Genomic DNA, 57300 nt, shown 5'->3' with positions numbered 1-57300 from the left:
CAGCGTCAGCTGGACTTCATCGAGGCTACGGGAGAGGTTTTCTTCCGCGATATCGCCGAACTGGAAGCCCGGCAGCGCGGCGACGGCATCGCGTAGCGGACGCAGGAACAGTTTGCCCTGCAGCTGATTGCCGCTGGCCGGCGCGCCGTAAAGATAGGCGCCGCTGACGCTAAAGGCGACGTCGGCATCCGGGGCGATAGGCGCGGCCTGCGGCGTCAGATTCAGCGCCATGCGTTCGGGCATAAAGTCTTCGACGTGGAAATCCCACTCGCGGGGTTGATTATCGCCGGTGCTGGCGCGAATGTGCCACATACCGGTGGCGGCGCCGCTGTCGAGCGGATAAGTAAACTGATACAGGCCATTGACCGGTTTGCTCATCACAGAGCGAATCACCTGGCCATCCGGCTGCACCACTTCCAGCTTCACCGGCTGCTCCGCCAGCGGTTTTCCATCGCCGTCGCGCAACAGCGCGTTAAGGATAACCGTTTCCCCCGGGCGATAGAGATCGCGCGGGCCAAACATAAAGAACTGTTTACTGAAGCCAGGGGCGCCAGCGATGGAGAATTCCGCCAGATCCAGCGCCGGCAGTTTAAGGTCAAGCAGCGTAGTCTGCCCGTCTTTTCGCGCCAGCAGCAGCGCCGCCTCTTTATCGGTTTGCAGAGTAACATGACCCTGGCTATCGCTTTTCGCCTGCGCCAGCGTCTGCCCTTTGGCGTTTAGCAATTGCACTTCAATTCCCGACTGCGCGGCGCCATTTTCGAGGCTCTGGGTGAAGACATCGAGCCGGTTGTGGTAGCGATGCGCCGAGACGCCGATATCGCTGAGGGTGAACAGCGTTGCCGCGTTACTGTAGCTATAATGACCGGCCGGGTTCATCACCGCCACATAGACGCCTGGCTGCTGGAGCGGCTTGATGTCGTTAAGCGGCAGCAGCAGCTTTTCACGGGTATTACGCGCCGGGTTGAGATCGAAGCGCCCGCTGTAAACCAGATCGGCCATCTTCAACATTTCGTCAGATTCCCAATTGCTTAACGAGTTCCGGTATTCCCACTGACTGACGAAGGCCGAGAGTGATTCCGGCTTGATACGGAAGAAATTAACATCGACATTGTCGACGTTCAGCGCCATCACTGGCAGCCCGGCGACCACTTTCCCCGGCAGCAGCGAACCGCGGCTGGCGAAACCGACGCTCGGCGCGATATCGCGAGTAGCGATGGTTTTTTCAAAAGGGCTGCCGAGGGTGGCGTCATTGAGGGCAATGAGCGTTGGGTCAACGGTGACGATCAATTCACGCTTTGGCTCGAGGTGGCGCAGACGCAGCTCTTTGAGATTCGGCGCCAGCTCCCACGCGCCGTCAACCTTGCCGCTTTTCTTATCGACCAGATGCACGCTGTGGGAGAAATCCTGATCCGGTTTGAGCGGAATGGAGAAGGTCAGCACCAGCGTCGCTGCGCCATCTAGCTGCACTTCAGAAGCGTCGAGCAACGTCAAAGCCTTGCCCTGGCTTTTTTCTTTTAACGTCGCCAGCTGCGCGCTATCCGGCTTTTTCGCGCTATCGGCGGCGCCTTTATCGGCCGCCGATACGGCCTGTGGTTCACCGCTGTTATCGCAGCCGCTTAATGAGAGCGCGGTAAGGAGCGCTAACGATAGCGCCGCTAAACGAAATGGTTTCATCCTTCTAACCCCTCGGCCCAGAGCCTGATGCAATCAATAACGTTCTATTATGCGTCATCGCGGCGATTCTCAACAGCTACCAGCATAGAAACCACCGATGAATCGGGAAACTACGTGACCACCTCCCCACTCCCGCGACCTTAACTTGTCAGCCCTTTATAAAACGCCGACAATTCATTGATCGATAATAAAACGGAGGCACTCATGTCCACCTCATTCTTTGTTGCGGCCGACTGGCTGGCGGAACATATTGATGACCCGCAGATTCAAATTCTTGATGCGCGGATGGCGCCGGCGGGTCAGGAAGCGCTGCGCGATATGGCGGCGGAATACCGCGACGGGCATATCCCCGGCGCGGTTTTTTTTGATATCGAAGCGCTGTCTGACCACACCAGCCCGCTGCCGCATATGATGCCGCGTGCGGAAACCTTCGCCGTGGCGATGCGCGAGCTTGGCGTCAACAGCGATAAGCACCTGGTGGTTTATGATGAAGGCAATCTGTTCTCAGCGCCGCGCGCCTGGTGGATGCTACGTACCTTCGGCGTCGAAAAAGTGTCAATTGTCGCCGGCGGCCTCGAAGGCTGGCGCCGTGATGAATTGCCGCTGGAGAAAGGCGAACCCGACCTGCTGGAAGGCGAATTTGAGGTGAACTTCGATCCGGAGGTGATCAAACGCTTAACCGATGTACTGCTGGTCAGCCACGAAGGATCGGCGCAGATCGTTGATGCCCGTCCGGCGGCGCGTTTTAACGGGCTGGCGGATGAACCGCGTCCAGGCTTACGCCGCGGGCATATCCCCGGCGCGCTTAACGTCCCGTGGACCGAGCTGGTGATTAATGGCGAACTGAAAACCGTTGATGAGATGAACGATATCTTTAAGCGTCAGGGCGTTGATTTTGCCCGACCGATTATCGCCAGCTGCGGTTCCGGGGTAACGGCGGCAGTAGTGGTACTGGCGTTGACCACCCTCGGCGTCAACGGCGTGTGCCTGTACGATGGCTCGTGGAGTGAATGGGGAGCGAGAACGGATTTGCCGATCGAGCCGGCGCAGTAAAGGTAAAATATCCGGGTAGTGGCTGCGCCCTACCCGGCAGGCTTTAAATAATCCGGTTCTGTTTGAAATCGCGCAGGAAGCTGCCCCAACGTTTTTCATAGAACGGCGTAATATGGGCAATCATAAAGTGGCTGATGCCCTTCTCGCCTTCTACCACCTGGCAAATATCGATAGGTTCATCGCCTGGCAAGGTATCGGTGGCCACGCTGCCGGTGGTTTGGATAATGGATTCAATATCTCCTTCCGCTTCAATCCCGATCAACAAGTTAGCCGGCGCGTCGGCGCTCTCTTTAATCGAGCACAGAAACGCCCGCTTGACGGTCTTCAGCGTTTTGAACAGCGTGGTCAGCGAATCCACCATCTGCGCCGGCGGTTCGGCGACTTCAGACAGCAGCAGCGCTTCACCGCCTTCCAGTACCGTCTGGGTACTGAGCGGACTGCCCTCTTCACCCAGCAGATGGCTGATTTCCCGCGGGGTAAATTCTTTGCCGCTCGGCAGCTTCGGGTTGAGGAACAGCGATTCGCCCAGCGTCATCGCCATCAGCGTGCGGGCGGGCATCATCACGAAAGCCTGTTCGTCTTCTACCGCCTGCTGCAGCGCCTCCAGCGAGGTAAAGAACGGAATAACCGACGTGCCGTCTTCTTTTTCCCAATGCTGTAGATCGAGGGCGCTATCTTCGACAATCTGCTCGCCGTCAGCCGCGCTACCCGGCACCCACACGGTGGCCTCAAGCAGCGCGGTGAAAAATGCCGGACGATGGGCAGGCTCGGTCGCCGCCTTCTCCAGCAGAGTTTCTAATTCATTTTTAGTATCAGACATAGATTCGCTACTTCAAAAATCGCCCGTCCGCGCGGGCTTACGGTTTTCCTGGCCGGGTAAGCGTAGCGCCACCCGGCAAGGCCATTACTCAGCCGTTAGCAGATTAGCGATAGTGCGCACGCCAAGGCCAGTCGCACCCGCCGACCACTGTTCAACCGCAGCTTTACGGTAAGTCGCAGAGCAGTCGATATGCAGCCAGCCCTGGTGGTAGTTTTCCACGAAGTGGGACAGGAATCCCGCCGCGGTGCTGGCGCCGGCCGGATACGCCGCACTACCGGTGTTGTTCAGTTCAGCGAAGTTAGACGGCAGCTGGTTGCGGTGGAATTCGGCCAGCGGCAGACGCCAGAAGGCTTCATTTTCCGCCTGCGCGCTCGCCAGCAGACGATTCGCCAGCGCGTCGTCAAAGCTAAACAGCGCGTGGTAGTCGTTACCCAACGCCGTTTTCGCCGCACCGGTCAGAGTGGCGGCATCGATGATCAGCTGCGGCTTCTGCGCCGAGGCGTCGATCAGGCCATCCGCCAGCACCAGGCGACCTTCGGCGTCGGTGTTCATGATTTCAACGGTTTTACCGTTGCGGTAATGAATGATATCGCCAAGCTTGAAAGCGTTGCCGCTAATCAGGTTATCCGCGCAGCACAGGAACAGCTTCACACGTTTGTTCAGACCGCGGGTAATGGCGAAAGCCAGCGCGCCCGTCACGGTGGCCGCACCGCCCATGTCGGATTTCATCGAATCCATAAAGGCGCTTTGCTTGATGCTGTAGCCGCCGGAGTCGAAGGTGATGCCTTTGCCGACCAGACAGGCGTATACCGGCGCGTCTTTATCGCCGGTCGGGTTGTAGTCCAGCGCCAGCAGGACCGGCGGGCGCTCGGAGCCGCGGCCAACGGTATGCAGGCCAAGATAGTTCTGCTCGCGCAGATCTTCGCCTTTGGTGATGCGATAGCTGACCTTTTCGCCCGCCACGCCGCACAGCAGATCGACGGCGCGCTGCGCCAGCTGTTCTGGCCCCAGCTCTTCTGCCGGCGCGTTGATGGTGTCGCGAACCCAATCGATGATCGTCAGACGGTTATCCAGCTCGCTGCGCTGCGCGTCGTCCAGGGTTGGCCATTCGACCTGGCGCTGACCTTTCGGCCCTTTATAGCCGGCCCAAAAGGCCCAGGCGCGATCGGTGTTCCAGCCTTCGCCGCTCAGGGCGACGTGCTTGATCCCCATGCCGTCAATTTTGCGCGCCGCGCGCTGGATTAACCCCAGGTCGTCTTTACCGTTGAGATGTAAGGCGATACCGTCGTTATTGATACTCCAGGTCGCTTTTTCTCCCCAGCGCGCATCGGCAGGCAGAGTAGAAAGCGTAATCTTCATGGCTTCGGTCATTATCTTTATCCTTATTAGCAAACGGGCCACCCTATGGCAGCCCGTTAAAATTTTTCCGCTTGAGGCGAAAATTATTCGGCTTCGTCTAACCAGACTAGCAGAATCGCCTCCAGAATTTTTTCATTGGATGCGTTTGGGTCGTCATCGAACTCTTCCAGGTCGCAAATCCACTGATGCATATCGGTGAAGCGAACGGTTTTCGGGTCGAGATCCGGGTAAGCGTCATACAAGGCTTCGCCGATTTCGCGACTGTCGGTCCATTTCAGTGCCATATTAGTGCTCGCGTGCGTGGTTGATGGTGTAACGCGGGATCTCAACGACCAGATCTTCGTTGGTGACGCGCGCCTGACAGCTCAGACGGCTGTCAGGTTCCAGCCCCCAGGCTTTATCCAGCATGTCGTCTTCATCTTCGCTACTTTCCGCCAGCGAGTCAAAACCTTCACGCACGATGCAGTGGCAGGTGGTGCAGGCACAGGATTTCTCACAGGCGTGTTCAATCTCGATACCGCTACGCAGCGCCGCATCCAGAATGGTTTCACCGCTCTCAGCTTCCACAACTACGCCATCCGGGCACAGGTCCTGGTGGGGCAGAAAAACAATTTTTGGCATTTTAAACCTCGTCCACGGATTGGCCTTTCAGCGCAGCGCGGACCGACTGGTCCATGCGGCGTGCGGCGAATTCCTGGGTTTGTGTGTCGATATTTTTAATGGCTTCTTTAATCGCGTCGGCATCTTCGCCTGCCGCGGCGGTGCGAACCTGCTCCGCGGCGGCATCGATAACCTGACGCTCTGCGGCGCTTAACAGCGCGGCGTCGGCGGCCAGCGCGCTTTCCAAGCTCTCCAGTACGCGAGCGGCTTCGACTTTCTGTTCAGCCAGCATACGCGCCTGAATATCCTGTTCGGCGTAGCTCATCGAATCTTTAATCATGTTGGCGATTTCGCCGTCGGTCAGGCCGTAAGACGGTTTCACCTGGATTGAGGCTTCCACGCCGGTCGATTTCTCCATCGCCGTGACGCTCAGCAGACCGTCGGCATCAACCTGGAAGGTCACGCGAATATGCGCCCCGCCCGCCGGCAGCGCCGGGATACCGCGCAGCGCAAAACGCGCCAGGGAGCGGCAATCCTGCACCAGCTCACGTTCGCCCTGCATCACGTGAATAGACATCGCCGTTTGGCCATCTTTGAAAGTGGTAAACTCCTGCGCCCGGGCCACCGGAATGGTGGTATTACGCGGGATCACTTTCTCTACCAGGCCGCCCATGGTTTCCAGCCCAAGCGACAGCGGGATAACATCAAGCAGCAGCAGTTCACTGTCCGGTTTGTTGCCGACCAGAATATCCGCCTGAATCGCCGCGCCAATGGCGACGACTTTGTCCGGGTCGATAGAGGTCAGCGGGGTACGGCCAAAGAATTCGCCAACGCGCTCACGCACCAACGGCACGCGGGTGGAGCCGCCAACCATCACCACTTCCAGCACTTCTTGCGCTTCAACGCCGGCGTCTTTCAGCGCGCGACGGCAGGCCATCAGAGTACGTTTTACCAGTGGGGCAATCAGATCGTTAAACTGGCTACGGGTGATATCGCCCTGCCAGCCGCCGACCTCAACGTGCGCCACGTCGGCATCGCTCAAGGCGATTTTCGCCGCAATGGCGGCATCCAGCAGCTCACGCTGCAGGCGGTTATCGCTACGGTCGCGGAGACCTGCCTGCTCGCGCAGATAGTCGGCCAGCAGATGGTCGAAATCATCGCCGCCGAGAGCGGAATCGCCGCCGGTCGCCAGCACTTCAAACACCCCGCGGCTTAAGCGCAGAATGGAGATATCAAAGGTACCGCCGCCGAGATCGTAAACCGCAATCACCCCTTCCTGGCCGGAATCGAGGCCGTAAGCGATAGCCGCCGCGGTCGGCTCATTGAGCAGACGCAGCACGTGCAGGCCCGCCAGACGCGCCGCGTCTTTGGTTCCCTGACGCTGAGCATCATCGAAATAGGCCGGAACGGTAATGACCACGCCGTCGAGATCGCCCGCCAGCGCTTCAGTGGCGCGAGCGGCCAGCGCTTTGAGGATATCGGCGGAGACCCGCACCGGGTTCAGTAAGCCGCCGGCGGTCTGGAGCATCGGCAGTCCATTTTCGCTGGCCTGCAGCTGATACGGCAGATGCGGATAGCGGGTTTGAATATCGGCGAGGGAACGCCCCATCATTCGCTTCACCGAGCTGATGGTGTTCACCGGATCCTGAGCGGCATTCAGCCGGGCTTCATAGCCGACGGTCAGCCCCGAGGCGTGGTAGTTCACGACCGACGGCAGCAGGTAGCGGCCTTGATGATCGGGCAGAGTTTCGGCCTGGCCGCTACGCACGGTAGCAACCAGAGAATTGGTGGTGCCAAGGTCGATACCTGCCGCCAATCGACGCTGATGCGGCGCGGCGCTCAGACCAGGCTCACTAATTTGTAATAGGGCCATAATTGCTTCCGAAAATTAAAAATCGAGCAGTTTTTCTTCGAGTTCTTCAGCACTGCTGCGCAGTTTATCGAGAAAACGGAGCTTGCGTACAGTATCAGCCGCCGCATCCCAGGTCTCGTTTTGCAATTGTTCAACCATCAGTTGATGGCGGGTATCAAACAGCGCTTTTACCCGTTTGATAAAAGCTTCCAGCCGCGCTTCGTCTTTCGCCTGGCCGATTTCATCGAGCTCTTCGCGCAATTCCAGCTGCTCCATCAGGAACGCGGTGTCGCGGACGGTGTGCTGCTCGCTGGCGAGGTCAAAGCCGTGCAGCGAAAGGAGATATTCCGCACGGGTCAGCGGATGACGCAGAGTCTGCCAGGCCTGGTTAATGGTGGCGGAGTGCTGAACCGCAGCCAGCTGTTCCGCAGCGGGCGCGCTGGCGAATTTATCCGGATGGTACTGGCGCTGCAGATCCTGATACCGGACAGCCAGTTGTTCGAGCGAGAGGGTATAGCTGGCTGGTAACCCGAAGAGGGTGAAATAGTCCATAGTAACCTCAGGGTCATGCATCTAAACTAAAACCCCACGCGCGGCGTGACCGCGGTGGGGTTGGGGATTACCGATTATACGTTAAAGCTTTCGCCGCAACCGCACTCATCTTTCACGTTCGGGTTGGTAAATTTGAACCCTTCGTTGAGACCTTCTTTGACGAAGTCCAGTTGAGTGCCGTCGAGGAATTGCAGGCTCTTGCCGTCGATCACGACTTTCACGCCTTTGTCTTCAAACACGGTGTCTTCTGCCGCCGGCTCGTCAACAAATTCCAGTACATAAGCCATGCCTGAACAGCCGGAGGTTCTTACCCCCAGACGCAGGCCAAAGCCTTTACCGCGGTTCGCCAGGAAGGAATTGACTCGCGCTGCTGCACTGTCGCTTAAGGTAATCGACATAACAAACCTCAACTCTTAATTATTTTGCTTCACGTTTGCTTTTGTAATCCGCAATCGCGGCTTTAATCGCGTCTTCCGCCAGGATAGAGCAGTGAATTTTCACCGGCGGCAGTTCCAGTTCATCGGCGATATCGGTGTTCTTGATAGCCTGCGCTTCGTCCAGAGATTTACCTTTCACCCACTCGGTGACCAGGGAGCTGGAAGCGATAGCGGAACCGCAGCCATAGGTCTTGAAGCGCGCGTCTTCAATGATACCTTCATTGTTGACTTTAATCTGCAACTTCATGACGTCGCCGCACGCCGGCGCGCCAACCATACCGCTACCGACGCTGTCGTCGCTGTTGTCGAAGGAGCCGACGTTGCGCGGGTTTTCGTAATGATCGATGACTTTTTCGCTGTATGCCATGTTGAATTCTCCTTATCGGTGCCGAATTAGTGATGTGACCATTCAATGCTGTTCAGATCCACGCCCTGTTTGAACATTTCCCACAGTGGAGAAAGGTCGCGCAGACGGCCGATGGAGTTACGAACCAGATTGATGGTGTAGTCAATCTCTTCTTCGGTAGTGAAACGACCTAAAGAGAAACGAATAGAACTGTGCGCCAGTTCATCAGTCATGCCTAACGCGCGCAGCACGTAGGATGGCTCAAGGCTCGCGGAAGTACAGGCTGAACCGGAGGAAACCGCCAGGTCTTTCAGCGCCATAATCAGCGACTCGCCTTCAACATAGTTGAAGCTGACGTTAAGAATGTTCGGCGCGCCCTGCTCAAGGTCGCCATTCAGATAGACTTCTTCCATATCTTTCACGCCGTTCCACAGACGGTCACGCAGGCCGCGCAGGCGCGCCATTTCGCTTTCCATCTCTTCTTTGGCGATACGGTAAGCTTCGCCCATACCGACGATCTGGTGGACAGGCAGGGTGCCAGAACGCATGCCGCGCTCGTGACCGCCGCCGTGCATCTGCGCTTCGATGCGGATACGCGGCTTACGGCGTACGTACAGCGCGCCGATACCTTTCGGGCCATAAATTTTGTGACCGGAGAAGGACATCAGGTCAACTTTCAGCTGGCTCAGATCGATAGGCAGTTTGCCCACGCTCTGGGTGGCGTCAACGTGGTAAATGATACCGCGGGCGCGGCACATTTCGCCGATGGTAGCGATATCCTGCACCACGCCGATTTCGTTGTTCACGTGCATAATGGAAACCAGGATGGTGTCGTCACGCATCGCCGCTTCCAGCTCTTTCAGATCGATAATACCGTTGCTCTGCGGAGCAAGGTAGGTCACTTCAAAACCTTCGCGCTCGAGCTGACGGCAGGTATCCAGCACCGCTTTATGCTCGGTTTTGCTGGTGATGATGTGCTTGCCTTTTTTCTGATAAAAGTTGGCTGCACCTTTAATCGCCAGGTTATCGGATTCCGTTGCGCCGGAGGTAAAGACGATTTCGCGCGGATCGGCGCCGACCAGTTCGGCAATCTGATTACGGGCGATATCTACCGCCTCTTCAGCCTGCCAACCGAAACGGTGAGAACGTGAGGCCGGGTTACCAAAGGTCCCGTCCAGGGTCAGGAACTGCATCATTTTCTCGGCAACACGCGGGTCCACCGGCGTTGTTGCGGAGTAATCGAGGTAAATCGGTAATTTCATTGCTCTTAAACTCCGTACATCACTCAATGCAAGGAACCAGGCAACCGGCTTGATGTACGACCGAGTACACGAGATGTCTCAACATCCCGGCCTGATTCTGAAAATCTTTATTATTGCTATCTACCCTGCCGTTTCACCTTGCAGCCCGTAAGCCGCAAGCTGAAACTAAGCCTCGTGCTAGGCGCGCAGTTTTACGTCAATGGCGTCCTGAGAACGCGTAGTACGCTGAGATTCATGATTGTGCTGACGACCAGAAACATCGAGGATTTCCTGGTTATTCACCAGTTCGCCCAGGGTGATGTTGTTGAGGAAACCGGTCAAACGTTCGCTCAGATCGCGCCACAGCGCGTGGGTCAGACACTTATCGCCACCCTGGCAGCCGCCTTTACCCTGACAACGGGTGGCGTCAACGGATTCGTCTACGGCGCTGATCACTTCGCCTACGGCGATGCTGCCAGCTTCTTTACCTAACAGGTAACCGCCGCCTGGTCCACGAACGCTGGATACCAGACCATTTTTACGCAGGCGAGAGAACAGCTGTTCCAGATAGGAAAGCGAAATTCCCTGACGCTCTGAAATATCTGCCAACGGAACCGGACCCGTTTCAGAATTGAGCGCAACGTCAAGCATTGCGGTCACGGCATAACGCCCTTTAGATGTCAGTCTCATGTCTTACTTAACCTCAAACTCGCCCCTGCCCGGGCTTTTTATTAATATGGGTATTGCATAGCAGGGCCAAGTCTGACATTCCCGAGTAAATTGGTCAACTATTTACTTGACTGTTTTAGTCAGGTATTTGGCTTTCCGTGCCGTTATTAATTTCGAGCCGCTCCCGGGGTCGGCCAAAGGCCTCGCCCGGGCTACAACAGATTCGTAGGCCGGATAAGCGAAGCGCCATCCGGCGTTAACGCGCTTACTTACCTTTATTCTGCTGCTCAATAGACGCCAGCATCCCGCGCAGGATGTTCAGCTCCTGGCTTTCCGGACGCGCGCGGGTGAACAGGCGACGCAACTTGTTCATCACCTGTCCCGGATGATTCGGGCGGATAAAACCGGTCGCCAGCAGCGTCTGCTCAAGGTGGCCGTAGAAACGTTCTAAATCATCGACCAGCGGATACGGCGTTTCTTCATGTTCAACCGCCGGTTGCGCCTGTTCCTGAGTCGCCAGCCAGGCCATTCGCACTTCATAGGCGATAACCTGCACCGCCATTGCCAGGTTCAGCGAGCTGTACTCTGGGTTGGCGGCGATCGCCACGTGATAGTGGCATTTCTGCAGTTCGTCGTTAGTCAGGCCAACGCGCTCGCGGCCAAAGACCAGCGCGACCGGCGCATGCTGACCTTCGGCTACGCTTTTCAGACCGCATTCGCGCGGATCCAGCATCGGCCACGGCAGCGTGCGGGAGCGCGCGCTGGTGCCAACCACCAGGCTACAGCCCGCCAGCGCTTCATCAAGGGTATCGACGATCTGCGCGTTACCAATCACATCGCTGGCGCCAGCGGCCAGCGCGATGGCCTGGGAATCAGGTTTCACCAGCGGGTTGACCAGCCACAGGTTAGTTAAGCCCATGGTTTTCATCGCGCGGGCAACGGAGCCCATATTGCCGGTGTGTGAGGTTTCTACCAGTACGATTCGAATATTTTGCAGCATTATGGTTCTTCGGCTAAAGATTATTCGTGCATGCTAACATAAAACGGAGACATAAGCAGAATTCGCTGTTACTATATGCGCCGTTTTTTCCCGTTCTTTAACATCCAGTGAGAGATACCGATGCATCCGATGCTGAACATTGCCGTGCGCGCAGCGCGCAAGGCGGGTAATTTAATTGCCAAGCACTACGAAACGCCAGATTCCGTAGAAACCAGCCAGAAAGGCAGCAATGACTTTGTGACTAACGTCGATAAAGCCGCAGAAGCGATTATTATCGAAACTATTCGCAAGTCTTACCCACAGCACACCATCATCACCGAAGAAAGCGGCGAGCACGCTGGTGAAGATCAGGATATTCAATGGGTTATCGATCCACTGGATGGCACCACCAACTTCGTTAAACGTCTGCCACACTTCTCTGTTTCCATCGCCGTACGCATTAAAGGCCGTACTGAAGTCGCCGTGGTTTACGATCCAATGCGTAATGAACTGTTCACCGCCACCCGCGGCCAGGGCGCGCAGCTGAACGGCTACCGTCTGCGCGGCAGCAACGCTCGCGATCTCGACGGTACTATCATCGCCACCGGTTTCCCGTTCAAAGCGAAGCAGCACGCTACCGCTTACATGAACATCCTCGGCAACATGTTCACCGAGTGCGCTGACTTCCGTCGCACTGGTTCCGCCGCGCTGGATCTGGCCTACGTTGCCGCTGGCCGCGTTGACGGTTACTTTGAAATCGCCCTCAAACCGTGGGATTTCGCCGCTGGTGAACTGATCGCTCGTGAAGCAGGCGCCATCGTTTGCGACTTTACCGGTGGTCATAACTATATGCTGACCGGCAACATCGTAGCCGGTAACCCGCGCGTCGTGAAAGCGATGCTGGCGAACATGCGCGAGCAACTGAGCGAAGCGCTGAAGCGTTAATTTCTCACTGAATGTAAAAAGGAAGCCGCGGCTTCCTTTTTTTATACCCTAAAACGGCCGCAAGCCGCCGCCCGGCGGGATCGCGCTACTCCACATCACGACAGCCGCCGTCAATAGCGCCACGCCGCCGGCCAGCGCCAGCGTCGCCCAGCCAACCTGTTTCCACATCGCCGGCGCCTGATGACGACTCAGGCGGATAGCCAACTGGCGGAATCCATGCACCAACAGCGCCAGCCCGCTTATGGTCAGCGACGTTCCCGCCGCCATCACCAGCGCGGCAGCCATGCCCCAGCCAAAGACGCCGATTACCTTGCTGAACAGCAGCACCATAATCGCTCCCGAGCAGGGACGCATGCCCATCGACAGTACAATCGCCAGCCTGGCGCGCCAGTCGTCGCCACTCTGTAGTTGATCCGGCGCCGGAAGGTGCTGATGGCCGCAGCCGCAATGTTCATCATGGACGTGATGCGGGGTAAAAGCGGTAAACGTTGGCCGCCGCAGCAAGACTCGCAGTTTTTTCAATGCCCGCCAGCACAGTAAAAGCCCCAATGCGCCGACCAGCAGATAGCTCCCCTTCTCCAGCCAGAAGCTGCTGAGATGCAGTTGACGCGCCGGAAGCTGCAGCAGCGTCAATACCACCACCACCAGTACTATCGCCACCATTCCCTGCAACAGCGATGCCGCCAGCGTCAGCGTAATACTCGATTTCAGCTTTGAGGGATGGGTGGCAAGCCAGGTGGTTATCACGATTTTTCCGTGACCGGGGCCAAGCGCGTGCAGTACGCCGTAGACAAAACTGAACCCGAGCAGTGACAGCCCCGCCGCTGACGGATTATCCGCCACCGCCTGCAGCAGTTGGCTGAGCTCAAGATTCAGTGAACGCTGCCAGACCGCGCTTTGCAACAGTACCTGCGGCCAGGCGAGCCACAACCAGATACCGCCCACGACGGTCAGCGTCAGAAACAGCGCCAGCGGCCAGAATGATTTCCAGCGCGGCGCCCGCGCTCGCGGCGTAAAGACTACTGACATATCAAGGTCACCTTCTGGGCGAAGTAGTTACCCAGTTCCATATCTTCCGGCGGCGCGTCCTCTTTATCGAGCGACTGCGCATAAGACAACATTTTGTCGTTGGGTTTCGGCGTCATTACCGTGGCCTTGCAGGAGGCCCGCAGCGCGGCAGGCAACGAAAAATCGCTATCCTGCTCATAAAACATATCGACGTAGTAGGTCGGATCGAAGGTGGATAAAGTAAAGGTTTGTCCGGCAACAGGTTGCGGTGTCGCCAACGGCAAGGTGAAAGTGAGTACCGCCTGCAGCCCGCTACGCGCAAGGCCGTAGCCATCCGGGCGGTTAGCAAACTTAACACGCTGGCCGTTGTGCCACAGTTCGCTGAAGTAGTGCTGGCCGAGTACGTTGGCCATGACCTCCGCCGCCAGTTTTTTCCATACTTCGCTGCCCGCCTTTGCATTGCCGGCATCATAGAGCAGATCCGCTGAAGTTATTTCGTCCATCGTCCAGCGCATCTTAAAACCGGTCAATAGACCGTCTTTCACCACGGCTTCACTCTGCAAATTAATGAAGCTGTGCGGATGCGCAACGGCTGACAATGATAAAACCATGAAAAATGCCGCACCGACGCAGTGTTTCACTTTCTTCATCTGTTCCTCGCGTGAAAAATTCTGTGAACTTCGCCAGCAATCCTGATCTAAAGGCCGCGGCCCGCCCTGCTCACCCTGCATCCTTTGGCTATTCTTAGCTGAAACCCTAACTGGAACTTACCAGATGATGACAGTGATTGAACCACCATCTGCGCTTTCCAGTCCACAGCGCCGTAGCCAGGTGCTCCTGATGTTCTATCTTCCGGGACAATCCGTCACGCCGCAACAGCTGGTCAGGCTCAACCAGGTGGATGAGGCGACGGCCCAACAGGATATCGCGGAGACGGGGCGCGAAATTCAGCGTTATCATCGACTGACTCTCGCGTCGCAGATGGACGGCAGCTATCGGATTGAAGGCGCCGCGCTCGATCAACGCCTGTGCCTGCTGCACGCTCTCCGGCGTGGGCTACGCCTGTGCCCGCATTTCGTTCATCACCATTTTACCCCGGCGTTAAAAACGCAGCTTAAACAGCAGGGTATCGCGCGAACCTTATATGATGATACCAATCTTCAGGCGCTGGTGAATCGCTGCGCTCGCGCGCTCAATCGGCAGTTCGACTGCCGGGACGGTCAGTTCCTGCGCCTGTATCTTCAGTACTGCCTGCTACAACATCATCTGGGCCAGTCGCCGGATTTCACCCGTGAGCAGCGCAACTGGGCGCAGGCCGCGGCGGAATTTAACCTCGCCGCCGAAATCGTCCGCCACTGGCAGCGCCGGGTCAGCGCCACGCCCCACGCCGGCGAACAACTTTTCCTGACCCTGCTGTTTATGTTACTGAAAACCCCGGATCCCATTCACGACGGTCATCAACAGGACAGACGCCTGCATCTGGCGATCTCCCGCTTGATCCATCGTTTCCAGGATCTGGCGGGACGGCCATTCAGCGATGAACAAGGGTTGAGTGACCAGCTCTATATCCATCTTTCGCAGGCGTTGAACCGCAGCGTATTCGCCATCGGTATTGATAACGCTTTACCGGAGGAGATCGGACGCCTGTATCCGCGCCTGATGCGTACCACCCAGGAGGCATTACGCGATTTCGAAACGGCCTATCATATTCAATTTAATCAGGAAGAGGTCAGCTTAATCGCGGTGATTTTCGGCGCGTGGTTGATGCAAAAAGCCGACCTGCATGAAAAGCAGGTGGTGCTGCTGACGCGGGAAAATAGCGAACTGGAACAGGCGCTGGAAATGCAATTGCGGGAATTAACGCTGCTGCCGCTGAATATTAAATACTTAAGCGTGACTCAGTTTCAGCAACAAGGCGCGCCGAAGGATGTGACCTTAGTGGTCACGCCTTACACCACCGCGCTACCGCTGTTTTCGCCGCCGCTGTTTCATGCTGAAGAGAATTTTAGCGATCACCAGCGGCAGCAGATTTGCAAAATGCTTGAGGATTAGGCGCTCACCGCCTTCGGTCGCACGAACAGCGCCGGTAGCGCCACCAGCGCCATCACCCAGAAGACGCCCTGATGCAGGTGCTGGTAGAGGAAACCAGCAAACACCGTCATCACCGCGATGCTGCCGCCCATCGCCACCGCCGAGTAAACGGCCTGCAGGCGGATAACCTCACTTCCCTGCCGCGCGGCGATATAGCGCATGGCCGCCAGATGACAGACGGTAAACGTTCCGCAGTGGAGGATCTGCGCGACCAGTAGCCATGGCAGCGCGGTCGTCCAGCCCATAATCGTCCAGCGCGCCACCCCGCACACCGCCGAGAGCAGCAGCAGGTCGCGGGCGCTAAACCGACGGAACACTTTTTTACTCAAGGCGAAAATCACCACTTCGGCGACGACGCCGAGCGACCATAAATAACCGACGGCGGAGGCAGAATAACCGGCCTGCTGCCAGTATAGCGCGCTGAAGCCATAGTAGGCGGCATGCGCTCCCTGCAACAGACAGACGCAGGCTAGAAAACGCCAGCTTTGCCGCACCAGGCTAAGCCACGCCGGTAGTCCGGCCGCCTCCTGGTGGCGGCTCTCCCCCTGCGGCATCACTGAAGGTTTCAGCAGCATGCCCAACAGCATCGAAGCGGTGCCCAGGCTTAACAACAACAGGATCGCCCGGTAATCAAACAGACTCACTAGCTTGCCGGTCAGCGCAGAACCGATGACAAAAGCAATCGATCCCCACAACCGCACCCGGCCGTAATCCATGGTGATCTGCTTTTGCCAGGTGTTGGCCAGCGCATCGGTTAAGGGTACCAGCGGCGAGAAAAAGAGGTTGAATCCGACGATGACCACCATCAGCCAGGCCACCTGCCCGCCGACCCAGAAGGCGAGAGCAAACAGCAGCGTCAGCAACGCCAGGATACGCAAGGCGCTAATCAAACGAGAAGGATCGCTGACCCGCGGCGCAATTAGCAGGCTGCCCAGAAAACGCGCCACCAGCCCGGCGCCGAGCAGCACGCCAATGGTTTCCGGCGTCAGGCCAACGCCTGCCAGCCAGACGCTCCAGAATGGTAAAAAAATACCGTAGCTAAAAAAGTAGGTGAAGTAACTTAGCGCCAGCCAGCGCGTGGAGTGCAAGACCATGATTCCCTCCCGAATGGAAGCTCTAGTCTGGCGATAAAGCGCATACTGAGCAAACCCATGTCTCACTATCTTCATGGTCGTTAAGTACATTTCTCTTAAAATCGTGAGCATTGTCACGCGATGAGTGTGCGACATGGCGGGCAGTATGAAAAAAAATCCGATAACCGGGCATCAGAGCGCTTCCCTCGTACCGGCTTAATCGCCGCTCAACGAGGCGCAACAATATTATTTTCCCAGCGTGGCGGGGAGTAAAAATGTGTATTACGTTTAGATCACACGCCTGTGATAAAGGACTGATTATGAACACGCTACGCTATTTTGACTTTGGCTCTTCCCGCCCTGTCCTGCTGTTAATCGCACGTATTGCGATCGTGCTGCTGTTCATTATTTTTGGCTATCCGAAACTGATGGGGTTTAGCGGAACGGTACAATATATGGCTTCTTCCGGCGCGCCGATGCCAACGCTGGCGGCGATCATCGCGGTCATCATGGAGGTACCCGCCGCTATTCTGATTATTTTAGGTTTCTTCACCCGCCCACTGGCGGTGATCTTTATCTTTTACACCCTGGGTACCGCGGTTATCGGCCATCATTACTGGGATATGACCGGCGATGCGGTATTGCCGAATATGATTAACTTCTATAAGAACGTCAGTATCGCCGGGGCCTTCCTGCTGCTGGCGATAACCGGACCAGGTTCGATTTCGCTGGACCGTCGATAACCAGCAGACACAAAAAAGGCCGCAATCGCGGCCTTTTTTATCTTAACGCGGCAAGATTACGCGTAAACCGGGAAACGGGCGCAGATATCCAGCACTTTACCTTTGACGCGCTCAATAACAGCTTCGTCGTTGATATTGTCGAGAACGTCGCACATCCAGCCAGCCAGCTCTTTCACTTCCGCTTCTTTAAAGCCGCGGCGAGTCACAGCCGGAGAACCGATACGGATACCGGAAGTCACGAACGGGCTCTTCGGATCGTTCGGTACGCTGTTTTTGTTAACGGTGATGTTGGCGCGGCCCAGGGCGGCGTCAGCTTCTTTACCGGTCAGGTTTTTATCTACCAGATCCAGCAGGAACAGGTGGTTTTCAGTACCGCCGGAAACCACTTTGTAACCGCGGTTCAGGAACACTTCCACCATCGCTTTGGCGTTTTTGGCAACCTGCTGCTGGTAAACTTTGAACTCTGGCTCCATCGCTTCTTTCAGCGCCACCGCTTTCGCGGCAATTACGTGCATCAGCGGGCCGCCCTGCGCGCTTGGGAACACGGCGGAGTTCAGTTTCTTGTACAGCTCTTCGCTACCGCCTTTCGCCAGGATCAGGCCGCCGCGCGGACCCGCCAGGGTTTTGTGGGTGGTAGTAGTAACAACGTGGGCGTGCGGAACCGGGTTCGGATAAACGCCGGCGGCAATCAGGCCCGCTACGTGCGCCATATCGACGAACAGGTAAGCGCCGATGCTGTCAGCGATTTCACGCATTTTCGCCCAGTCAACGATACCGGAGTAAGCGGAGAAGCCACCGATGATCATCTTCGGTTTGTGCTCCTGGGCCTGCTTCGCCATGTCTTCGTAGTCAATTTTACCGGACTCATCGATACCGTAAGGAATGATGTTGTACAGTTTACCGGAGAAGTTAACCGGGGAACCGTGGGTCAGGTGGCCGCCTTGCGCCAGGTTCATACCCAGCACGGTATCGCCTGGCTGCAGCAGTGCGGTGTAGACGGCAAAGTTAGCCTGCGAGCCGGAGTGCGGCTGCACGTTAGCGTAGTCGGCGCCGAACAGTTCTTTCGCGCGGTCGATAGCCAGTTGCTCAACGATATCCACGTACTCGCAGCCACCGTAGTAGCGCTTGCCCGGATAACCTTCGGCATATTTGTTAGTCAGCTGGGAACCCTGAGCCTGCATCACGCGCGGACTGGTGTAGTTCTCGGAGGCGATCAGTTCGATGTGCTCTTCCTGACGTACTTTTTCCTGCTCCATAGCCTGCCACAGTTCGGCATCATAATCGGCAATGTTCATTTCACGCTTTAACATCCGCATCTCCTGACTCAGCTAACGATAAAATTTTGGCCTAAAAAGGCGGTCCTGATGGACAACGGCCCACAGTATAACCGAATCATTCTGTGATAACAGGTCTTGACAAAGGATTTTACGCAAACGATTGGCTCCACAGCACACAAGGCTTTGAGCAATAACGCATCAAACATTATCAACGGATTTCTTTTCAGGTTTGTGATGCAAATTCTTCATGTTGTAACTGCTTTGCGGCAAAGTGATAAAGAACCATTTACATAGCAGGGTTATTTATATAAGATGCATTTGAAATGCATCAATAGGATAATATTTAAGGAAGCTGCTATGCTCGACGCTCAAACCATCGCCACGGTCAAAGCCACCATTCCCCTGCTTGTAGAGACCGGCCCAAAGTTAACCGCGCATTTTTATGATCGTATGTTTACTCATAATCCGGAGCTCAAAGAGATCTTCAATATGAGTAACCAGCGCAACGGCGATCAGCGCGAAGCGCTGTTCAACGCTATCGCCGCCTACGCCAGTAATATCGACAACCTGCCGGCCCTGCTGCCGGCGGTCGAAAAAATCGCCCAGAAACATACCAGCTTCCAGATTAAACCGGAGCAGTACAATATTGTCGGCAGCCATCTGCTGGCGACCCTCGACGAAATGTTTAGCCCAGGCCAGGAAGTACTCGACGCCTGGGGCAAAGCCTACGGGGTGCTGGCGAACGTCTTCATCAACCGCGAAGCGGAGATCTATCAGGATAACGCCAGTAAAAATGGCGGCTGGGAAGGTACCCGCGCGTTCCGCATTGTTAAGAAGACCCCGCGCAGCCAGCTTATTACCAGCTTTGAACTGGAGCCTGTCGACGGTCAGCCGGTCGCCGATTACCAGCCAGGACAATATCTGGCTATCTGGTTGAAGCCGGAAGCCTTCGAATATCAGGAAATTCGTCAATACTCTCTGACCCGCAGAGCGGACGGTAAAGGCTATCGCATCGCGGTGAAACGCGAGAATGGCGGCCAGGTGTCCAACTGGCTGCATAACCACGCCAGCGAAGGCGACGTAGTCTACTTAGCCGCGCCGGCAGGCGACTTCTTCCTCAACGTGGAAGCGCAGACGCCGGTGACCCTGCTCTCCGGCGGCGTCGGCCAAACGCCAATGCTGGCGATGCTGGATACGCTGGCGAAAAGCCATCATCAGGGCCAGGTGAACTGGTTCCACGCGGCGGAAAACGGTGACGTTCACGCCTTTGCGGACGAAGTGAAGGCGCTTGGCGCGGCGTTGCCTAAGTTTACCTCTCACGTCTGGTACCGCAGCCCGAGCGAGGCCGACCGTCAGGCAGGACGTTTTGATAGCGAAGGTTTGATGGATTTAGCGCCGCTGGCGGAAAATATTCGCGACCCGCAGATGCAATTCTATCTCTGCGGCCCGGTAGCGTTTATGCAGTTTGCGGCGAAGCAGCTGGTAGAATTAGGGGTCAATAAAGACAACATTCATTACGAATGTTTCGGCCCGCATAAGGTTCTGTAAGCCCAACGACGCGGGGATTTGTAGATACTATTATCGGTTTGCAACGGTTTTGGTCCGGGAAAAACATGTGCTTTGTGTTAATTCAGAGCACATTGCGCTCCCAGTTAATTTTGCTGCAATATGTTTTCCGTGGCGCAGGGAGCGCACAGAGGGCGGCCAGTCGCCGCCGCCCTCTGTACTCCCGGGCTCTGGCCGCCAAAATCGCCACTTCGTGGTACCTTCGACTTATCCCTGCAGGCTTCGGGTCGGGCCGAGGCAGCGTCCTTGCAAAACACGGCCCTCAGCCCGCATCCATGCGGGCTGCCCCGGCCTTCCGGGAACGTCTCAGCGATTTTGAGGCCACCAACACCGGCAGTTTCAGCCAGCATGGTGAATAAATTAACAGCAGGCCGCACGGACCGTAGGCCGGGTAAGCGTAGCGCCACCCGGCAATACTGCAGCGAGCGGCGAGGATTAAATCGCCGCGTCGTCTTCTTCACCGGTACGGATACGAATCACCCGCGCCACGTCGAAGACAAAGATTTTACCGTCGCCGATTTTACCGGTCTGGGCGGTACGAATGATGGTATCGACGCAGGTATCGACGATATCGTCCGTCACCACGATTTCAATTTTCACCTTCGGCAGAAAATCCACCATATATTCCGCGCCGCGGTACAGCTCGGTATGCCCTTTCTGACGACCAAACCCTTTGACTTCCGTCACCGTCATGCCGGTGATACCGACTTCCGCCAGCGCTTCACGCACGTCATCCAATTTGAACGGTTTAATAATCGCATCAATCTTTTTCATGGTTTTCCTGTCTTTGTCGCGTAACCGGTTGCTTACCGTATCATAACTTGCGCTATGCCGCGGGGCTACTCTTTAAAGTCGTTGGCGTCGAGCTCGTGGCGCGACAGCAGTTTGTAAAACTCGGTGCGGTTGCGCCCGGCCATCCGCGCGGCATGCGTCACGTTACCTTTGGTTATCTGCAAAAGCTTACGCAGGTAGTTGAGCTCAAACTGATTACGCGCCTCGACGAAGGTCGGTAGCGCGGTATTCTCACCCTCCAGCGCCTGCTCCACCAGCGCATCGCTGATCACCGGCGATGAAGTCAGCGCCACACACTGTTCAATCACGTTAACCAGCTGGCGCACATTGCCCGGCCATTTGGCGGCCATTAGCCGCTTCATCGCATCGGTGGAGAAGGCGCGCACGAAAGGTTTGTGACGGTCGGCGGACTGGCGCAATAGATGATTGGCCAGTAACGGGATATCCTCCGCGCGCTCGGAAAGCGGCGGGATCTTCAGGTTAACCACATTGAGCCGATAGAACAGATCTTCACGGAACTCACCGCGCGCCATCGCCTTCGGCAGATCGCGGTGGGTCGCCGAGATAATGCGCACGTCGATATCGATATCGCGGTTGCAACCCAGCGGGCGCACCTTACGCTCCTGCAGTACGCGCAGTAGCTTCACCTGCAGCGCGACGGGCATATCGCCGATTTCATCAAGGAAAAGCGTACCGCCCTCGGCGGCCTGAAAAAGCCCTTCGCGGTTGCTGACCGCGCCGGTAAAGGCGCCGCGCGCGTGGCCGAACAGTTCGGATTCCAGCAATTGTTCCGGCAACGCGCCGCAGTTAATCGCGATAAACGGTTTTTCGTGGCGCGGACTGGCGTTGTGGATCGCCTGGGCGACAATCTCTTTCCCGGTACCGCTCTGGCCGATAATCAGCACGCTAACGTCCGACTGCGCCACCATACCGGCCTGCTCCAGCAGCCGCAGCATCTGTGGGCTGCGGGTGACAATCGCCTGTCGCCAGCGCTCGTCGGTGGCCGGCGAGCTCTGCTCGAGAGCATCGTCAATCGCTTTATATAGCGCGTCTTTATCGACCGGTTTAGTCAGAAAACTAAACACCCCTTTCTGGGTAGCGGCAACGGCGTCAGGAATAGAGCCGTGGGCGGTCAGGATGATGACCGGCATGCCGGGTTGCGCCTTCTGGATTTCAGCAAACAGCTGCAGGCCATCCATTTCATCCATGCGTAAATCGCTCACCACCAGGTCCACCCGCTCGCGCGTCAGCACGCGTAGCGCCTCGGGCCCGCTTTCCGCCGTGACCACGCTATAACCCTCACTGACCAGTCGCATCCCCAGCAGCTTTAACAGCCCCGGATCGTCGTCCACCAGCAACAGGTGGGCGGGTTTACGGATCGTCATGGATCACCTCCGGTACCTTGTCGCTACCGCTATTAAAATTGCCGCCGGGCTTACGGCTGGAGAGCTGGCGCTCAATATCGGTAAGGTTTTCCAGCTTGCGGGTGGTCAGCTCCAGTTGGCTACGCAACTGCTGCTCCTGCTGACGCAAGGTTTCCAGTTCAGCATCGCTCGATTGCTGGAGTTTGCCGTAGCGGGAGCGCTCCTCAAATAACTGCAATTGCCGGGCCTGGCCGTCGCGCCACAGCCGGTACAGCGGGCGAACCTGCGCGGCGATTTGCGGGCTAAAGCTGTCGATGCGGGCAACCATTTCGCGACGCTCATCGGGGGTGATTTTGGCGTCGGCCAGCAGAATGCCGCGTTTCAACGCATCCTGCCAGTTATCATCGTTATGCAATTTGGCTTCGGCGCGGGCTTGTACCGGCGCCAGGCGATCCGCGCAGTCAATACCACGCAGCCAATACAGCGGGTTCTTATCACTGGCATCGTTTTCCAGCGACCAGATATTGGCGCAATCTACGGAGAGAAAATCCGCCACCTGATGTTCCGGTAGCTCGGGCGGCGCATTGCCGTCTGCGGCGCGCGGCGACATAGCGGCAGAACAACCCGCCAGCGTCAGGCAGCATAGGCCCGACAGCAGCCATCCCCGTAAAGGACGGCGCAATGCGAAAAAGAGGGACATATTCACCCAATGTTGATTCATGTGTTGGTTTTTCCCGGCTCAGCGGCGGGGAGCGAGATGCGAAAACAGATGAACCCGGGATTATCATCGACCAGGCTCAGCTCTCCCTGCATTTGCCGTACGCAGTCGCGGGCGATACTCAACCCCAGACCGCTGCCTTTTACTGCCCCTTTACGCAGGTGGCTTCCCTGATAAAAAGGCTCGAAAATCATATTTCTTTCGGCGACGGGGATCGGCTCGCCGCTATTGGCGACATCGATACGAACCTGCTCGCCGTGGCGGTAACTATGAATCCGAATGTTACCGGATTCAGCGCCATAGTGCACCGCATTGGAGTACAGATTATCAAGCACGCTGGTCAGCAACGTCGGCTCCGCCAGGCAGAAGCGTTCACCCAGCGCCAGCTCGGTAGACATCATCTTGGCTCTTGCCGGTAAACTATGCGCGGAAACGACGGTCTGCGCCAGTTCGGCAATATCCACTTTCTGCCGCTCGACCGGGCCATCGGCCAGTTTGCGGTTATAGTCGAGCAGCTGTTCGATCAGCTTTTGCAGATTGCGGCTGCTGTTATCAAGGATCTCAACGATTTCTTGCTGTTCCGTCGTCAGCGGCCCCGCTACCCGGTCCGCCAGCAGCTCCGTTCCTTCACGCATGCTGGCGAGCGGTGTTTTCAGTTCATGTGACAGATGACGAAGAAACTGGTGGCGTTGGGACTCCAGCCACGCCAGACGTTCACTCAACCAGATAATCCGTTTACCGACCGATCGCAGTTCGCGCGGGCCGGTGAACAGTGCCGCATCATCCAGCGATTTTCCCTCTCCCAGGCGATTAATCATCTTCTCGATGCCCTTCACCGGGCCGATGATCATGCGGGTAAACAGCAAAACCAGCGTCAGGCTCAGCAGAAACAGAACCAGCGCCTGCCAGCCGAAGAACTGCCCGCGCTCGGCGATCTCCTGCTGTAGCTGCTGGCCGCGGGAGAAGATGACCGTGCGGGTCGCTTGCACCATTTCACTGTTAGCATCGGCAAAGGCTTCGAGGCTCGCCGCGGCTTTGGCGTCCGGCGCGCTATTATGGCAACGCAATTGGGCCAGGTCGGCGAGGTTCTGCCGCAGGGTCTGCCAAATGTGAGCATCCGGCAACACGCCGGAGAGCGCCTCAAGCATTTCGCTATAACGCTTACGTTGATTTTGATAGACCCGCTCAAGAGTAGGATCGTCCAGCACGCAATACTGGAGATAGCTACGCTCCATTTCCAGCGAGGCGTTGACCATCGCTTCGCTACGCCGCGCATCAGTCAAGGTGGTGCGGTTAATATGCGCGGCCTGGGCGCTGAGCGCGTTCAGGCTTTGCCAGGCCTGCCATGCCAGCACCAACAGCGGCAGCATGATCAGCACAAAGGAAAGCGTCACCAGTTGGCGCAAGGAACGGGGGAAAAGAGAGAATCGCTTCAAAGATATAGCCTCAACCATTAGCTCCTGAAGATGCTAACTGAGGATGGCGGAAACATCCACGGCAGAAACAATAAAGGCAGGCTCTAAAGCCTGCCTTTATTAAGGAATGAGGCGGTGCCTTACTCGACGTTTCGCCCGATGACTGATAAAGCAGAGCTGTTATCAGGAGTTGGACGGCAGGCACCTGTTTGTGCGTCATTCGAAGTTTATGTAGCGCTTCCCGAAGGGGCTGACATAAGAAGGTGAATGAGCCACTGCTGATTATTATGCACGAACTATGCCACCTTTCAAAAAAATTATTAACAGCATGATATATAACGAATTACATGCAATAACCCACTAAAATTCATTTGTCTATTCTTTGACCATAGTGTCGCCAATTGGCAACAACAAATCAGCCCTCAATTACACATATTTAAAATCAATAGCTTAAGTGTCGTCATTCAGAGACACCATTAAACCGCGTCTGTCGGTAATTCCCGACACTCTGATACGGCCTCGATCACAAATAAAAAAGCCCCCTGGATTAACAGGGGGCCCGTTTTCATCAACTTAGATTAACCCAGTTGCTTACGCGCGTTGCGGAAGATACGCATCCATGGGCTGTCTTCACCCCAGTTTTCCGGGTGCCAGGAGTTGCTGACGGTACGGAAGACGCGTTCCGGGTGCGGCATCATGATCGTCGCGCGACCGCTTTCGCTGGTCACCGCGGTAATGCCGTTCACCGAGCCGTTCGGGTTCGCCGGATAGGTTTGCGTCACTTTGCCGAAGTTATCGACGAAACGTAGCGCCACCAGGCCTTTGCTTTCAAGCGCGGCCAGGTGCGCGCTGTCCCGCACCTCCACCTGCCCTTCGCCGTGAGAAACGGCAATCGGCATCATCGAACCGGCCATGCCCTGCAGCAGCAGCGATGGGCTCTGGGTGACTTCAACAAGGCTGAAACGCGCTTCAAAGCGGTCAGAGTGGTTGCGTACGAAGCGCGGCCACAGGTCGCTTCCAGGGATCAGCTCACGCAGGTTGGACATCATCTGACAACCGTTACACACGCCCAGCGCCAGCGTCTGCGGGCGATGGAAGAAAGTGGCGAACTCATCGCGTACGCGTTCGTTGAACAGAATCGATTTCGCCCAACCTTCGCCTGCCCCCAGTACGTCACCGTAGGAGAAACCGCCGCAGGCCACCAGCGCATGGAAGTCGCCAAGACCAGTACGACCCGCCAGCAGATCGCTCATATGCACGTCGATGGCATCGAAGCCGGCGCGATGGAAAGCGGCCGCCATTTCAACGTGAGAGTTAACCCCCTGCTCGCGCAGCACGGCCACTTTCGGGCGCGCGCCGGTCGCAATATACGGCGCGGCAACATCTTCATTGATATCAAACGACAGCTTAACGTTAAGGCCCGGGTCGCTATCGTTAGACTTCGCCTGGTGCTCCTGATCGGCGCATTCCGGGTTATCGCGCAGGCGCTGCATCTGCCAGGTGGTCTCCGCCCACCACATACGCAGCGTGGTGCGGCTTTCGCTGAACAGCGGCTGACCGTCGGCGGTGATAACAAAACGATCGCCTGCCGTCGCCTGGCCTAAGTAGTGCACGCAATCTGCCAGACCATTCATCGCCAGCAGCGCTTCCACCGCTTCGCGGTCGGCGGCGCGAACCTGAATCACCGCGCCCAATTCTTCGTTGAACAGCGCAGCCAGACGGTCGTCGCCCAGCGCGGCGATATCGGCTGTTACGCCGCAGTGACCGGCAAAAGCCATTTCCGCCAGCGTCACTAACAAGCCGCCATCGGAGCGGTCGTGATAAGCCAGCAGCTTACGCTGTGCCACCAGCGCCTGCATCGCGTCCCAGAAGCCTTTCAGCTGCGCGACATCACGCACATCGGCCGGCTGGTCGCCTAGCTGACGATAGACCTGCGCCAGCGCGGTGGCGCCCAGCGCGTTACGCCCTTTGCCGAGATCGATCAGCAGCAGGGCGTTATCTTCCGTAGAGAGTTGCGGGGTCACGGTGCCGCGCACGTCTTCAACGCGGGCAAACGCGGAAATCACCAGCGACAGCGGCGAGGTCATTTCGCGCTGCTCGCTTCCTTCCTGCCAGCGGGTTTTCATCGACATTGAGTCTTTACCCACCGGGATAGTCAGGCCCAGCGCTGGACACAGTTCTTCACCGACTGCTTTTACCGCCTCATACAGGCCGGCGTCTTCACCCGGGTGACCGGCTGCCGCCATCCAGTTTGCCGACAGTTTGACGCGGTTGAGTTCGCCAATCTGCGTAGCGGCGATGTTTGTCAACGCTTCGCCGACCGCCAGGCGGGCAGAGGCGGCAAAGTCGAGCAGCGCAACCGGCGCGCGTTCACCCATCGCCATAGCTTCGCCGTAGTAGCTATCGAGGCTGGCGGTGGTCACCGCGCAGTTGGCGACCGGGATCTGCCACGGCCCCACCATCTGGTCACGCGCCACCATACCGGTCACGGTGCGATCGCCGATGGTCACAAGGAAGGTTTTCTCAGCCACCGTCGGCAGATGCAGCACGCGGTTAACCGCATCGGCAATCGTCATTGGTTGACGATCCAGCTCGCTGCCCTGCGCTTTCAGCGTTTGCACGTCACGCGTCATTTTCGGCGTTTTGCCGAGCAGGACGTCCAGCGGCAGGTCGATCGGCCGATCGTTAAAGTGGCTGTCGCTCAGGCTAAGGTGTTGCTCCGCCGTGGCTTCGCCGATCACCGCATAAGGCGCGCGCTCGCGGCGGCACAGCTCTTCAAACAGCGGCAGCTGTTCCGGCGCGACCGCCAGAACGTAACGCTCCTGGGATTCGTTACACCAGATCTCCAGCGGGCTCATGCCCGGCTCATCGCTGAGGATATCGCGCAGCTGGAATTTTCCGCCGCGGCCGCCATCGCTCACCAGCTCCGGCATGGCGTTAGAGAGACCGCCCGCGCCAACGTCGTGGATAAACAGAATCGGGTTCGCATCGCCCAGCTGCCAGCAGCGGTCGATCACTTCCTGACAGCGGCGCTCCATTTCCGGGTTGTCGCGCTGTACAGAGGCGAAATCCAGATCGGCATCAGACTGGCCGGAAGCCATGGATGACGCCGCGCCGCCGCCGAGACCAATGTTCATCGCCGGGCCGCCCAGCACGATAAGCTTGGCGCCAACGGTGATTTCGCCCTTCTGGACGTGCTCGCCGCGGATGTTGCCAATACCGCCCGCCAGCATGATCGGTTTGTGATAGCCGCGCAGCTCTTCGCCATTGTGGCTGGTCACTTTCTCTTCATAGGTACGGAAGTAGCCATTCAGCGCCGGACGACCAAATTCGTTGTTAAACGCCGCGCCGCCCAGCGGGCCTTCGGTCATGATATCCAGCGCGGTTACGATACGCTCAGGTTTACCGAAATCCTCTTCCCACGGCTGTTCAAAACCCGGGATACGCAGGTTAGACACCGAGAAGCCGACCAGACCCGCTTTCGGCTTCGCGCCGCGCCCCGTGGCGCCTTCGTCGCGGATCTCGCCGCCGGAGCCGGTTGCGGCGCCCGGCCACGGCGAAATCGCCGTCGGGTGGTTGTGAGTTTCAACTTTCATCAGAATGTGCGCCGGCTCCTGATGGAAGTCATAGCGCCCGGTCTGGTAGTCGGCGAAATAGCGTCCGACTTCGGAACCTTCCATTACCGCGGCGTTGTCTTTATAGGCAGACAGCACATATTCCGGGTTTTTCTCGAAGGTATTTTTAATCATTTTAAACAGCGACTTCGGCTGTTGTTGGCCGTCGATAATCCAGTCGGCGTTAAAAATTTTGTGGCGGCAATGTTCCGAGTTGGCCTGCGCGAACATATACAGTTCAATGTCGTTCGGATTGCGGCCAAGCTTAACGAATGCGTCCTGCAGGTAGTCGATTTCGTCATCGGCCAGCGCCAGCCCCAGACGGAGGTTGGCGTCAATCAGCGCCTGACGTCCCTGGCCCAACAGGTCCACGCTGGCCACCGGTGTCGGCTGATGATGAGCAAACAGCTTCTCTCCCTCTTCCAGCTCAGTGAAAACGCTCTCCATCATGCGATCGTGCAGCTCCGCCGCAACGGCGTCCCACTGCGCATCGCTCAGACCCTGTGCTTCAACGTAGTACGCCACGCCGCGTTCCAGCCGCACGACCTGCGATAAACCGCAGTTATGGGCGATGTCGGTAGCTTTGGAGGACCAGGGGGAGATAGTGCCGGGGCGAGGGGTGACGAGCAGTAATTTACCGGTTGGCGTATGGCTGCTGAGGCTTGGGCCATATTTAAGCAGTCTGACCAGTCTTTCGCGCTCCTCATCGCTTAGCGGGGCGCTCAGGTCGGCAAAGTGAACATACTCCGCGTATAAGGTGCTAACCGGCAGGTTGGCCGCCTGAAAACGTGCCAGCAGTTTGTTGATACGGAATGCCGACAGTGCAGGTGAACCACGCAAAATATCCATCATAAGTCTCTCGTCTTCGAAGCTTTCAAGGTGAGCCAGGGGGAAACGGGCGCCATTATAGAGAATCCTGAGCCCCGACGAAACCGTTTGCGTAGAAATAAAATGATTCATCAGTTTTATCAATAAATGTGACATGAATCGCGAATATGTTGCCAACTGGCGCATTCTTAAGCAAAATGCCGCTCAACTTACGGCAACCTTTTACTTTTTCCGGATATACCCAGCTGAGGAACTCCACGCTGCAGAAAATTAACTATTTGAAAAAATTAAAGATTAATTATCTGCTGATCGGCGTCGTCACCCTTTTGTTGGCGGCGGCGCTGTGGCCGTCTTTACCGTGGATGGGAAAACCGGAGAACCGCGTTGCCGGGATCATTGCTCGCGGCGAACTGCGCGTAAGTACAATTAACTCGCCGCTGACCTACGCCGCCATCAACAACAAAGACTACGGTCTCGATTACGAACTGGCGAAACGCTTCGCCGATTACCTTGGGGTGAAGCTGAAAGTCACCGTGCGGCAGAATATTAGCCAGCTATTTGACGATCTCGATGCCGGTAAAACCGATATGCTGGCCGCCGGGCTGGTCTATAACACCGAGCGGGTAAAGAACTATCAGGCGGGCCCCACCTATTATTCCGTTTCGCAGCAGCTGGTCTATCGCGTTGGCGGTAATCGTCCGCGTACGCTGGCCGGGATCAACGCCGAACAGCTCGCCATCGCCCCAGGCCACGTCGCCCTCAACGACTTGCAGGCGCTGAAGGAGAGCAAATACCCGGACCTCAACTGGCGCGTTGATGAAAAGCGCGGCACCACCGCCCTGATGCAGGCGGTCATCGACGGCACGCTGGAATATACCGTCGCCGATTCCGTCGCCGTCAGCCTGTTCCAGCGCGTACATCCGGAGCTGGCGGTGGCTCTCGACATCAGCGATGAACAGCCGGTCACCTGGTTTAGCGAAAAAAGCGAAGACAATTCACTATCGGCAGCCATGCTCGATTTCTTTAATAGTATGAATGAAGACGGCACCCTCGCCCGCCTGGAAGAGAAGTATCTCGGCCACGGCAACGACTTCGACTATGTTGATACCCGCACCTTCCTGCGCGCGGTACAGAATACGCTGCCGGATCTGAAGCCGCTGTTTGAGAAATACGCCCGACAGATCGACTGGCGACTGCTGGCGGCGATTGCCTGGCAGGAGTCGCACTGGGATCCGCAGGCCACCTCGCCGACCGGCGTGCGCGGTATGATGATGCTAACCCGTAACACCGCCCAGAGTTTAGGTCTGACCGATCGTACCGATGCCGAACAGAGCCTCGACGGCGGCATGCGCTATCTGCAGGATATGATGGCCAAAGTGCCGGAGGCGATCCCGAAAGAGGAGCGGATCTGGTTTGCGCTGGCGGCCTATAATATGGGCTACGCGCATATGCTTGACGCAATGGCGCTGACTAAAAAACAAAAAGGCAACCCGAACAGCTGGTCCGACGTTAAGCAGCGTCTGCCATTGCTGAGCCAGAAGCCCTACTACAGCCGCTTAAAATATGGCTACGCCCGCGGCCATGAGGCTTACGCCTACGTGGAAAATATTCGTAAGTACCATATCAGCCTGGTTGGATATTTGTCTGAACAGGAAAGGAAAGCGGCGCAAGAAATGGCGATTGCCGAAGCTTATCCGGCCGTCGCGCCGGAAGAACTCGATAGCGAGCATAAAGAGTATGCGATGCCCTTCTTTAAATTCCGCGGCGAAAAGCTTGTCGACAACGTTAAGCTGAAGTTGCCGACAATGGGACGTTAGCCCTCTTCCTGACGCGCTTTCTTCAATGCCTTTTTCTCTTCCCGCCGCCAGCGGAAGAAATCGCTCAGCATCGCGGAGCAAGATTCAGCCAGAATTCCCTCGGTAATTTCAACCCGGTGGTTCATCCCCGGATGATGCAGCACATCGATTAACGACCCGGCCGCGCCGGTTTTAGCATCGCGGGCGCCGAACACCAGCCGCGAGATGCGGCTATGCACCATCGCCCCGGCGCACATCACACAAGGCTCCAGCGTGACGTACAGCGTGGCATCAATTAAACGATAGTTCTGCAGGACCAGCCCTCCCTGACGCAGCGCCATAATTTCGGCATGGGCGGTAGGATCGTGACGACCAATTGGCCGGTTCCAGCCCTCGCCGATGACCTGATTGTTATGCACCAGCACGGCGCCCACCGGCACCTCGCCCTCTTCCCAGGCGCGTTTCGCCAGCGTCAGCGCATGGCGCATCCAGTATTCATCATTAAATTCGTGGTCAGACACAGCGGCACTCCTGCAGAAAAAGCGGGGCGCATTATACATGGGCACTATATATCGCCCAAATAATTCGCCTGCAGCGGAATTATTCGAGCTGCTGGAGATCGCCCTGCGGCGTCACTCGCCAGCGATGCTGGCAAAAACAGAGTAGCGGGTTATCCTGCTCGCTATCGCTATAGCCGCTATATAAGCGTAGCGGCGCGCCGATCCGCTGTTCCAGCTGCGCTACTTTCTCATGGCCCAGGCAACGCAGCGTCAGCACCCAGCCGCCGCGACGGCGGCTCATGCGGCTGGCGATAAGCTTTACGCGCGGCAGCCAAAGCGTATCGGCATAGACCTGTTCCACCAGCGACTGCGGTGAGCCGGTAATCAGCCAGACGTCGGCATCGGTACTGGTTAAATAGTCGTTTAGCCGGCCCTGTACCACCGGAAAGGCGGTCACGTGCTGGCGAAACCAGCTAACGAACTCCGCCTCCAGACGCTTAAGATGGCTTTCACGCCGGCCGCAGGTGGCGGCCCACAGCAGCAGGCTCATCGGCCAGCGCGCCGCGCGTCCGTTAACCAACAGGCCCAGCAGTACTATTGGCGACAAGGCCGCCACTGACAGTATGTTGAGCGGTTGACGACGTAAGAGGTAACGAATAAAGCTGCCGAACATATCCTGCTGGTGCAATGTGCCATCAAGATCGAAAAACACGACTCGTCGCGCGTTACTGTTCAAACCGAACTCCTTTCTGGTACGGATTTTCCTGGCGATGCCGATAGCTTAACAGGCTTGCCGCGACGAGCGCGAAATTGTCTGCCACGGTTGAGGTAAGATTCAGAATCTGACCCATTCGCATAATTCTTCACAGCAGAATTTTTAATTCGTACTATTCCACTTATAATCGAATACAAAATTCTTTCAGCCGCTAACGCCCTCCTTCGGAGAAGCCATGAACTGTTTAATCCGCATCCGCCAACGTTACCCGTCGCTGGCGGCGAGCGACAAAAAACTTGCCGACTTTATTCTGGCTCAGCCGGACCAAACCCGTCATCTCAGCTCGCAGCAGCTGGCGGGCGAAGCGGGCGTCAGCCAGTCCAGCGTGGTGAAGTTCGCGCAAAAAATGGGGTTCAAAGGCTTTCCGGCATTAAAACTGGCGCTCAGCGAAGCGCTGGCCAGCAGTCCGGATCCTCACTCTGTGCCGGTACATAACCAAATCCGTGGCGACGATCCGCTGCGTCTGGTAGGCGAAAAGCTGATCAAAGATAACATCGCGGCGATGCACGCTTCGCTGGACGTCAACAGCGAAGAGAAACTTCTGGAAGCAGTGGCCCTGCTGCGCGATGCTCGCCGGGTGATCATTACCGGCATCGGCGCCTCCGGGCTGGTGGCGCGCAATTTTAGCTGGAAGTTAATGAAAATTGGCATCAACGCCGTCGCCGAGCAGGATATGCATGCGCTGCTGGCAACGGTGCAGGCGATGTCGGCGGACGATCTGCTGTTGGCTATCTCCTATTCCGGAGAACGCCGCGAGATCAATATGGCGGCTGCTGAAGCGCTCCGCGTCGGCAGCAAGATCCTCGCGATCACCGGTTTCACTCCCAACGCGTTGCAGCAGCAGGCTTCACAGTGTCTTTACACCATTGCTGAAGAGCAGGCGACGCGCAGCGCAGCCATCTCCTCCACCAGCGCGCAAATGATGCTCACCGATCTCCTCTTTATGGCGCTGGTGCAGCAAGATCTTGAACACGCGCCGGAACGCATACGCCATAGCGAAGCGCTGGTGAAAAAGCTGGTCTGAGTAGAAAATGGGCGTATAATGCCCGCCCTGTTTGTGTTGTTTCTGAGATTTTCCTGATGGCGCTGTTAATCACCAAAAAATGCATCAATTGCGATATGTGCGAACCGGAGTGCCCAAATGAGGCCATTTCGATGGGCGAGAGCATTTATGAGATTAACAGCAACCGCTGCACCGAGTGCGTGGGCCACTACGACACGCCAACCTGCCAGAAAGTGTGTCCGATCCCGAATACTATTCTCAAAGATCCGGCGCACGTCGAGAATGAAGAACAGTTGTGGGATAAATTCGTGCTCATGCACCACGCGGATAAGCTTTAACCGCGGGTTTAGCTTTCGACGATCACCGTGGCGCAGGCGTAGTGGCGTTCATCGGCGAGAGTGACGTGAATAGCGCTTACCCCCATCCGTTCGGCTAAAAGCTTTGCTTCGCCCCATAACCGCAGTTTCGGCTTGCCCAATTCATCGTTGTAAACTTCGAACTGATTAAACGCCAGGCCGTTGCGAATACCGGTTCCGAGCGCTTTCGCCGCCGCTTCTTTGACCGCAAAGCGTTTTGCCAGAAAACGCACCGGCTGCTGGTGCTGCTCCCAAATGCTCCATTCGTGATCGCTCAGCACCCGGCGCGCCAGGCGATCGCCGCTACGGGCGATCACCGCTTCGATGCGGGCGATTTCGACGATGTCGGTACCCAGCCCGAGAATCGCCATTAGCCGCGCGCTTCCAGCATCAGGCGTTTCATTTCCGCGACAGCCTCTTTCAGGCCGCTCATCACTGCGCGACCAATAATGGCATGGCCGATATTCAGTTCGTGCATTTCCGGTAAGGCGGCAATGGCTTTCACGTTGTGATAGGTCAGACCGTGACCGGCGTTCACCTTCAGGCCAAGGCTGGCAGCATAGGTCGCCGCTTTGGCGATACGCTCAAGCTCTTTAGCCTGTTCGGCATCGGTTTTGGCATCGGCATAGCAGCCGGTATGGATTTCAATATACGGCGCGCCCACTTCGGCAGCCGCTTTGATCTGCTCATCATCCGCGTCGATAAACAGGGAGACCAGAATACCGGCATCCGCCAGGCGCTGACAGGCATCGCGCATCTTATCGCGCTGCCCGGCCACGTCCAGCCCACCCTCGGTGGTCACTTCCTGACGCTTCTCCGGCACCAGGCAGCAAAAGTGCGGTTTAGTTTCGCAGGCGATCGCCAGCATCTCTTCGGTAACCGCCATTTCAAGATTCATTCGGGTATGCAGCGTCTGGCGCAGGATGCGCACGTCACGATCGGTGATATGGCGGCGGTCTTCGCGCAGGTGCACGGTGATACCATCGGCACCGGCCTGTTCAGCAATAAAAGCCGCCTGCACCGGATCCGGATAAGCGGTACCGCGCGCGTTACGCAATGTCGCAATGTGGTCAATATTGACCCCTAACAGTAATTCAGCCATGACAATCCTCGTTAATCATTATTCGTATTATCGGCTCGCGCCTTTCGCGCGGGCATAAACTGGCGAAACAATTCCCGGCTCTTGAGCGGTTTCCCTCCAAGATACGGCTTCAGGGCGATGCGGGTAAAGCGCTTCGCGGCGCGCAGCGTATCTACATCCGGAAACTCGCGGCTAGCCAACGCTTTCAAATGGTGCCCGGTAAACGTGCTGTTATCAATCACCAGGCTGGCGATAAAGCCTTTTTCTTCGCGATAGCGGTAGGTCATGGTGTCATCCACCGGGTCGCCGCTGCCGGCGCAGTGGAGGAAATCAACGCCATAGCCCAGGTGCCCGAGTAGCGCCAGCTCAAAACGCCGCAGCGCGGGCTCCGGCGAACCGCTGGCCCCGGCAAGCGCCTGGATGCAATGCAGGTAGTCGAAAAAAAGTTCAGAGAAGCGCGTTTCGTGCTCGAGCACGCGGGAGATGAGTTCGTTAACGTAAAGACCGCTGTAGAGCGTGATACCGCTGAGCGGCAGCGCCAGCGAGACGGCTTCCGCGCTGCGAAGCGTTTTGACTTCGCCGCGGCCGCCGAAGCGAACCAGTAAGGGGGTAAAGGGCTGTAAAGCGCCCTTGAGATTAGAGCGTTTGGAGCGTGCGCCTTTGGCAACCAGGCGCACGCGACCGGACTCTTCCGTGAAGACGTCCAGCATCAGACTGGTTTCGCTCCACGGTCGGCTATGCAGGACAAAGGCGCGCTGCCATCCATCCACGTTGCGTTAACTCAGAGGTCGTCAACGTAACCGAGACTGCGCAGCGCGCGCTCGTCATCGGCCCAGCCGGATTTCACTTTGACCCACAGTTCGAGGTGCACCGGCGCTTCAAACATCTCTTGCATGTCTTTGCGCGCTTCGATGCCGATGGTTTTGATTTTGGCGCCTTTGTTGCCAATTACCATCTTCTTCTGCCCTTCACGCTCGACGAGGATCAGGCCGTTGATGTCGTAACCGCCGCGTTCGTTACTCACGAAACGTTCAATTTCGACGGTCACGGAGTACGGCAGTTCAGCGCCCAGGAAACGCATCAGCTTTTCGCGGATGATCTCGGAGGCCATAAAGCGCTGGGAACGGTCGGTAATATAATCTTCCGGGAAGTGATGAATCGCTTCCGGCAGATGTTTACGTACGATTGACGCGATAGTATCAACGTTGGTGCCGGTTTCCGCAGAGATCGGCACAATGTCGAGGAAGTTCATCTGGCTGGCAAGGAACTGCAGGTGCGGTAGCAGATCCGCTTTCTCCTGCACGTTATCAACTTTGTTGACGGCCAGAATCACCGGCGCGCGCGCATCACGCAGCTTGTTTAGCACCATCTCGTCATCTTGCGTCCAGCGAGTGCCTTCAACAACGAAGATAACCAGTTCCACATCGCCAATCGAGCTGCTGGCCGCTTTGTTCATTAAGCGGTTAATCGCGCGCTTCTCTTCCATATGCAGGCCCGGGGTATCAACATAAATCGCCTGATACGGCCCTTCGGTATGGATACCGACGATGCGGTGACGGGTAGTCTGCGCTTTACGGGAAGTGATCGAGATCTTCTGCCCAAGCAGCTTGTTCAACAGCGTGGATTTGCCAACGTTTGGACGACCAACGATGGCGACAAATCCGCAATAACTTTTTTCTTCGCTCATTCCAGCTCCAGTTTTTTCAGCGCCTGTTCGGCGGCAGCCTGCTCCGCCTTGCGACGGCTGGAACCTGTGCCAACCACTGGTTCACTCAGGCCACTGACCTGGCAGTGGATAGTAAATTCCTGATCGTGCGCTTCGCCGCGTACCTGGACGACCAGGTAAGACGGCAGCGGCAGATGACGACCCTGCAGATACTCCTGCAGACGCGTCTTCGGATCCTTTTGCTTATCGCCCGGGCTGATTTCGTCCAGACGAGTCTGGTACCAGGAGAGGATTAAGCGTTCAACATTCTGAATATCGCTGTCGAGGAAAACCCCGCCGATTAAGGCTTCTACGGTATCAGCCAGAATCGATTCGCGACGAAAACCGCCGCTCTTCAGCTCGCCAGGCCCAAGGCGCAGGCACTCGCCCAGTTCAAATTCGCGGGCGATTTCCGCCAGCGTATTGCCTCGCACCAGCGTCGCGCGCATACGGCTCATATCCCCTTCGTCTACCCGAGGGAAACGATGATAGAGCGCATTGGCGATCACAAAACTTAAAATAGAGTCGCCTAAAAACTCGAGACGCTCGTTGTGTTTGCTGCTGGCACTGCGGTGAGTTAATGCCTGTTGCAACAGCTCCTGATGAACAAAAGTGTAGCCCAGCTTTCGTTGAAGCCGATTAATTACGATGGGGTTCATGCGTTACCAATAAATGAATGCGTCAAAGATGCAGCACACGAAACCGACCTGAGCATACATACCCTTGATATATAAGGGCAGAAACTAACCAACGCGGTTTCGTGTGCAGTGTCACTCTTTCGAGAGACAACCAAAAACTTCGGGGGGATATTCTATACGCAACGACAAGGGATGTCGTTAGTTTGGATGGATTTAAATACTAAATAATTCACGCTGCCGTTATTGCACTGGCAGCGTGAATTAAGACGAGGAATTAGTGGATGCCGCCAATGCGCGATAAACGTACGCCGGTTGGCCACTCGCCTTCCTGTTTTTCGAAGCTCATCCAGATGGCGGTGGCTTTACCCACCAGATTCGCTTCCGGCACGAAGCCCCAGTAACGGCTGTCGGCGCTATTGTCGCGGTTGTCGCCCATCATGAAGTATTCACCCGGCGGAACGACCCACGTTGCCAGCGGCTGGCCGGACTGACGATAGTACATCCCCACCTGATCCTGAGCGATGGGTACCGTCAGAATACGGTGGGTCACTTCACCCAGCGTCTCTTTACGCTCGGTCAGACGAATACCATCGGCTTTGGTTTCGCCTTTCGGCAGTTGCCAGAAACCGCTGGTGGCTTCGCCGCCGTTGCGGCGGGAGAAGGTCTGAACGAAATCGCTTGGTTCGACGTTGGAGTAGGTGATCGGCAAGGCGCTACCGCATGCCTGACCCGACGCGCAGCCAGGCTCAATCGTCACCTGTTTAGCCACCGGATCGTAAGTGACTTTATCGCCCGGCAAACCGACCGCGCGTTTGATGTAGTCCAGACGCGGATCTTCCGGATATTTAAACACCACGATATCGCCACGTTTCGGATGACCAGTTTCGATCAGCGTTTTCTGGTAGATCGGATCTTTAATGCCATAGGCGAATTTCTCCACCAGGATAAAATCGCCAATCAGCAGAGTCGGCATCATCGAACCTGACGGGATCTGGAAAGGTTCATAGATAAACGAACGCACAATCAGCACAATCGCCAGTACCGGGAAGACCGAGGCGCCGGTTTCCAGCCAGCCCGGTTTCGGGCCGACTTTCTTCAGCGTCTTCTTGTCCAGTTGCTCGCCGGTCGCTGCCTGAGCAGCGGCCTGACGTTCACGACGTTTTGGTGCGAATATGAACTTATCCAGACACCACAACAGCCCTGTCACAAGGGTCGCAATGACCAGAATCAGGGCAAACATGTTCGCCATGCCAACTCCTTAGATTATTTGCCGTCTTTACCAACGTGCAGAATGGCGAGGAACGCTTCCTGCGGCAGTTCAACGTTACCAACCTGTTTCATACGCTTCTTACCTTCTTTCTGCTTCTGCAGCAGCTTTTTCTTACGGCTGACGTCGCCGCCGTAGCATTTCGCCAGGACGTTTTTACGCAGCTGTTTCACGGTAGAGCGCGCGATAATGTGGTTACCAATAGCCGCCTGAATCGCAATATCGAACTGCTGACGCGGGATCAGATCTTTCATCTTCTCGACCAGCTCGCGGCCACGATACGGCGCATTGTCGTTGTGCGTGATGAGCGCCAGCGCATCGACGCGCTCGCCGTTGATCAGCACGTCAACGCGCACCATGTTAGAGGCCTGGAAACGCTTGAAGTTATAATCCAGCGACGCATAGCCGCGGGAGGTGGACTTCAGACGGTCGAAGAAGTCGAGGACCACTTCCGCCATCGGGATTTCATAGGTCAGCGCAACCTGTTTGCCATGGTAAATCATGTTGGTTTGCACACCGCGTTTCTCGATACACAAGGTGATCACGTTGCCGAGGAACTCCTGCGGCAGCAGCATGTGACATTCGGCGATCGGCTCACGCAGTTCCTGAATATTATTCAGCGGCGGCAGCTTCGACGGACTATCGACGTAGATAACCTCTTTAGAGGTGGTTTCTACTTCATAGACTACCGTCGGCGCGGTGGTAATCAGGTCAAGATCGTATTCACGCTCCAGACGCTCCTGAATGATTTCCATGTGCAGCAGGCCGAGGAAGCCGCAGCGGAAGCCGAAGCCCAGCGCCGTAGAGCTTTCCGGCTCATAGAACAAGGATGCATCGTTCAGACTCAGTTTACCCAGCGCATCGCGGAAGTTCTCATAGTCATCAGAGCTCACCGGGAACAGACCGGCGTAGACCTGCGGCTTCACTTTTTTGAAGCCCGGCAGCGCCTTATCCGCTGGATTACGCGCCGCGGTCAGGGTATCGCCCACCGGCGCGCCGAGGATGTCTTTAATAGCGCAAACCAGCCAACCCACCTCGCCGCATTTCAGTTCGGTACGGTCAACCTGTTTCGGGGTGAAGATGCCCAGACGGTCGGCGTTATAGACCTGACCGGTGCTCATCACCTTAATTTTGTCGCCTTTGCGCATGGTGCCGTTTTTAATACGCACCAGCGACACGACGCCTAAATAGTTATCGAACCAGGAGTCGATAATCAGCGCCTGCAGCGGCGCGTCCGGATCGCCTTCCGGCGGCGGAATATCACGAACCAGACGTTCCAGCACATCCGGCACGCCGACACCGGTTTTCGCCGAGCAGCGAACCGCGTCGTGAGCGTCGATACCAACGATATCTTCAATCTCGTCCGCTACGCGCTCAGGGTCGGCCGCAGGCAGGTCGATCTTGTTAAGAACCGGGACGACTTCGAGGTCCATTTCCATCGCGGTATAGCAGTTCGCTAGGGTCTGGGCTTCTACACCCTGCCCCGCGTCAACCACCAGCAGCGCGCCTTCGCACGCCGCCAGGGAGCGCGATACTTCATAGGAGAAGTCAACGTGGCCCGGGGTGTCGATAAAGTTGAGCTGATAAGTTTCACCATCGCTGGCTTTATAGTCCAGGGTGACGCTCTGCGCCTTGATGGTAATGCCGCGCTCACGTTCAAGGTCCATGGAGTCCAGAACCTGGGCCGCCATTTCGCGATCAGAAAGGCCACCGCAAATCTGGATGATACGGTCAGACAGCGTCGACTTACCGTGGTCGATGTGAGCGATGATCGAAAAGTTACGTATATTCTTCATATTTAGAGTTAATTATGCCTTACGAGTCTCATGAGGCCGCTGTTCTGTGCCTGACGTTTTTTAATCCGAAAACGCCGCATTCTACACTACATCCGCGAAACCAGGAAATGCTGTTAGATCCAGCATAACGGCAGAATTGTGGCGTTGTATCAGGAAGCGTAAATAAAGATGAGGGACAGTGAAATCACTGCCCCATTTCAGAGGAAGGCGTATCGACGCGCAGCAGATCCGGCGGTAAACCAACGCTTAAAATCACCGGCTGCCACGACTGGCGAGCAGCCAGCTTCGGCGACAGCCCACGCGCCACCAGGAACCCGCCGACGCCGCCCAACAGCGCGCCGCACAACGAAGCGATATCGCTGGCAAACAACACCTGAAAAATAGATGCCATCACAAACAGCCCGAACAGCGGCGCCATGTAGACCAGCAGCGCCGAACCCAGCAGGCTGCTTTCAGCAATGCCCAGCTCCACTTTTTGCCCGGCCGTCAGCGGCTGCTCACAGGGGACGCTAATGGTATGGCTGGTTTGCGGCCCCAGTTTATTGAGCACCCGGCTACCGCACCCGGCGCGCGAGGCGCAGCTGCTGCAAGAGGCTTTAACATCGCAGTGAACCTGCGCCACGCCGTTGTGCCAGGAGACAACAGTCGCCCACTCTTTGATCATTGCGCGGCCCTGAACTTAATACTGTCGGAGATACGTTTTGCCGTCTGCGGCGGTAATTCGCCCACCACTGAGATTTCGGCGTTATCGCGCACCGAGGTACTGACGGTACGGCGGCCGGTGCGCAGCAGCTGATCGCTACTGTTTACCGTCGCGCGGTTAACGTTGACGGAGAAGCTGAACAGACCATCGGAATAGAGACGCGACTCGACAGGACCATCGAAGGTCGGTAAACGACGCTGACTGCTGGAAACTTCCGTCACGCCCTGCGGCAGCCAGGTCGGCGCCCAGTTAAAGTTGGCTTTATTGCCGCTTTCCGGGACCGACAGCTGCGGCGGCAGGCTGGCTTTCGACAGCGCTTCCATACTCGAGCTTACGTTATCACCGATATTGAATGAGACCACCCGGAACTGCTCCAGGGTTTCACCGTCGCGGTCGAGCAGGTCGACGCGCAGCGGCAGCTTGGTCTCGGCATCCAGCCACGCAATGTAGCTGTAGCGCGTACCGTCGCGGGCCACCACGCGCACCACATCGCACAGGCGATCGGCGATACGCGTACGGCCAACGGAGATGAAATCATAATACGAGGCCAGCTTTTTGAAATCGGTATACACCAGAGACGGCAAGGAATCGACGATATAGTCGCCGTTCAGGGTGAAGGGATCGAGACCGGGTTCAAAATAGCTGATTTCAGTACCGCGCAGCACCACTTCCCGACGCGGACCGTCGAGCTGCAGCAACTGAGCAAGGGGCTGGTTGTTCAACCGCACGTGACGATAGCGCAGCGACTCAACGCCCTGTTTGTTGATACTGACAAAAGACAGCTCGTAATTGAGGGACTGGCTAGCCAGGTTCATCTGCTGCAACAACGCCCCGGACGATGTATCAGCCGAGGCGTTGGTGGAGAAGAACAGGCTGCCCGCCATGAGCGACATGGCACACCAAAGTTGCTTCATTACTGCGATTGCGTTCCTAAAGTTTGATAACCTGGCACCTGAACAGCGGCTTGCTGAGTCTGGGCCTGGCCAAACTGAAGCTGCTCAGCGTGCAGGCGACGCTGCAATTCATAGTCCTGCAGCATAGCATTAATACGACGACGTTGCTCCTGAACCTGCGCCTGCTGACCGCTGCCGGCGGAGGCATCAGCCGGAACGCCCAGGCTAACCGGGCTGGCTTTGCCCATCATCGGCATGGTGTTGAAGACTGGCGCTTCCGGCTGCTGGGAGGCATCGGAGTGTCCGTTATACTGCTGGACGCCGACGATCACAGCCAGAGAAACGCACGCTGCCACACCCATTTGGGTAAGCGAGCTGGCCCACGGGCGTACTTTCTGCCAGAAAGGCATTTGACGCCACTGGTGTGGAGCAGGTTGAGACTCAGGAATAAGCGGCGCAACCTGACGAGCAGGTTCGTTCTCGATGGCGGCCATCACGCGAGCTGAGATATCGAATTGGAGCATCTCGGCGGTATCGCCTCGCAGCGTGTCGCGGATGAGATGGTAGCTCTCCCAGGTTTTTTGCATTTCAGAAGAACGACTCAGCTCATTGAGCAGCTCGTTATCCAGCGTTTCACCATCCATTAAGGCCGAAAGTTTTTCTTTCTGCATGCCTGATACCCTTTTCCAGTATTCCGCTATCGTCAACGCCTGATTAGCGGTTGAACTTTATTATCAATAGCTTCACGTGCCCGGAAGATACGCGAACGTACCGTGCCAACCGGACAATCCATAATGGCGGCTATTTCTTCATAGCTCAGGCCATCCAGCTCCCGCAACGTAATTGCCATGCGTAAATCTTCGGGAAGCGATTCAATGGTACGAAAAACTATTTGTCTCAGCTCTTCTGACAACATTAAGTTCTCAGGGTTCGAAATTTCTTTCAATGCCCCGCCGCTTTCGAAGTTTTCCGCCTCGTTGGCGTCAACATCGCTTGATGGCGGACGGCGTCCCTGAGCAACCAGATAATTCTTTGCCGTGTTTACGGCGATACGATACAACCAGGTATAAAAAGCGCTATCCCCCCGGAAAGAATCCAGCGCACGCCACGCCTTCACGAACGACTCCTGAACAACGTCAGCAATATCGCCCGGCGGTACATAGCGGGAGACCAGGCTTGCAACCTTGTGCTGATAGCGCACTACCAGTAGGTTAAAAGCTTTCTGATCTCCTTTCTGGACCCGTTCAACGAGGACCTGATCCGTTAACTGCTCGCTCATCCGAGGTAATGTCTCCCCAAACCCAATTCCCATGCGTATTCAGAACACCACCCAAGCACTGCATTATGAGCAAGCAGACGTTTGGAGTGTCTGAACACAATAAAGTTCCGTTACGCTTTTGATTTTTGTCTGACAACGGTGGACTGATTGTTATCTCTCATTATAAGTCCCGTTGTTCAACGCCAGGTAAGCTAATGAAGAAAAAGCGCAAGGCCCGCCTGAAGGGTAACGTAACCCAACTTATTTTTCACTATAAAATCTGAAGGTAACGGCTTGCTTCGCAAATATTTTCTTTCGTTTACATATTTGCTTTTCTGCCACCCTTGTTTAGCCCGCACAACTATTCACGAAAATAATTGTACGATTTAGCCCCACCAGGTGCTATGGTGAGGCCATTGTGTTTAGTAAATTAAACAGAAACTATGAAGACGACTCCTGACTTTTCCTGTGATGTGTTGATTATCGGCAGCGGCGCTGCCGGATTGTCTCTGGCGCTGCGCCTGGCGGAGCGCCACTCGGTTACCGTCCTGAGCAAAGGGCCGGTTAGCGAAGGCTCGACGTTCTACGCCCAGGGTGGAATTGCCGCCGTTTTCGATGAAACCGACAGCATCGAATCCCACGTCGAAGATACGCTCATCGCCGGGGCCGGACTTTGTGACCGTCATGCCGTCTCCTTCGTTGCCAGCAACGCCAAACCCTGCGTGCAGTGGCTTATCGATCAGGGGGTACTGTTTGATACCCAGGTCCAGGCCAACGGTGAAGAGAGCTACCACCTCACCCGCGAAGGTGGTCATAGCCATCGGCGGATCCTGCATGCCGCCGATGCCACCGGCAAAGAGGTTGAGACGACGCTGGTTGGCAAAGCGCTGGCGCATCCGAATATCACCATTCTGGAACGTAGCAACGCGGTTGACCTGATTATCTCCGATAAGATTGGCCTGCCGGGTACCCGTCGGGTAGTCGGCGCGTGGATCTGGAACCGTAATAAGGAAAAGGTAGAAACCTGCAGCGCAAGAGCCGTGGTGCTGGCGACTGGCGGCGCAGCTAAAGTTTATCAATACACCACCAATCCTGATGTCTCCTCCGGCGACGGCATCGCCATGGCCTGGCGCGCGGGATGCCGTGTGGCCAATCTCGAATTTAACCAGTTCCACCCTACCGCGCTGTTTCATCCACAGGCGAGAAACTTCCTCTTAACGGAAGCCCTGCGCGGCGAAGGCGCGCTGTTGAAACGGCCTGACGGTAGCCGCTTTATGCCGGACTTCGACGAACGCGGCGAACTGGCCCCGCGCGATATCGTCGCCCGCGCCATCGACCATGAGATGAAGCGCCTCGGCGTCGACTGCATGTATCTGGATATTAGCCATAAGCCCGAAGCGTTTATTCGCCAGCATTTTCCGATGATTTATGAAAAGCTGCTCGGCCTTGGTATTGATTTAACCAAAGAGCCGGTGCCTATCGTACCCGCCGCCCACTACACCTGCGGCGGCGTGATGGTGGATGATAACGGACGTACCGACGTCGACGGTCTGTACGCCATCGGCGAGGTAAGCTACACCGGACTGCACGGCGCCAACCGCATGGCCTCGAACTCATTGTTGGAGTGTCTGGTGTACGGCTGGTCGGCAGCCGAGGACATAGCGAAACGCCTGCCGCTGGCGCAAGCGGCGGAACAGCTGCCGCCATGGGATGAAAGCCAGGTTGAGATCCCGGATGAACTGGTGGTGATTCAACATAACTGGCACGAACTGCGCCTGCTAATGTGGGACTATGTCGGAATTGTGCGTACCACCCGCCGGCTGGAACGGGCCCTGCGGCGCATTACTATGCTGCAGCAGGAGCTGGATGAGTATTACGCGCGTTTTCGCGTCTCCAATAACTTACTGGAGCTGCGCAATCTGGTGCAGGTGGCCGAGCTTATCGTGCGTTGCGCCATGCAGCGTAAGGAGAGCCGCGGCCTGCACTACACGCTCGACTACCCGGACACGCTGGAAAACAGCGGCCCGTCGGTGCTCTCGCCGCTTGCTCACATAAAGAGATAGAAGTCGCGGGTCAGTGCGGTAAAGCCTTCAGAGTACTGCTGCTCTGGCCCACGAACCACCAGCCGATCGCTGAAACACTCGCCGGCGCTGGGAGAGAATGCCAGCAGGGCCCGATGCGGCGGGCGCATTTCTGTTTCCGCCACGTCGGTGCGTAAGCGCAAATGCCACCCCATCGCTTTCGCCCGTTCGACAAACGCATTACCAATATCCACCGGCAGCACCACGCAGAAAAAGCCCTCCTCGGTAATCAGATCCGCGGCGCAGGTGAGCAGCGTCGTATGATCGAGCGAGGTGGTATAACGCGCTTGTTCGCGCTGCGACGTCGCACAAGGTACGCCTTCGGCAAAAAACGGCGGATTGCTGACGATGAGCTCATAGCGCCGCGGCGGCTGCGGCTGCCACTGCTGAATCGGCGCCTGGTATACGGCGATGCGTCCAGGCCAGTTGCTGGCCGCCACGTTATCCCGCGCCTGCGTCGCGGCCTCTTCATCCAACTCCACCGCATCCAGTTGGACCGAATTCGCGGTACGCTGGGCTAACATTAATGCCAACAAACCGCTGCCGGTTCCGATATCCAGCACGTGCTTCACCTGAGCAATCGGCGCCCAGGCGCCCAGCAGAATACCGTCGGTACCGACTTTCATGGCGCAGCGATCGTGGGCGACAAAAAATTGTTTAAAGGTAAAACCATTGCGCGGCAGCGCAAACTTCGACTGAGACATCCTCAAAACCTTGCTGACGAAAACTCCTGTGCTTAAGGCTATGCACAATACCGGAGAACAGATAGCCTTACAAACAGATGAACATTACGTCAGTAACGTCTATAATCGGCGGCCCACTCAGAGGTAGAACATGACTGTAACGACTTTTTCCGAACTTGAACTCGACGAAAACCTGCTGGAAGCGCTCCAGGATAAAGGTTTCACACGCCCGACAGCCATTCAGGCCGCCGCTATTCCGCCTGCGCTTGATGGCCGTGATATTCTCGGTTCTGCGCCGACAGGCACCGGTAAAACTGCGGCATATTTGCTGCCAGCGTTGCAGCATCTGCTTGATTTTCCGCGCAAGAAATCGGGGCCGCCGCGGATCCTTATCCTGACGCCGACCCGCGAGCTGGCGATGCAGGTTGCCGATCACGCCCGCGAACTGGCGAAGCATACCCATCTGGATATTGCCACCATTACCGGCGGCGTTGCGTACATGAACCACGCGGAAGTGTTCAGCGAAAACCAGGATATCGTGGTCGCCACCACCGGTCGCCTGCTGCAGTATATTAAAGAAGAGAACTTCGACTGCCGCGCGGTAGAAACGCTGATCCTTGATGAAGCGGACCGCATGCTGGACATGGGCTTTGCCCAGGATATCGAAACCATCGCCGGTGAAACCCGCTGGCGCAAGCAGACCATGCTGTTTTCCGCCACGCTGGAAGGCGATGCGATTAAAGACTTTGCCGAACGCCTGCTGGAAGAGCCGGTTGAAGTTTCTGCAAATCCGTCGACCCGCGAACGTAAAAAAATTCACCAGTGGTACTATCGCGCCGATGATATCGATCATAAAACCGCGCTGCTGGTTAATCTGCTGAAACAACCGGAAGCAACCCGCTCTATCGTCTTCGTGCGTAAACGCGAGCGCGTTCACGAACTGGCCGCTAAGCTGCACGAAGCAGGCATTACCACCTGCTGGCTGGAAGGCGAAATGGTGCAAATCAAACGTAACGAAGCGATTAAACGCCTGACCGATGGTCGCGTGAACGTGCTGATTGCCACCGACGTCGCCGCGCGCGGTATTGATATTCCGGATGTCAGCCACGTGTTTAACTTCGATATGCCGCGCACAGCTGACATCTATCTGCACCGTATTGGCCGTACCGGCCGTGCAGGTAAGAAAGGCACCGCTATTTCGCTGGTTGAAGCGCACGATCACCTGCTGCTGGGCAAAATCGGCCGCTACGTTGAAGAACCGCTGAAAGCTCGCGTGATTGATGAATTGCGCCCGAAAACCCGCGCGCCGAGCGAGAAGTTAACCGGTAAACCATCGAAGAAAGTGCTGGCGAAACGCGCCGAGAAAAAAGAGAAAGAAAAAGAGAAGCCGCGGGTGAAGAAACGCCACCGCGATACCAAAAACATCGGTAAGCGCCGTAAGCCAAGCTCTGCCGTGACGCCGTCAACGTCCAACGAAGAGTAAAAAAAACGCCGGGATATCCCGGCGTTTTCACATCTGGCTTCAGCCTTACAGGCTTTCGGTAAAGGTACGAGCGATAACGTCGCGCTGCTGTTCCGGAGTCAGAGAGTTAAAACGTACCGCGTAGCCGGAAACACGAATGGTCAGCTGCGGGTATTTTTCCGGGTGCTCAACGGCATCCAGCAGAGTTTCGCGACGCAGCACGTTTACGTTCAGGTGCTGACCGCCTTCCACGCGGACTTCCGGTTTCACGTCTACCGGGATTTCACGGTATTCGATTTCACCCAGTTTGCTCACCGCAACTACGTCATCTTCCGCAAAACCACCTTTGGCACACAGGCAGCGCGCTTCGCCTTTTTCGCTATCCAGCAGCCAGAAAGAGTTCAGCAGGTCGTCGTTTGCCGCTTTAGTAATTTGGATACCAGTAATCATTTGATGCCTCCCAGGCAGTGTTTATTCGATTTTGGCCTCTTTGCGGCCAATTGGTAAAACCATTGTTGTATGAGTGTATATATATCAGCCACACACCCGGCATTCATTGACTTAAATCAACAAAAACCACTCACTCAAAGTGGGTATATGAGGATAGTATTGTTTTACATCAAGTTACGCCAGTAGGTGCCATAAAAAAATTTGTAAATTTTCAATTTTTTTATGCGCAACCAGTCAGGAATGACGTCGCGATTTTGTTATGCAGAAAGAAGCAGTTAAGCTATGGGCATGACCCTTTGCAGGAGAGCGAGATGACCACCCCATTAACCTGGCACGACGTGCTGGCGGAAGAGAAGCAGCAGCCCTATTTTCTCAATACCCTCAAGACCGTCGCCGAAGAGCGCCAGTCCGGCATGACTATCTATCCGCCGCAGAAAGATGTCTTTAACGCCTTTCGCTATACCGAACTGGGCGAGGTCAAAGTGGTCATCTTAGGTCAGGATCCCTATCACGGCCCGGGACAGGCGCACGGTCTGGCCTTTTCTGTTTTACCGGGAGTGCAGATACCGCCGTCGCTGCTGAACATGTATAAAGAGCTGGAAGGCACCATCCCCGGCTTTCAGCGCCCGGCGCATGGTTATCTGGAAAGCTGGGCGCGCCAGGGCGTGCTCCTGCTTAATACCGTGTTAACGGTGCGCGCCGGTCAGGCGCATTCACACGCCAGTCTCGGCTGGGAAACCTTTACCGATAAAGTGATAGCGCTGATTAACCAGCATTGTGAAGGAGTGGTATTTCTGCTGTGGGGGGCGCACGCGCAGAAAAAAGGCGCCATTATCGATCGCCAGCGCCATTGCGTCCTGAAAGCGCCGCACCCGTCGCCGCTGTCGGCGCACCGCGGTTTCTTCGGCTGCAACCACTTTGTGCAAACCAACCAGTGGCTGGCCGAACGCGGCGAGGCGCCCATTGACTGGATGCCGGTGCTGCCCGCTGAAAGCGAGTGAGCGACGGCAATAAAAAAGCCAGCATCAGCTGGCTTTTTGCATTCAGAGACCGTTATCAGGCCTTATTCTGACGCCACCATTCCGCCAGCAGCACGCCGGTCGCCACGGAGACGTTAAGGCTTTCGACGTTGCCGGTGCCATCGATGGCGACGTTGAGGTCAGAGCTGGAGATGGCCGCATCGGACAGACCGTCGCGCTCCTGGCCTAATACCAGCACCATTTTCTTCGGCAGCTCGGCCTTAAACAGCGGCGTACCGTTATGGCTGGAGGTCGAAACGATGGCGTAGCCAGCCTGACGGAACTGCGTCAGGGTATCGATAAAGCTGTCGCCGGTGATCGGCTCAACATGTTCCGCGCCGCCTTCTGCAGTACGGATCGCCGCGCCAGACTCCAGCACGCCGGCATCCTGTACTACCACGCCTTTCACGCCAAAGTGCGCGCAGCTACGCATAATCGCGCCGAGATTGTGCGGGTTGCCAACATCTTCCAGCGCCAGTACGCAATCTTCGGCTTCTGCTTTCGCCACCCACTGGGCCACGGAAGTACCATGACGTTTTTTGATCAGGAAGCAGACGCCGCCGTGGTGTTCGGTACCAGACGCCTTCGCCAGTTCGGCTTCGTCCACTACGTGGTAGGCCTTACGGTTGGCCGCCATCCAGCGCAGCGCCTCTTTAAAGCGCGGAGTGACGCTCTGGATAAACCAGGCGCGTACGATGGCTTCCGGACGGCTCTGGAACAGCGCCTGACAGGCGTTCTCGCCGTAGACGCGGGTCTCTTCCGCGCGCTGACGGCGCAGCACTTCCGGATCGATAAAGCTCTTACCGCTGATACCGCCGTGATCTTCTTTTACCGGCGTCTCATCGCCCGGAGCACGGGAAACGGTGCGCCACGGGGACGCATCATCGCGATTAAAATCATTACGCTTGCGATCGTCGCGTTTGCGATCGTCGCCGCGGCTGTTACGTTCATCGCGCGCAGGGCGGCTGCGGCCGTCAACACGTGACTTTCCTGGACGCCCTCCCCCTTTCCCGGTACGCGGGTTATGGGTACGTTTGTCAGAATCATCATCACTGCGGACATACATCACTTTGACCTTGCCGCTTTTATTTTTCAGTTCGTCGCTCATCTATTTTCTCCACCTGCGCTGCGCGAAGCGCGAAGATTACCCGATGTATCTTCACTTAGCCATTATTTCATTTAAAAGCCTTGGTCTATTGTAACCATCGAACAAAAAACATTGTCCTTTATTCGCGCCTCATCGATAATATGTAACATTACAGAAACAAATCGGCCACGTGCCGCGCTGCAACCCCATAACCAGAGGTTAGTTATGAATACCGTTTGTGCCAGTTGTCAGGCTCTTAACCGCATCCCCGAAGACCGTAGCGCCGATGGCGCCAAGTGCGGACGCTGCGGCCACGATCTCTTTGACGGCGATGTCATCAACGCGACCGGGGCAACGCTGGATAAACTATTAAAGGACGATCTGCCAGTCGTTATTGATTTCTGGGCCCCGTGGTGCGGCCCATGCCGTAGCTTTGCGCCGATCTTTGAGGATGTGGCTGAAGAGCGCAGCGGTGAAATGCGTTTTGTGAAAGTGAACACCGAAGCCGAACGCGAGCTGAGCGCTCGCTTCCGCATCCGTAGCATTCCAACCATTATGATGTTCAAAAATGGTGAAATGGTCGACATGCTGAATGGCGCCGTCCCCAAAGCGCCGTTCGATAGCTGGCTGAACGAAGCCAACCAGCAGTAACCCCACCGGGGCACCGCTTGTGCCCCGTTTTCTCCTCTGCGACAATAGCGTTTTTCATTAGCGACTCCCATGATTGATAACGCTGTCCTTCGGCTACGCGCCGAACGCCTCGCGCGCGCAACCCGGCCTTTTCTTGCTCGCGGCAACCGCATCCGCCGCTGCCAGCGCTGCCTGCTCCCCCTAAAACAGTGTCTGTGCGCAACGCTGGCGCCGGCGCAGGCCGACAGCCGCTTTTGCCTGGTAATGTTCGACACCGAGCCGATGAAGCCCAGCAATACCGGGCGCCTTATCGCCGATATTCTGCCCAACACCGAAGCGTTTCAGTGGTCGCGTACCGAGCCGCCGCAGGCGCTGCTCGATCTGGTCGCCAACCCCGATTATCAGCCCATGGTCGTCTTTCCGGCCTCTTATGCCGGAGCGGAACGCCAGGTACTGAGCGCCCCGCCGGAGGGTAAGCCGCCGCTGTTTATTATGCTCGACGGCACCTGGACGGAAGCGCGGAAAATGTTTCGCAAAAGCCCGTATCTCGATGCGCTGCCGGTAATCTCTGTCGACCTGTCGCGCATCTCCGCCTATCACCTGCGCGAAGCCCATGCCGACGGTCAGTACTGTACGGCGGAAGTCGCCATCGCCCTGCTGGACTTAGCCGGCGACGCGCAGGCGGCGGCCGCGCTTGGCGATCACTTTAGCCTGTTCAGAAGCCGCTATCTGGCGGGAAAAACGCAGCATAAGGGCAGTATCACAGCACAACAGGCTGAAAGCGTTTAAAATCATTCGGTCACAGGGGATCAAAGGAGACCGGAATGAGCCAACGAGGCCTGGAAGCACTGCTGCGGCCAAAATCGATCGCCGTCATTGGCGCATCGATGAAACCGCAGCGCGCTGGCTATTTAATGATGCGCAATTTGTTGGCCGGCGGTTTTAATGGCCCGGTCCTGCCGGTGACGCCCGCCTGGAAAGCGGTGCTTGGCGTACTGGCGTGGCCGACTATCGACAGCCTGCCGTTTACCCCGGATCTAGCGGTGCTCTGTACTAATGCCCGTCGCAATCTCGAGTTGCTCGAGGCCTTAGGGCGGAAAGGGTGTAAAACCTGCATTATCCTCTCTTCACAGCCAGACCAGTACCCGGCGCTGCTCGAGTGCGCCGCCCGTTATCAAATGCGTCTGCTCGGTCCCAACAGCCTGGGACTGCTGGCGCCGTGGCAGGGCCTGAACGCCAGCTTTTCGCCGGTCCCTATCCAGCGCGGCAAGCTGGCGTTTATCTCGCAATCCGCCGCCGTCTCTAACACCATTCTGGACTGGGCGCAGCAGCGTGAAATGGGCTTCTCGTACTTTATTGCGCTTGGCGATAGTCTTGATATCGACGTCGACGACCTGCTCGATTTTCTCGCCCGCGATAGCAAGACCAGCGCTATTTTGCTCTATCTGGAGCATCTCAGCGATGCCCGGCGTTTTGTCTCCGCTGCCCGTAGCGCATCGCGTAATAAACCCATTCTGGTCATCAAAAGCGGCCGCAGCCCGGCGGCGCAGAAATTACTGCATGTCAACTCAGGGATGGATCCCGCCTGGGATGCCGCTATTCAGCGGGCGGGGCTGCTGCGCGTGCAGGACACCCACGAGCTCTTTTCCGCCGTTGAAACCCTGAGCCATATGCGCCCTTTGCGCGGCGAAAAGCTGATGATTATCAGTAATGGCGCCGCGCCGGCGGCGCTGGCGTTGGACGAACTGTGGCTGCGTAACGGCAAACTCGCCAATCTCAGTGAAGCCACCTACGACCAGCTCAGGCAGGCGTTACCGACGGGCGTCGAGGTTGCTAATCCTCTGGATCTGCGCGATGACGCCAGCAGCGAGCACTATCTCAAAGCGCTGAATGTGTTGCTGGACAGCCAGGATTATGATGCGCTGCTGGTGATCCACTCCCCCAGCGCCGCGGCGCCGGGCACCGAAAGCGCGCTGGCGTTGATTGATGCCCTTAAGCGTCATCCACGCGGGAAATACGTCACGGTGCTGACGAACTGGTGCGGGGAGTACTCTTCCCAGGAGGCGCGACGGTTGTTTAGCGAGGCCGGTATCCCAACCTATCGCACACCGGAAGGCACTATTACCGCCTTTATGCATATGGTCGAGTACCGGCGCAACCAGAAACAGCTACGGGAAACGCCGGTATTGTCCGATACCTTGACCGCCAATACCGCAGAGGCCCACACGCTGTTGCAGCGCGCGCTGAGCGAAGGCGCGACCTCGCTGGACACCCATGAGGTCAGCCCGCTGCTGCGCGCCTACGGCATCCATACTCTTCCCACCTGGATTGCCGCCGACAGCGCCGAAGCGGTACATATCGCCGAGCAGATTGGCTACCCGGTGGCGTTGAAGCTACGTTCGCCGGATATTCCGCATAAATCGGAAGTTCAGGGCGTCATGCTCTATTTACGTACCCCAGCTGAAGTCCAGCAGGCGGCGGACGCGATTATCGACCGGGTAAAAATGGCCTGGCCGCAGGCGCGCATTCATGGCCTGTTGGTACAGAGTATGGCCAACCGCGCCGGGGCGCAGGAGCTCCGGGTCGTCGTCGAGCATGACCCGCTTTTCGGCCCGCTGATTATGCTTGGCGAGGGCGGCGTCGAATGGCGTGCGGAAAATCAGGCCGCGGTCGCCCTGCCGCCGCTGAATATGAACCTGGCGCGTTATCTGGTGATCCAGGCCATCAAGAGTAAAAAGATCCGCGGACGCAGCGCGCTACGCCCGCTGGATATTCCCGGCCTCAGCCAACTGCTGGTGCAGGTCTCTAACCTGATTGTCGATTGCCCCGAGATCCAGCGGCTGGATATTCACCCCTTGCTTGCTTCCGGCAACGAGTTTACCGCCCTCGACGTTACTCTCAGCCTGGCGCCATTTAGCGGCGACAGCGAAAGCCGACTGGCGGTCAGACCCTATCCGCAGCAACTTGAGGAATGGGTGGCAATGAAAAACGGCGAGCGCTGCCTGTTCCGGCCGATCCTGCCTGAGGATGAACCACTATTATTGGCCTTTATTGAGCGGGTCACCAAAGAAGATCTCTATTACCGCTACTTCAGCGAGATCAACGAATTCACCCATGACGACTTAGCCAATATGACGCAGATCGACTACGATCGTGAAATGGCCTTTGTTGCGGTTCGCGCCACGGAGCAAGGAAGCGAGATCCTCGGCGTGACCAGAGCAATTTCCGATCCTGATAATATTGATGCCGAGTTTGCCGTGCTGGTGCGTTCTGACCTGAAAGGTTTAGGCCTTGGTCGACAGCTTCTTGAAAAACTGATCGCCTATACGCAGAGCCATGGATTACAGCGCTTAAATGGCATCACCATGCCAAATAACCGCGGCATGATAGGCCTTGCCAGAAAGCTTGGTTTTGCAGTGGATATCCAATTAGAAGACGGAATAGTGAGCCTGTCTCTTGCGCTGAATACGTTACATTCGGTGACAAGCGACAGCAATTAATGACCACATTCGCGGGTAGTAATGGTATTATTGCCCGCTTACGTCATCTGCATGGTACAGAAGACCCTTCAATAAACAGAGAAGAAACGCACTGTGATGTTGTCAAAATTTAAGCGTAATAAACATCAACAACACCTTGCCCAACTCCCTAAGCTCTCTCAGTCAGTTGATGATATCGAGTTCTTTTACGCGCCGGCTGATTTCCGCCAGGCGCTACTGGCAAAGATAGCCCACGCCACCCAGCGTATTTGCATTATTGCGCTCTATCTTGAGCAAGATGATGGCGGAAAAGGAATACTGCAAGCCCTGTATGACGCTAAACGCCAGCGTCCAGAACTGGATGTGCGCGTGCTGGTTGACTGGCATCGCGCCCAGCGTGGCCGTATCGGCGCGGCAGCCTCCAATACCAATGCCGATTGGTACTGTCGCATGGCCCAGGAAAACCCAGGGATTGATATCCCGGTGTATGGCGTCCCGGTCAATACCCGGGAAGCGCTCGGCGTGCTTCATTTTAAAGGCTTCATCATCGATGACAGCGTTATTTATAGCGGCGCCAGCCTGAACGATGTGTACCTGCATCAGCATGATAAATATCGCTACGATCGCTATCAGTGCATCCGCAACGGCAAGATGGCCGACGTGATGTTCGACTGGGTCGAGCAGAATCTGGTACAGGGTCGCGGCGTGAATCGACTCGATCGCCCGGATCGACCAAAAAGCCCGGAAATCAAAAATGATATTCGCCAGTATCGCCAGGATCTGCGCGAAAGCGGCTATCACTTCACCGGCAATGCCGATGAAGATCAACTGTCAGTCACGCCGCTGGTTGGGCTCGGTAAATCGAGCCTGCTCAACAAGACTATCTTCCACCTGATGCCGTGTGCGGAACATAAGCTGACCATCTGCACCCCGTATTTCAACCTGCCCGCCGTACTGGTCAGAAATATTATTTCTCTGCTACGCAGCGGAAAAAAAGTGGAAATCATCGTCGGCGACAAGACCGCGAACGACTTCTATATCCCGGAAGATCAGCCGTTTAAAATCATCGGCGCATTGCCTTATTTGTACGAAATTAACCTGCGTCGCTTCCTGAGCCGTCTGCAGTATTATGTGAATACCGATCAGCTCATCGTACGTTTATGGAAAGATGACGATAACAGCTACCACCTGAAAGGCATGTGGGTTGATAACGAGTGGATGCTGCTGACCGGCAACAACCTCAATCCGCGCGCCTGGCGGCTGGATTTAGAAAATGCCGTACTGATCCACGATCCTAAGCATCAACTGCGCGAAATGCGGGAAAAGGAGCTTCAGCTCATCCGTACACATACGACGGTAGTGAAGCACTATCGCGATCTACAAAGCATCGCCGACTATCCGGTGAAGGTGAAAAAGCTCATCCGCCGTCTGCGGCGCATCCGCATCGACCGCCTCATCAGCCGCATTCTCTAAGATCAACGCCCCGTAATCCGGGGCTTTTTTTCAGGAAGAATTATGCGCTACTTCATCATTATTGCCCCTTTACTACTCAGCGGCTGCAGCCATATGGCCAATGATGCCTGGAGCGGTCAGGACAAGGCCCAACACTTTCTCGCGTCGGCAATGCTCTCCGCCGCCGGCAATGAATATGCGCAGCATCAGGGATACAGCCGCGATCGCAGCGCCGCCATCGGTCTGATGTTTTCCGTTAGTCTGGGGGCATCAAAAGAGTTATGGGACAGCCGCCCGGCAGGGAGCGGCTGGAGCTGGAAGGATTTCGCCTGGGATGTCGCCGGCGCCACCACCGGCTATACGGTGTGGCAACTGGCGCATCAATAAGGTTACAAACGCAACCCCTTCCCTTTACCATGCAGCATCAGGGAGACCAGGAAGGCAATCGCCGCCATTACCGTCACGTACCAGTAGAAGGCATTCTCCATTCCTATAGATTTAAGCGACAGCGCGACGTATTCAGCCGAACCGCCGAACAACGCGTTTGCTACCGCATAGGACAGGCCCACGCCCAGCGCGCGAACCTGTGCCGGAAACATTTCCGCCTTCAGGATCCCGCTGATGGAGGTGTAGAAGCTGACGATCAGCAACGCGCAAATCACCAGCGCAAATGCGGCATACGGCGAGCTAACATTCTGCAGCGCACTCAAGATTGGCACGGTAAACAGCGTCGCCAGCACGCCGAAACACAGCATTGAAGTACGGCGCCCCACCTTATCCGAGAAGGCGCCAAATAGCGGTTGTACCAGCATATACACGAAAAGCGCCGCCGTCATAATCATGCTGGCGGTGCTGGCCGTCATGCCGGCGGTATTCACCAGATATTTTTGCATATACGTGGTGAAGGTGTAAAAAGTCAGCGAACCGGCGGCAGTAAAGCCCAGCACCATGACAAAAGCCCGGCGATTACGCCACAAACCTTTAAAGGAACCGGCCTCTTTCAGCGCACGGGTTTCCTGCTTCGAGGTTTCATCCAACTGACGACGCAGCCACAGCGCGACGATGGCCAGTACTGCGCCCAGCGCAAAAGGAATACGCCATCCCCAGGCATGCAAATCTTCATCACTGAGGATTTGCTGTAGTGCGACAACGACCAGTACCGCCAGCAGTTGACCGCCAATTAACGTAACGTACTGGAAGGAGGCGTAGAATCCTTTCTTTCCTTCTACTGCCACTTCACTCATGTAGGTCGCGCTGGTGCCATATTCCCCGCCAACGGACAGGCCCTGGAACAGACGTGCCAGCAGGAGCAAAGCCGGTGCCCAGGTGCCGATAGTGGCGTATCCCGGTAGACAAGCAATTACCAGCGAGCCGAAGCACATCATGCATACCGAAATAAGCATTGAGGCTTTACGTCCGCGACGGTCAGCAATGCGGCCAAACAGCCAGCCGCCGATGGGGCGCATCAGGAAGCCAGCGGCAAAAACTCCGGCGGTTTGTAACAATTGAGTAGTGGTATTTCCTGAAGGGAAAAAGATGTGCGCAAAATAGAGTGAGCAAAATGAGTAGACATAAAAATCAAACCATTCCACCAGGTTCCCTGAAGATGCCCCCACAATTGCCCATACACGGCGCCGGGTATCGCCCTGCTCCAGGGAACCCTGCTCGTTAATGCTACTTTCTGTCATTATAATTTTGCTCCAGCAAAGACCGTAATCTGTCTCATCGGGCGTGACACGTCACTCAGACAAATTAATTAGTGAACCAAATGTTATATAATTGTTATTTATTTATATGTGATTGTATTCACATTTTTTTTCGTAACACCGGTTTTCGCGATTAACGTCAGCACATGAGCAGTGAAAAAGTGAATTATGGCGAAGTGGTTACAACGACGGGGTTTTATATGGCTTTGAATGAAGGTGATGAGATGGTGTAGCAAGATTTTCCCGCAGGCGGTTCAACCCCGGGAAGGAGCGGTAGCCCCGGTAAGCGCAGCGCCACCGGGGAAGATGGCGGCGCGTCTGGCCGCAAAACACAAAAACAAAAGGCCCGGTCTTCCGACTGAGCCTTTCGTTTACGTTGCTATGACAGCGGCTTTCCCCGGAGGCGGTGCTGCGCACCTTTTCCGGGCTACGGGGTCTGTAGCCCCGGTAAGCGCAGCGCCACC

At 56.5% G+C, this 57300-nt stretch carries 55 protein-coding genes (1 of these 55 only partly in view); 16 read left to right on the top strand and 39 right to left on the bottom strand.

The window, feature by feature from the left end:
- Nucleotides 1–1674: the beginning of an alpha-2-macroglobulin family protein gene (locus AC2CGP_RS20905; RefSeq protein ID WP_484502450.1), read on the bottom strand. It extends 3270 nt beyond the left edge of the window; only the first 1674 of its 4944 coding nucleotides appear in the window; the start codon lies at nt 1672–1674; its stop codon lies off the left edge, out of view.
- A gap of 204 nt (nt 1675–1878) precedes the next feature.
- On the opposite strand from AC2CGP_RS20905, the gene sseA reads away from it, so the two are divergent.
- The gene (gene sseA, locus AC2CGP_RS20900) at nt 1879–2727 is read left to right on the top strand and encodes a 3-mercaptopyruvate sulfurtransferase (RefSeq protein ID WP_213759842.1); all 849 of its coding nucleotides are present in this window, start codon (nt 1879–1881) and stop codon (nt 2725–2727) included.
- A gap of 43 nt (nt 2728–2770) precedes the next feature.
- Here the strand turns inward: sseA and sseB are convergent, their stop codons facing one another.
- The 11 genes from sseB to trmJ form a co-directional block, all read right to left on the bottom strand.
- Complete coding sequence (gene sseB / locus AC2CGP_RS20895; protein WP_015370318.1) at nt 2771–3547, bottom strand: enhanced serine sensitivity protein SseB; 777 nt, start codon at nt 3545–3547, stop codon at nt 2771–2773.
- An 84-nt stretch (nt 3548–3631) separates the two neighbouring features.
- Nucleotides 3632–4918, bottom strand: a complete 1287-nt coding sequence (pepB, locus tag AC2CGP_RS20890; RefSeq protein ID WP_015370317.1) for an aminopeptidase PepB — start codon at nt 4916–4918, stop codon at nt 3632–3634.
- A 71-nt stretch (nt 4919–4989) separates the two neighbouring features.
- Nucleotides 4990–5190 carry a Fe-S cluster assembly protein IscX gene (gene iscX, locus AC2CGP_RS20885; RefSeq protein ID WP_002913954.1) on the bottom strand — a complete coding sequence of 67 codons (201 nt, stop codon included), beginning with the start codon at nt 5188–5190 and terminating at the stop codon, nt 4990–4992.
- A gap of 1 nt (nt 5191) precedes the next feature.
- Nucleotides 5192–5527, bottom strand: coding sequence for an ISC system 2Fe-2S type ferredoxin (gene fdx / locus AC2CGP_RS20880; protein WP_015703170.1), 336 nt, complete (start codon nt 5525–5527; stop codon nt 5192–5194).
- A gap of 1 nt (nt 5528) precedes the next feature.
- Nucleotides 5529–7379, bottom strand: a complete 1851-nt coding sequence (gene hscA, locus AC2CGP_RS20875) for a Fe-S protein assembly chaperone HscA (protein WP_126033427.1) — start codon at nt 7377–7379, stop codon at nt 5529–5531.
- 15 nt (nt 7380–7394) lie between these two features.
- Complete coding sequence (gene hscB / locus AC2CGP_RS20870; protein WP_012540869.1) at nt 7395–7910, bottom strand: co-chaperone HscB; 516 nt, start codon at nt 7908–7910, stop codon at nt 7395–7397.
- Nucleotides 7911–7984: 74 nt separating this feature from the next.
- The gene (iscA, locus tag AC2CGP_RS20865) at nt 7985–8308 is read right to left on the bottom strand and encodes an iron-sulfur cluster assembly protein IscA (protein ID WP_012540868.1); all 324 of its coding nucleotides are present in this window, start codon (nt 8306–8308) and stop codon (nt 7985–7987) included.
- Nucleotides 8309–8327: 19 nt separating this feature from the next.
- Nucleotides 8328–8714 carry a Fe-S cluster assembly scaffold IscU gene (gene iscU / locus AC2CGP_RS20860; RefSeq protein WP_004866383.1) on the bottom strand — a complete coding sequence of 129 codons (387 nt, stop codon included), beginning with the start codon at nt 8712–8714 and terminating at the stop codon, nt 8328–8330.
- A gap of 26 nt (nt 8715–8740) precedes the next feature.
- The gene (gene iscS / locus AC2CGP_RS20855) at nt 8741–9955 is read right to left on the bottom strand and encodes a cysteine desulfurase (RefSeq protein ID WP_015370315.1); all 1215 of its coding nucleotides are present in this window, start codon (nt 9953–9955) and stop codon (nt 8741–8743) included.
- Between the two features lie 177 nt (nt 9956–10132).
- Complete coding sequence (gene iscR, locus AC2CGP_RS20850; RefSeq protein WP_015370314.1) at nt 10133–10624, bottom strand: Fe-S cluster assembly transcriptional regulator IscR; 492 nt, start codon at nt 10622–10624, stop codon at nt 10133–10135.
- 244 nt (nt 10625–10868) lie between these two features.
- Nucleotides 10869–11603, bottom strand: a complete 735-nt coding sequence (trmJ, locus tag AC2CGP_RS20845; RefSeq protein WP_015370313.1) for a tRNA (cytosine(32)/uridine(32)-2'-O)-methyltransferase TrmJ — start codon at nt 11601–11603, stop codon at nt 10869–10871.
- A 120-nt stretch (nt 11604–11723) separates the two neighbouring features.
- On the opposite strand from trmJ, the gene suhB reads away from it, so the two are divergent.
- Entirely contained in the window at nt 11724–12527 is an 804-nt protein-coding gene (suhB, locus tag AC2CGP_RS20840) for an inositol-1-monophosphatase (RefSeq protein WP_015370312.1), read from the top strand.
- 48 nt (nt 12528–12575) lie between these two features.
- Here suhB and AC2CGP_RS20835 read toward each other — a convergent pair whose 3' ends face one another.
- Complete coding sequence (locus AC2CGP_RS20835; RefSeq protein WP_086557547.1) at nt 12576–13556, bottom strand: nickel/cobalt transporter; 981 nt, start codon at nt 13554–13556, stop codon at nt 12576–12578.
- On the bottom strand, nt 13547–14185 hold the full coding sequence (locus tag AC2CGP_RS20830) for a DUF1007 family protein (protein WP_086557548.1): 639 nt from the start codon (nt 14183–14185) through the stop codon (nt 13547–13549). The genes AC2CGP_RS20835 and AC2CGP_RS20830 overlap by 10 nt, the downstream gene beginning before the upstream one ends.
- 124 nt (nt 14186–14309) lie before the next feature.
- Between AC2CGP_RS20830 and csiE the strand changes: the two genes are divergently transcribed.
- Nucleotides 14310–15587, top strand: coding sequence for a stationary phase inducible protein CsiE (gene csiE, locus AC2CGP_RS20825; RefSeq protein ID WP_015703176.1), 1278 nt, complete (start codon nt 14310–14312; stop codon nt 15585–15587).
- Here csiE and AC2CGP_RS20820 read toward each other — a convergent pair.
- Nucleotides 15584–16720, bottom strand: a complete 1137-nt coding sequence (locus AC2CGP_RS20820; protein ID WP_032715165.1) for a 3-phenylpropionate MFS transporter — start codon at nt 16718–16720, stop codon at nt 15584–15586. The two genes, csiE and AC2CGP_RS20820, sit on opposite strands and share 4 nt — an antisense overlap.
- Nucleotides 16721–17019: 299 nt before the next feature.
- Between AC2CGP_RS20820 and AC2CGP_RS20815 the strand changes: the two genes are divergently transcribed.
- Nucleotides 17020–17442, top strand: coding sequence for a DoxX family protein (locus AC2CGP_RS20815; RefSeq protein ID WP_015370306.1), 423 nt, complete (start codon nt 17020–17022; stop codon nt 17440–17442).
- Nucleotides 17443–17498: 56 nt separating this feature from the next.
- Here AC2CGP_RS20815 and glyA read toward each other — a convergent pair whose 3' ends face one another.
- A complete protein-coding gene (glyA, locus tag AC2CGP_RS20810; RefSeq protein ID WP_015370305.1) occupies nt 17499–18752 on the bottom strand; it encodes a serine hydroxymethyltransferase in 1254 nt (417 codons plus the stop codon).
- Nucleotides 18753–19076: 324 nt separating this feature from the next.
- Between glyA and hmpA the strand changes: the two genes are divergently transcribed.
- Nucleotides 19077–20267, top strand: coding sequence for an NO-inducible flavohemoprotein (hmpA, locus tag AC2CGP_RS20805; protein WP_015370304.1), 1191 nt, complete (start codon nt 19077–19079; stop codon nt 20265–20267).
- A 453-nt stretch (nt 20268–20720) separates the two neighbouring features.
- Here hmpA and glnB read toward each other — a convergent pair whose 3' ends face one another.
- From glnB to purL, 5 genes are all read right to left on the bottom strand, one after another.
- On the bottom strand, nt 20721–21059 hold the full coding sequence (gene glnB / locus AC2CGP_RS20800) for a nitrogen regulatory protein P-II (protein WP_002914032.1): 339 nt from the start codon (nt 21057–21059) through the stop codon (nt 20721–20723).
- A gap of 65 nt (nt 21060–21124) precedes the next feature.
- The gene (gene glrR / locus AC2CGP_RS20795) at nt 21125–22462 is read right to left on the bottom strand and encodes a two-component system response regulator GlrR (RefSeq protein WP_213759841.1); all 1338 of its coding nucleotides are present in this window, start codon (nt 22460–22462) and stop codon (nt 21125–21127) included.
- Nucleotides 22449–23141, bottom strand: a complete 693-nt coding sequence (gene qseG, locus AC2CGP_RS20790; protein ID WP_026612244.1) for a two-component system QseEF-associated lipoprotein QseG — start codon at nt 23139–23141, stop codon at nt 22449–22451. The genes glrR and qseG overlap by 14 nt, the downstream gene beginning before the upstream one ends.
- 17 nt (nt 23142–23158) lie before the next feature.
- Nucleotides 23159–24595 carry a sensor histidine kinase gene (locus tag AC2CGP_RS20785; RefSeq protein WP_026612243.1) on the bottom strand — a complete coding sequence of 479 codons (1437 nt, stop codon included), beginning with the start codon at nt 24593–24595 and terminating at the stop codon, nt 23159–23161.
- Nucleotides 24596–25152: 557 nt separating this feature from the next.
- Nucleotides 25153–29040 (bottom strand): phosphoribosylformylglycinamidine synthase, encoded by a 3888-nt coding sequence (purL, locus tag AC2CGP_RS20780; protein WP_015370300.1) that lies wholly within the window; start codon nt 29038–29040, stop codon nt 25153–25155.
- 173 nt (nt 29041–29213) lie between these two features.
- On the opposite strand from purL, the gene mltF reads away from it, so the two are divergent.
- On the top strand, nt 29214–30833 hold the full coding sequence (gene mltF / locus AC2CGP_RS20775) for a membrane-bound lytic murein transglycosylase MltF (RefSeq protein ID WP_026612242.1): 1620 nt from the start codon (nt 29214–29216) through the stop codon (nt 30831–30833).
- On the opposite strand, the gene tadA is transcribed toward mltF, so the two are convergent.
- The gene (tadA, locus tag AC2CGP_RS20770) at nt 30830–31333 is read right to left on the bottom strand and encodes a tRNA adenosine(34) deaminase TadA (protein ID WP_015370298.1); all 504 of its coding nucleotides are present in this window, start codon (nt 31331–31333) and stop codon (nt 30830–30832) included. The genes mltF and tadA overlap by 4 nt on opposite strands.
- A 79-nt stretch (nt 31334–31412) precedes the next feature.
- Complete coding sequence (gene yfhb / locus AC2CGP_RS20765; protein WP_015370297.1) at nt 31413–32048, bottom strand: phosphatidylglycerophosphatase C; 636 nt, start codon at nt 32046–32048, stop codon at nt 31413–31415.
- Between the two features lie 214 nt (nt 32049–32262).
- On the opposite strand from yfhb, the gene AC2CGP_RS20760 reads away from it, so the two are divergent.
- Both AC2CGP_RS20760 and AC2CGP_RS20755 read left to right on the top strand, forming a co-directional pair.
- Nucleotides 32263–33111: a MurR/RpiR family transcriptional regulator gene (locus AC2CGP_RS20760; RefSeq protein ID WP_015370295.1), complete on the top strand. Its 849-nt coding sequence runs from the start codon at nt 32263–32265 to the stop codon at nt 33109–33111.
- Between the two features lie 56 nt (nt 33112–33167).
- On the top strand, nt 33168–33428 hold the full coding sequence (locus AC2CGP_RS20755) for a YfhL family 4Fe-4S dicluster ferredoxin (RefSeq protein WP_045386930.1): 261 nt from the start codon (nt 33168–33170) through the stop codon (nt 33426–33428).
- A gap of 8 nt (nt 33429–33436) precedes the next feature.
- Here AC2CGP_RS20755 and acpS read toward each other — a convergent pair whose 3' ends face one another.
- The 12 genes from acpS to rseD all read right to left on the bottom strand — a co-directional run bounded on the left by acpS (nt 33437) and on the right by rseD (nt 42867).
- The gene (gene acpS, locus AC2CGP_RS20750) at nt 33437–33817 is read right to left on the bottom strand and encodes a holo-ACP synthase (protein ID WP_015370293.1); all 381 of its coding nucleotides are present in this window, start codon (nt 33815–33817) and stop codon (nt 33437–33439) included.
- Complete coding sequence (pdxJ, locus tag AC2CGP_RS20745) at nt 33817–34548, bottom strand: pyridoxine 5'-phosphate synthase (RefSeq protein WP_015370292.1); 732 nt, start codon at nt 34546–34548, stop codon at nt 33817–33819. Before pdxJ ends, acpS begins: the two co-directional genes overlap by 1 nt.
- Nucleotides 34549–34559: 11 nt before the next feature.
- Entirely contained in the window at nt 34560–35297 is a 738-nt protein-coding gene (recO, locus tag AC2CGP_RS20740; protein ID WP_015370291.1) for a DNA repair protein RecO, read from the bottom strand.
- A gap of 11 nt (nt 35298–35308) precedes the next feature.
- On the bottom strand, nt 35309–36214 hold the full coding sequence (gene era / locus AC2CGP_RS20735; protein ID WP_015370290.1) for a GTPase Era: 906 nt from the start codon (nt 36212–36214) through the stop codon (nt 35309–35311).
- On the bottom strand, nt 36211–36891 hold the full coding sequence (gene rnc / locus AC2CGP_RS20730) for a ribonuclease III (protein ID WP_020078171.1): 681 nt from the start codon (nt 36889–36891) through the stop codon (nt 36211–36213). The genes era and rnc overlap by 4 nt, the downstream gene beginning before the upstream one ends.
- A 253-nt stretch (nt 36892–37144) precedes the next feature.
- Nucleotides 37145–38119: a signal peptidase I gene (gene lepB, locus AC2CGP_RS20725; RefSeq protein ID WP_020078170.1), complete on the bottom strand. Its 975-nt coding sequence runs from the start codon at nt 38117–38119 to the stop codon at nt 37145–37147.
- A gap of 14 nt (nt 38120–38133) precedes the next feature.
- Nucleotides 38134–39933, bottom strand: coding sequence for a translation elongation factor 4 (gene lepA / locus AC2CGP_RS20720; RefSeq protein ID WP_213759839.1), 1800 nt, complete (start codon nt 39931–39933; stop codon nt 38134–38136).
- Between the two features lie 184 nt (nt 39934–40117).
- Nucleotides 40118–40597, bottom strand: a complete 480-nt coding sequence (rseC, locus tag AC2CGP_RS20715) for a SoxR-reducing system protein RseC (protein WP_042893105.1) — start codon at nt 40595–40597, stop codon at nt 40118–40120.
- Nucleotides 40594–41550, bottom strand: a complete 957-nt coding sequence (gene rseB, locus AC2CGP_RS20710; RefSeq protein ID WP_020078169.1) for a sigma-E factor regulatory protein RseB — start codon at nt 41548–41550, stop codon at nt 40594–40596. Before rseB ends, rseC begins: the two co-directional genes overlap by 4 nt.
- A complete protein-coding gene (gene rseA / locus AC2CGP_RS20705) occupies nt 41550–42200 on the bottom strand; it encodes an anti-sigma-E factor RseA (protein WP_015370285.1) in 651 nt (216 codons plus the stop codon). Before rseA ends, rseB begins: the two co-directional genes overlap by 1 nt.
- 32 nt (nt 42201–42232) lie before the next feature.
- A complete protein-coding gene (gene rpoE, locus AC2CGP_RS20700; RefSeq protein WP_002914074.1) occupies nt 42233–42808 on the bottom strand; it encodes an RNA polymerase sigma factor RpoE in 576 nt (191 codons plus the stop codon).
- A complete protein-coding gene (gene rseD, locus AC2CGP_RS20695; RefSeq protein WP_350425049.1) occupies nt 42805–42867 on the bottom strand; it encodes a rpoE leader peptide RseD in 63 nt (20 codons plus the stop codon). The genes rpoE and rseD overlap by 4 nt, the downstream gene beginning before the upstream one ends.
- Before the next feature lie 363 nt (nt 42868–43230).
- On the opposite strand from rseD, the gene nadB reads away from it, so the two are divergent.
- A complete protein-coding gene (gene nadB, locus AC2CGP_RS20690; RefSeq protein ID WP_015703185.1) occupies nt 43231–44850 on the top strand; it encodes an L-aspartate oxidase in 1620 nt (539 codons plus the stop codon).
- Here nadB and trmN read toward each other — a convergent pair.
- Nucleotides 44835–45572, bottom strand: coding sequence for a tRNA(1)(Val) (adenine(37)-N(6))-methyltransferase TrmN (gene trmN / locus AC2CGP_RS20685; protein ID WP_020078168.1), 738 nt, complete (start codon nt 45570–45572; stop codon nt 44835–44837). The two genes, nadB and trmN, sit on opposite strands and share 16 nt — an antisense overlap.
- Nucleotides 45573–45702: 130 nt before the next feature.
- On the opposite strand from trmN, the gene srmB reads away from it, so the two are divergent.
- Nucleotides 45703–47034 (top strand): ATP-dependent RNA helicase SrmB, encoded by a 1332-nt coding sequence (gene srmB, locus AC2CGP_RS20680; protein WP_015370281.1) that lies wholly within the window; start codon nt 45703–45705, stop codon nt 47032–47034.
- Nucleotides 47035–47079: 45 nt separating this feature from the next.
- Here srmB and grcA read toward each other — a convergent pair whose 3' ends face one another.
- The gene (gene grcA / locus AC2CGP_RS20675) at nt 47080–47463 is read right to left on the bottom strand and encodes an autonomous glycyl radical cofactor GrcA (RefSeq protein WP_002914084.1); all 384 of its coding nucleotides are present in this window, start codon (nt 47461–47463) and stop codon (nt 47080–47082) included.
- 311 nt (nt 47464–47774) lie between these two features.
- Here grcA and ung point away from each other — a divergent pair, with 311 nt between their 5' ends.
- Nucleotides 47775–48464, top strand: coding sequence for a uracil-DNA glycosylase (gene ung / locus AC2CGP_RS20670; RefSeq protein WP_020078167.1), 690 nt, complete (start codon nt 47775–47777; stop codon nt 48462–48464).
- Nucleotides 48465–48519: 55 nt separating this feature from the next.
- Here the strand turns inward: ung and AC2CGP_RS20665 are convergent, their stop codons facing one another.
- On the bottom strand, nt 48520–49590 hold the full coding sequence (locus AC2CGP_RS20665) for a tRNA/rRNA methyltransferase (protein ID WP_015703188.1): 1071 nt from the start codon (nt 49588–49590) through the stop codon (nt 48520–48522).
- 204 nt (nt 49591–49794) lie between these two features.
- Between AC2CGP_RS20665 and trxC the strand changes: the two genes are divergently transcribed.
- The 5 genes from trxC (at nt 49795) to AC2CGP_RS20640 (ending at nt 55517) form a co-directional block, all read left to right on the top strand.
- The gene (gene trxC, locus AC2CGP_RS20660; RefSeq protein WP_015370277.1) at nt 49795–50220 is read left to right on the top strand and encodes a thioredoxin TrxC; all 426 of its coding nucleotides are present in this window, start codon (nt 49795–49797) and stop codon (nt 50218–50220) included.
- A 69-nt stretch (nt 50221–50289) separates the two neighbouring features.
- On the top strand, nt 50290–50988 hold the full coding sequence (gene tapT / locus AC2CGP_RS20655; RefSeq protein WP_015703189.1) for a tRNA-uridine aminocarboxypropyltransferase: 699 nt from the start codon (nt 50290–50292) through the stop codon (nt 50986–50988).
- A 35-nt stretch (nt 50989–51023) separates the two neighbouring features.
- Nucleotides 51024–53699 carry a bifunctional acetate--CoA ligase family protein/GNAT family N-acetyltransferase gene (locus AC2CGP_RS20650; protein ID WP_032723176.1) on the top strand — a complete coding sequence of 892 codons (2676 nt, stop codon included), beginning with the start codon at nt 51024–51026 and terminating at the stop codon, nt 53697–53699.
- A gap of 96 nt (nt 53700–53795) precedes the next feature.
- Nucleotides 53796–55151, top strand: a complete 1356-nt coding sequence (gene pssA / locus AC2CGP_RS20645) for a CDP-diacylglycerol--serine O-phosphatidyltransferase (RefSeq protein WP_015370274.1) — start codon at nt 53796–53798, stop codon at nt 55149–55151.
- A gap of 42 nt (nt 55152–55193) precedes the next feature.
- A complete protein-coding gene (locus AC2CGP_RS20640; protein ID WP_015370273.1) occupies nt 55194–55517 on the top strand; it encodes a YfiM family lipoprotein in 324 nt (107 codons plus the stop codon).
- A gap of 2 nt (nt 55518–55519) precedes the next feature.
- Here AC2CGP_RS20640 and AC2CGP_RS20635 read toward each other — a convergent pair whose 3' ends face one another.
- On the bottom strand, nt 55520–56818 hold the full coding sequence (locus AC2CGP_RS20635) for an MFS transporter (RefSeq protein ID WP_015370272.1): 1299 nt from the start codon (nt 56816–56818) through the stop codon (nt 55520–55522).
- Nucleotides 56819–57300: the final 482 nt, after the last annotated feature.

The sequence above is a fragment of the Klebsiella sp. SYXHC3 genome, from assembly GCF_057196925.1.
This window is presented reverse-complemented; position numbering and strand designations above follow the sequence as displayed.

Coding starts and splice junctions, on each gene's coding strand:
- tapT (WP_015703189.1), top strand. CDS start 50,290: ATGATTGATAACGCTGTCCTTCGGCTACGCGCCGAACGCCTCGCGCGC.
- pepB (WP_015370317.1), bottom strand. CDS start 4,918: ATGACCGAAGCCATGAAGATTACGCTTTCTACTCTGCCTGCCGATGCG.
- grcA (WP_002914084.1), bottom strand. CDS start 47,463: ATGATTACTGGTATCCAAATTACTAAAGCGGCAAACGACGACCTGCTG.
- AC2CGP_RS20830 (WP_086557548.1), bottom strand. CDS start 14,185: ATGAAGAAAGTGAAACACTGCGTCGGTGCGGCATTTTTCATGGTTTTA.
- AC2CGP_RS20760 (WP_015370295.1), top strand. CDS start 32,263: ATGAACTGTTTAATCCGCATCCGCCAACGTTACCCGTCGCTGGCGGCG.
- qseG (WP_026612244.1), bottom strand. CDS start 23,141: ATGTCCCTCTTTTTCGCATTGCGCCGTCCTTTACGGGGATGGCTGCTG.
- AC2CGP_RS20815 (WP_015370306.1), top strand. CDS start 17,020: ATGAACACGCTACGCTATTTTGACTTTGGCTCTTCCCGCCCTGTCCTG.
- iscU (WP_004866383.1), bottom strand. CDS start 8,714: ATGGCATACAGCGAAAAAGTCATCGATCATTACGAAAACCCGCGCAAC.
- trxC (WP_015370277.1), top strand. CDS start 49,795: ATGAATACCGTTTGTGCCAGTTGTCAGGCTCTTAACCGCATCCCCGAA.
- hscA (WP_126033427.1), bottom strand. CDS start 7,379: ATGGCCCTATTACAAATTAGTGAGCCTGGTCTGAGCGCCGCGCCGCAT.
- pssA (WP_015370274.1), top strand. CDS start 53,796: ATGTTGTCAAAATTTAAGCGTAATAAACATCAACAACACCTTGCCCAA.
- ung (WP_020078167.1), top strand. CDS start 47,775: ATGACCACCCCATTAACCTGGCACGACGTGCTGGCGGAAGAGAAGCAG.
- iscA (WP_012540868.1), bottom strand. CDS start 8,308: ATGTCGATTACCTTAAGCGACAGTGCAGCAGCGCGAGTCAATTCCTTC.
- AC2CGP_RS20650 (WP_032723176.1), top strand. CDS start 51,024: ATGAGCCAACGAGGCCTGGAAGCACTGCTGCGGCCAAAATCGATCGCC.
- hscB (WP_012540869.1), bottom strand. CDS start 7,910: ATGGACTATTTCACCCTCTTCGGGTTACCAGCCAGCTATACCCTCTCG.
- iscS (WP_015370315.1), bottom strand. CDS start 9,955: ATGAAATTACCGATTTACCTCGATTACTCCGCAACAACGCCGGTGGAC.
- AC2CGP_RS20835 (WP_086557547.1), bottom strand. CDS start 13,556: ATGTCAGTAGTCTTTACGCCGCGAGCGCGGGCGCCGCGCTGGAAATCA.
- AC2CGP_RS20665 (WP_015703188.1), bottom strand. CDS start 49,590: ATGAGCGACGAACTGAAAAATAAAAGCGGCAAGGTCAAAGTGATGTAT.
- glnB (WP_002914032.1), bottom strand. CDS start 21,059: ATGAAAAAGATTGATGCGATTATTAAACCGTTCAAATTGGATGACGTG.
- AC2CGP_RS20635 (WP_015370272.1), bottom strand. CDS start 56,818: ATGACAGAAAGTAGCATTAACGAGCAGGGTTCCCTGGAGCAGGGCGAT.
- iscX (WP_002913954.1), bottom strand. CDS start 5,190: ATGGCACTGAAATGGACCGACAGTCGCGAAATCGGCGAAGCCTTGTAT.
- nadB (WP_015703185.1), top strand. CDS start 43,231: ATGAAGACGACTCCTGACTTTTCCTGTGATGTGTTGATTATCGGCAGC.
- rnc (WP_020078171.1), bottom strand. CDS start 36,891: ATGAACCCCATCGTAATTAATCGGCTTCAACGAAAGCTGGGCTACACT.
- AC2CGP_RS20820 (WP_032715165.1), bottom strand. CDS start 16,720: ATGGTCTTGCACTCCACGCGCTGGCTGGCGCTAAGTTACTTCACCTAC.
- lepA (WP_213759839.1), bottom strand. CDS start 39,933: ATGAAGAATATACGTAACTTTTCGATCATCGCTCACATCGACCACGGT.
- csiE (WP_015703176.1), top strand. CDS start 14,310: ATGATGACAGTGATTGAACCACCATCTGCGCTTTCCAGTCCACAGCGC.
- suhB (WP_015370312.1), top strand. CDS start 11,724: ATGCATCCGATGCTGAACATTGCCGTGCGCGCAGCGCGCAAGGCGGGT.
- fdx (WP_015703170.1), bottom strand. CDS start 5,527: ATGCCAAAAATTGTTTTTCTGCCCCACCAGGACCTGTGCCCGGATGGC.
- glyA (WP_015370305.1), bottom strand. CDS start 18,752: ATGTTAAAGCGTGAAATGAACATTGCCGATTATGATGCCGAACTGTGG.
- mltF (WP_026612242.1), top strand. CDS start 29,214: ATGCCGCTCAACTTACGGCAACCTTTTACTTTTTCCGGATATACCCAG.
- AC2CGP_RS20755 (WP_045386930.1), top strand. CDS start 33,168: ATGGCGCTGTTAATCACCAAAAAATGCATCAATTGCGATATGTGCGAA.
- rseB (WP_020078169.1), bottom strand. CDS start 41,550: ATGAAGCAACTTTGGTGTGCCATGTCGCTCATGGCGGGCAGCCTGTTC.
- lepB (WP_020078170.1), bottom strand. CDS start 38,119: ATGGCGAACATGTTTGCCCTGATTCTGGTCATTGCGACCCTTGTGACA.
- rpoE (WP_002914074.1), bottom strand. CDS start 42,808: ATGAGCGAGCAGTTAACGGATCAGGTCCTCGTTGAACGGGTCCAGAAA.
- iscR (WP_015370314.1), bottom strand. CDS start 10,624: ATGAGACTGACATCTAAAGGGCGTTATGCCGTGACCGCAATGCTTGAC.
- rseC (WP_042893105.1), bottom strand. CDS start 40,597: ATGATCAAAGAGTGGGCGACTGTTGTCTCCTGGCACAACGGCGTGGCG.
- glrR (WP_213759841.1), bottom strand. CDS start 22,462: ATGACGATCCGTAAACCCGCCCACCTGTTGCTGGTGGACGACGATCCG.
- pdxJ (WP_015370292.1), bottom strand. CDS start 34,548: ATGGCTGAATTACTGTTAGGGGTCAATATTGACCACATTGCGACATTG.
- sseB (WP_015370318.1), bottom strand. CDS start 3,547: ATGTCTGATACTAAAAATGAATTAGAAACTCTGCTGGAGAAGGCGGCG.
- acpS (WP_015370293.1), bottom strand. CDS start 33,817: ATGGCGATTCTCGGGCTGGGTACCGACATCGTCGAAATCGCCCGCATC.
- AC2CGP_RS20640 (WP_015370273.1), top strand. CDS start 55,194: ATGCGCTACTTCATCATTATTGCCCCTTTACTACTCAGCGGCTGCAGC.
- trmJ (WP_015370313.1), bottom strand. CDS start 11,603: ATGCTGCAAAATATTCGAATCGTACTGGTAGAAACCTCACACACCGGC.
- rseA (WP_015370285.1), bottom strand. CDS start 42,200: ATGCAGAAAGAAAAACTTTCGGCCTTAATGGATGGTGAAACGCTGGAT.
- srmB (WP_015370281.1), top strand. CDS start 45,703: ATGACTGTAACGACTTTTTCCGAACTTGAACTCGACGAAAACCTGCTG.
- hmpA (WP_015370304.1), top strand. CDS start 19,077: ATGCTCGACGCTCAAACCATCGCCACGGTCAAAGCCACCATTCCCCTG.
- sseA (WP_213759842.1), top strand. CDS start 1,879: ATGTCCACCTCATTCTTTGTTGCGGCCGACTGGCTGGCGGAACATATT.
- era (WP_015370290.1), bottom strand. CDS start 36,214: ATGAGCGAAGAAAAAAGTTATTGCGGATTTGTCGCCATCGTTGGTCGT.
- trmN (WP_020078168.1), bottom strand. CDS start 45,572: ATGTCTCAGTCGAAGTTTGCGCTGCCGCGCAATGGTTTTACCTTTAAA.
- purL (WP_015370300.1), bottom strand. CDS start 29,040: ATGATGGATATTTTGCGTGGTTCACCTGCACTGTCGGCATTCCGTATC.